The organism is Pseudoflavonifractor sp. SW1122 (assembly GCF_012027765.1).
In the GTDB taxonomy this organism is placed as follows: Bacteria; Bacillota; Clostridia; order Oscillospirales; family Oscillospiraceae; genus Enterenecus; species Enterenecus faecium.
In genome coordinates, this window is record NZ_SJOS01000003.1 from 1 (window position 1) to 57,671 (window position 57,671).

Below are 57,671 nucleotides of genomic sequence, written 5' to 3' on the forward strand. Positions count from 1 at the left end.
TGGTAGTATGAAGGTCATTCCACGTAAGCTTGTGGCCCTGTGTCCCCTGCTTCTCTTGCTCTTACTTACCCCCAAGGCCCATGCCAACATGGCTGCGCCTGCCAATCCAGATGTGGGAACCGCCATCACCTTTGAGAACAATCAAGAGCTTGCAGTGACCTCGGAGGTGCTGGATATCACCGTGAAGGGGGCCAAGGCGGAGATTGTGGCCACCTATACCATGGAGAACACCACGGACCAGCAGATTGTCACGTCCTCCATGTTCCTCTCGCCCAACGTGGAGGCGGGGAATGTCACTGTCCTGGTGGATGGGCAGGAGGTACCGGTTGTGGTGGAGAGCTATGCCCTGGGAGATGTCACCCAGATCGACACCCAGGACTGGCAGTACGTGGTGCTGGACGGGGAAGCCGCCGATGTGGGCCAGGGACAGACCGTGGACACCATCCTTTTTGCCTTGGAGTTTGAACCCCGCCAGCAGTATGACGTTGTGGTCTCCTACACCTACCGACTGGGAGGATATCCGGACTACGACTACAATGTCAAGCGGGGCACCTTGGAGTATTACCTGCGGCCTGCGGCCCTGTGGAAGGATTTTTCCAACCTGACCATCAACCTCCACCTGGACGAGGACATGCCAGTGCTTCAGGACAGCAACCTGGAGTTTGAAAAAGTGGCGCCCCGTACCTATCAGTACGTCTCGGACACTTTGCCAGAGGAAAATCTGCGCATAGAGGTGGACCAGTCCTGGTGGCAGGAACTGGTGGGCTTCTTCCAAAACCCATACTTGGCCGTGTATGCCATGTATTTTGTCCCGGTGATTGTGGTTATCGTGGTCTGCGTGGGAGGCGTGATTTGGATGGTGCGTTGGACGGCACGCCGCAACAAGCGACTCTAAAAACGGTTGTGTGGGGTTAAATCCTGTGGTAGGATGAAAGTCAGAAATCACCTCATGCAAAGGAGAGAATCGTCATGTTAGAAGTGGGAACCAAAGCCCCGGACTTTACCTTGAAAAATCAGGAGGGCCAAGAGGTCAGCCTGTCCCAGTTTGCAGGAAAGCGAGTGGTGCTGTATTTCTATCCCAGAGACAACACCCCCGGCTGCACCCGGCAGGCCTGTGGGTTTGCCCAGAACTATGAGGGCTTTACCCAGCGGGACGTGGTGGTCATCGGTGTCAGTAAGGACTCCGTGGCCTCCCACTTGAAATTTGTCCAGAAGTATGAGCTGCCTTTTGTGCTCCTCTCTGATCCCGACTTGGAGGCCATCCAGGCCTACGGCGTGTGGCAGGAGAAGAAGCTCTATGGCAAGGTGAGTATGGGAGTGGTGCGCACCACCTATGTCATCGACCCTCAGGGTGTCATTGAGAAGGTGATGCCCAAGGTGAAGCCAGACACCAACGCCGCCGAGATTTTGGCCTACCTGGACGGAGAGGTGTAACTGGCCATGCGAATCATCATTTCCCCCGCCAAGAAGATGCGGGAGGACACGGACAGTCTGGCCTGGCGCAACTTGCCCGCCCACCTGGCGCAGACTCAGCAGCTGTGCCAGGTGCTCCAAGGCATGTCCTACGACCAGCTGAAAAAGCTCTGGAAGTGCAACGACCAGATCGCCCAGCTGAATGTGGAACGGCTCAAAACCATGGACTTGCACCGCAACCTCACCCCAGCCATTCTCAGCTATGAGGGGATTCAGTATCGGTATATGGCTCCTGGCGTGTTCACCCAGGAGGAGCTGGAGTACGTGGAAGAGCATTTGCGTATCCTCTCCGGGTTTTACGGCCTGGTGCGCCCCTTTGACGGTGTGACGCCCTACCGCCTGGAGATGCAGGCTAAACTCCCAGTGGGCCAGGCCAAGGACCTGTACGCCTTCTGGGGCGACCATCTGGCCCGGGACCTGTGGGGAGAGACGGACTGCATCATCAATCTGGCTTCCAAGGAGTACAGCGTGTGCGTCTCCCGCTATGTGCCGCCCAACACCCGGTTTATCACCTGCGTGTTCGGAGAAGAGCAGGGGGGCAAAGTGGTGGAAAAGGGTACCATGTGCAAGATGGCCCGGGGAGAGATGGTGCGGTACATGGCCCAGCACCAGGTGGAGCGCCCGGAGGACCTCTGTGCCTTTGACCACTTGGACTATCGCTTTACGCCCCAGCACTCCCAGGAGAATTTATACGTCTTTTTGAGAAACACATAACAGAAGGGCCTCCCGCCGTGGGAGGCCCTTATTCGTTGTTATTGGTAGCTCTGTGCCACGTTTTGCTCCACGTCGTCGGCGGTGGAGGAGAGATCGGGGCTCTGTTGGGACTGTGCAGCCTGTTGAAGCCGCTGGACCCGATGCTGGACCGCCTTTGCGATGGCCTCGGTGCGGTCAGCGCCCACGCAGCCTTGTGCCAGGGAGTCGGACATGGTGTCCCGAACCAGCTCATCCAAGTCGGACAGCGCTTCAAAGTCCACCCAGTCCAGGGAGGACACCAGCTTCAGCTGCTGGTCGTGGTGGTTTTTGAAGGGCTTACACACCACATCGTGGTCCATGGGAATCCGCTCGGCGGTCCGGTCGTAGCCTAGGGAGGTGCCGCTGTCAAAGATGGGGGCCATGCCCAGCCATTCCAGAGTTTCTGGGTTGCGCAGCAGGCCGAAGTTGTTTAGATGGCGGTCCTCATTGGCCAGAAGATAGTCCACCACCAGCATCTGGTCCAGAGCGGGCACCACGTAGTCTATACCCAGAGCCTGACAGCAGGAGATGAAGTGCTGATACACCGACTGGCTGTTGCTCTTTTTCTGGGTCTGCATCACCTGCCAGGCGGTGACCAGTTCGGTGTCTGGGGAGACAAAGTCCGTACACACCGAGTAGGGCTGGCCGTTGCTCCACAGCAGACGGTATGGAACGTGGGGGATGTTCAGACGCTCCATAATGCCCGTGGCGATGATCTCGTTGAAGGGCTGCTGCTGGAAGGGGGCGCTGCCGCCCTTGATGAGACAGCGGGCGCCGTCCACGATCTTCCAGCACTTTCTCAGATACCCGTCGGTGGTATTGTCTGGGGAGCAGAAGTCGAACCCAGCGCTGGATTTGGGCTGGCCGAAGAGCACACTCCCTACGTCGTCGGAGAAGGGATTGTCGTAGAAATTGATGGTGTCCCAGATGACCCCAGCGTCCTGAGGGCAAATCCAATAGTGATCGGAGAGACTCAGCCCATAGCTGCGCAGAGGCAGCAGTTGCGGGCTGGACAGTCCCAGCGCCTCCAGGGCTTCCCGTATCCCAATGCGGGTGGCGGGGATGCAGCGGCCTGTCCACCACTGGTTCAGGGCGGCCCGGTCCACCTCTCCACTTGGAGTGCAGGTGCCCACCGGGAGGTGTTCCGGTGCGTAGACGGTGTTGATATGTCGAATCGACCCGGTGGCCTCGTCCAGTTCCAGCGCGGCCACTGCCAGCCGTTTGTGCATCAGGGTGCAAATCATGGGTAGTCCTCCCTTCGTATTGAGTGTATTGTAACATATCCATAAAAACCCTGCAATAAAAAATGTGTTTCCGGTCAAAGTGGACAGAGTGACCTAGAGAGTCCCTTGATTTCTATGTCGGGATTGAGTAGAATATGAAAATAATACCGAAGAAAAGAGGGAGTGCTATGCTGGCCTATACCTATATCCAGCGGGGCAAATTTGAACTGATGGACAAACCAAAACCGGTGCTGCTGGACGACCGGGACGCCATTGTGAAGGTGACCTTGGCCAGCATCTGCACCAGTGACCTGCACATCAAGCACGGAAGCGTGCCCCGTGCAGTACCCGGCATCACCGTGGGCCACGAGATGGTGGGGGTGGTGGAGCAGGTGGGCTCCGCGGTTACCACCGTAAAGCCCGGGGACCGGGTGACGGTGAATGTGGAGACCTTCTGCGGGGACTGCTTTTTCTGTCAGCACGGATGGGTCAACAACTGTACCGACCAAAACGGCGGCTGGGCGTTGGGGTGCCGTATTGACGGCGGACAGGCGGAGTATGTCCGGGTGCCCTATGCAGACCAGGGCTTGGACAAGATTCCAGACACCGTCACCGATTTGCAGGCGTTACTAGTGGGGGATGTGCTGGCCACGGGCTACTGGGCCGCACAGATTTCTGAAATCAAGGAAGAGGACACGGTGCTCATCTTGGGCGCTGGGCCCACGGGCCTGTGTACCCTCCAGTGTGTGGCGCTGTACCATCCCAAGCGCATCATCGTTTGCGACCTGGACGAGAACCGTCTGGCCTTTGTCCGCCAACACCACCCCGGTGTACTGACCACAACGCCCAACGGGCTGAACGACTTTGTGGTGGCCCACAGCGACCACGGGGGCGCCGATGTGGTGCTGGAAGTGGCGGGGAGCGAGGAGACCTTCCGCATGGCCTGGGAGTGTGCCCGGCCCAACGCCATTGTCACTGTGGTGGCCCTCTATGACGGCCCCCAGACGCTGCCCCTGCCTGATATGTACGGGAAAAATCTGATCTTCAAGACAGGTGGCGTGGACGGCTGCAACTGTCCGGAGACCTTGCAGCTCATTGCCCAGGGAAAGTTGGACACCACGCCCCTGATTACCCATACTTATCCACTTTCTCAGATCGAGGAGGCCTATCAGCTGTTTGAGAATCGGCAGGACGGAGTCATCAAGGTTGCCATTGAGATGGCGTGAGCATTGCGGTTCCACCCAGGCGGGCGCATCCAGCGCCCGCCTCGATTATGCCCTTGACATATATAGAACACCTATATATAATCTGGTATATAGATAACCTATATAGGAGGGGCTTATGGAACTGGACAAGAGCTTGGTTAGCGGCAGCATGGGGCTGCTGGTGATGAAATTGCTGGAAGAGCGGGACATGTACGGCTATCAGATGATTGAAGAGCTGAAAAAACGCTCGGATGACACCTTCCATCTAAAAGCGGGCTCGTTGTATCCCCTGCTCCATGGACTGGAGGAGAAGGGCTGTGTCTGCGCCTATGAGCAGGATGCGGTGGCGGGGAAGCCCAGACGGTACTATCATTTGACGGAACAGGGACACCGAACCCTGCAAGGAAAAGAGAAGTCTTGGAATCAATACGCCCGTGCGGTGAATCAGGTGCTGAAAGGGGGAGCTTGTTGTGTGGCAGGGTAAGACCATAGACGGCTATTTGGAGGCTGTGGCGGAACAGATCAAGTGGAGGCGGGCCCGGCCTGTGGTGACTCAGGAGCTGCGACAGCACCTGGAGGACCAGCGGGATGCCTTTGCTGCGGAAGGGCAGGAAGACCCGGAGCAGCTGGCGGTGGAGGAGATGGGGGACCCCGTGGCCATTGGGGCCCAGCTGGATGGACTCCACCGCCCCAGACCCCAGTGGGGTCTGCTGATGGGTACCATCTTGCTGGCCTTGCTGGGTACCGTTCTCCAGCTGTGGCTCACGGCCACATGGGAGAATCCAAAGCTGGACCTCAACCCATTGAGAACAGAGGAGGTATTCGTTTTGGGGTGTGGGGCCCTTTTGCTGGGCTACTTTTTGGACGATGCCCGGCTGGCTCGCCACGGTAGAATCATCTATGCAGGTGCCCTGGTGGCCGGCGTGGTGGCGGTGACGCTGTCCCCACGAATCCATGGGGGTGCCACCTATGCCCGATATGTCACCTTGTGCTACCCGGTGGTGTATGCGCTGTGGGTGTATACCTGCCGTAAAAAGGGCTGGTGGGGGTTGGTGTTGGCCATAGGAGGCGGTGCCCCACTGGCGTGGATTTGCATGCGAGTCCCCCACATGCTTGGCTTGCTGCTCCTGTTGGTCAGTGGGTTTGCGCTTATGCTGGCGGCGGCTTGGAATGATTGGTTTGGAGTGGGCAAGCGGAAGGGCGTGTTGCTGGTATTGACCTGTGGCGTGCTGTTTGCCGCCGTGGCGTGGATGGTCCTGTTTGGGTTCGGCTACGGTGTGCAGCGGCTGCAAGTGTTCCTCCACCCGGAGCAAGACCCCATGGGGATGGGATACCAGGCTTGCACCATCCGAAACGTGTTGGGTGCGTCCCGGTGGCTGGGGGAGGGCGCATGGAACAGCTCTCTGCCTTTTGAGATGATGGTGCCCGACTGTGAGGCGGATGCCTTTCTCACCACCATCATCTATCGGCTGGGATGGGGGCCGTTTCTGGCCATTGTACTTCTCTTTGCAGGGCTGATGGCGTGGATTGGATGCCGCTGCCTCAAGCACAGAAGCCAGCTGGGGAAAGCAATGATTCTGACGGTTTTGGTGGTTTTGTGTGGTCAGGCCCTCTGTAGCGTGGCATGGAACCTGGGGTATGCCCTGTATGCCTCCACCTTTCCGTTGATGGCAGGGAATTGGAACACGGTGGTCAACATGGGACTCATTGGCTTGGCCTTGTCCGTGATGCGTGGGGAAAGACTTGCCTGTGACTATGGCAGGGAGGAGAAGACCTGGCTGCCCCGCTATCGCCTAAAAATTCATCTGGAAAAATGCTGAACGATGAGGAGAGGCTTCGCCTGTGTGGGGAGCCTCTCTCTTTTTGCCCTCATGCTAATTGTCAGATGGCACAGCGCGTGTTATGATAAAAATGATCAACACAGTGGGGAGGGAGCAACATGGTTTTTCTGATTGCGGGGGCGTCCCACACGGGAAAAACTGCCCTGGCCCAAAGGCTTTTGGAGAAGTATGGATACCCCTATCTGTCCATCGACCATCTGAAAATGGGATTGATTCGCAGCGGCTATACTACACTGACACCTATGAGCGAGGACCGGGAGCTGACGAACTACCTGTGGCCTGTGGTGCGGGAAATCATCAAAACAGTCCTTGAAAACGGGCAGAATCTCATTGTAGAGGGCTGCTATATTCCTTTCGACTGGGCAAAGGATTTTGCTGAGCCGTATTGTGCGCAAATTCAATACCGCTGTCTGGTGATGAGTGAGGCGTATATCCGCAGCCACTACCAGGAGATCAAAGCGTATGCCAGTGTTGTGGAACACAGGATGGATGATTCGGATTGTACCCTGGACTCTCTGCTCCGAGACAACGCCCAAACGCTGGAATCTTGCCGGGAATATGGCGTTCCATACATCCTGATTGACCAGGACTATCACATAGATCTTTGAAGAATACCAAGGAGGTGGCCCTATGCCCCTACAGATGGTACGCAATGATATTACCACCATGAAGGTGGATGCCATTGTCAACGCCGCCAAGAATAGCTTGCTGGGCGGGGGCGGCGTGGACGGAGCCATCCACCGCGCTGCCGGACCGGAGCTGTTGGAGGAGTGCCGCACCCTGGGCGGCTGTCCTACGGGACAGGCTAAAATCACCAAGGGCTATCGCCTGCCAGCCTCCTATGTCATCCACACCGTGGGGCCCATCTGGCAAGGGGGAAACCACGGCGAGCGGGAACTGCTGATTTCCGCCTATCGTTCCTCCCTGGAGCTGGCGCTGGAGTATGGCTGCCAGACGGTGGCCTTCCCCCTTATCTCCTCCGGGGCATACGGCTACCCCAAAGACCAGGCCCTCAAAGTGGCGGTGGACACCATTGGGGACTTTTTACTCTGCCATGACATGACGGTCTACCTGGTGATTTTTGACCGGGCGGCCTATACCATTGGCGGCAAGCTCTTTTCCAACATCGCCGCCTACATTGACGACCACTATGTGGATGAGCATACCCAAAGCCGCCGGGATATGTCCTTGGAAGCGGAACCCATGGAGGCCCAGCTGTGGTGCGCCTCCGCACCCCTGAGTCTGGACGAGGCCCTGGGCCAGCTGGACGAGAGCTTTTCCCAGATGCTGCTGCGGAAAATCGACGAGCGGGGCATTACCGATGCTCAGTGCTATAAAAAGGCCAACATCGACCGCAAACTGTTCTCCAAGATTCGCTCGGACGTTCACTATAAGCCCTCCAAACCCACCGCCATGGCCTTTGCTATTGCCCTGGAGCTACCTCTGGACGAGGCTCGGGAACTACTTCAAAAGGCGGGCTTTGCCTTCTCTCGTGCCAGCAAGTTTGACATCATTGTGGAGTATTTCATTACCCATCAAAACTACAATATCTTTGAAATCAATGAGGCCCTGTTCGCCTTTGATCAGAGCCTGTTGGGAGGTTGATACCATGCCCCGTGCCGGTGTGACACAGATGCCCTTTTCTAAGCTCTATCCGCTTTTGGTGAGCAAGGCCGAGAAGAAGGGACGGACCCGGGAAGAGGTGGATCAGGTGACCTGCTGGCTCACCGGATATACCCCAGAGGCTCTTGCCCAGCTGGAGCAGTCCGACACCACCTATGGAGACTTTTTCCGCAACGCTCCAGCCATGAACCCCAACCGGGTGCTTATCACGGGCAAGGTGTGTGGCGTGCGAGTGGAGGACATCGAAGACCCACTGATGCAGGAGATTCGGTATCTGGATAAGTTGGTGGATGAACTGGCCAAGGGAAAAGCCATGGAGCAGATTCTGAGAAGGTAATTGTCGCTTTCCAGGCGACCACATAGAGTGAAAATTCCCCTATCCTGTGTTTGTAAAATCACAACACAGAATAGGGAAATTTTTTATGAAAAAGAATTTCACCGAGTTGGTATTCATTCTGGACCGCAGCGGCTCCATGCAGGGGCTGGAGGGGGACACCATCGGCGGCTTCAATGCCATGCTGGAAAAGCAGAAACAAGAGCCCGGCAAGGCGTTTGTCTCCACCGTCCTCTTTGACGACCGCGCCGAAGTGCTCCACGACCGGGTGAAGGTGGGAGAGGTCCGGCCCATCACCCGCAAGGAGTACTACGTCCGGGGGTGTACCGCTCTGCTGGACGCTATGGGCGGGGCCATCCATCATATTGGAAACATCCACAAGTATGCCCGCCCAGAGGATGTGCCGGAACACACCCTCTTTGTCATCACCACCGATGGCATGGAGAATGCCAGCCGCCGCTATTCTGCCCAGCAAATCAAGAAGATGATTGAGCGGCAAAAGGAACGGTACGGTTGGGAGTTCCTCTTTCTGGGGGCCAACATTGACGCCGTGGAGACGGCGGGAGAGTTAGGCATTGCCCCGGACCGAGCGGTAAACTACCACTGTGACAGCCAGGGCACCCAGCTCAACTATGAGGCTATCAGCCAGGCAGTGAGCGCCGTCCGGTGCAGTGCTCCCTTGGATGCCAACTGGAAGGATGCCATTGAGGCGGACTTCCATGGGCGGCAGGGCAGACACCGCTGAGAATCACATCTGCCCCTTCCAGACCCGGGCCAGAATGTCTTTGAGGACTAGTAGAGCGTCGGTGTGGTTGTAGCCGTAATCTACCCGCAACTGGGTGAGCATCTCCCGCAGGGCGGGAGCGTAGTCGCTGATGCGTACCGTTTTGTGGTATGTAGCCAACACCGGATATTTCTTGCTCCACACCTTGTTCCAGTCAATGCGGGCCTGGGCCTCGTCGCTGACGCTGTCGATCATCTGCTGGGCCTGCTGCTCGTCAAAGTCGTACTCGATGAGCTCGTCCAAGGTCATGTGGTAGAGCATGGCCAGTCCCTTGGACTGGCGAATATCAGGCAATGTCTCATTGGTCTCCCATTTGGAGATGGTCTGGCGGCTGACCCCCAGCTTTTCTGCTACATTTTCTTGGGTCAGCCCGCTCTTTTTCCGGGCGTGGTATAAACTGCTTCCCAAACTCATGGTGTATTCCTCCTGGTTTCCCGTGTCTTGTATGTCCAGTATACCGTTCTCACGAGAAAAAAGCTACCAAGGGAAACTGGAATGTTTGCCCGTTTTCCTGACAAAGGACGAAAAAATACCCTGAGCATTTGAGGTATGTGCGCCTCAAATGCTCAGGGTGTACCCTCTTCATCGGGGAGATATGCCACAATATCGTCCAGCGTGCAATCCAGCAGCTTGCAGAGCATATCTAGAGTGTGGGTGGACACAGAGTCCCCGGCTTTTCATGCGGCGAATGGTGGAACTGCTGATGCCACCCTTTACTTGCAGGGTGTACGTGGTTGCTCCACGTTGCTTCATGGTGCGCCATAGAGGCTCATAAGAAATCAAACATCTGCCCCCTTATTTGCTTGTCTTTTTAATTGCATGTGTGAAGACAAACTGTACTTGGTTATGATTCCTCGTGAGAAATCTCAATTTTCTCCACTTGAATGGTTCCGCCTTCGATCTCCGCCATCATCATGGTGATTTCCTGGTGGAAGCGCCGAGGACCGCAGGAGCCGGGGTTGAGCCAGAGAACGCTGCCCTTTTCCTCCTGCACATATTTATGGGAATGGCCGAATACCACCACATCCACCCCTAAGAGGTCCGCTGGGACCTCTTTTTTGTTGTGGACCATGAAGAAGGTGATGCCCTCTAACGTGACGGTGAGATCGTGGGGAATGTCTTCTGCCCACTCCTTGTCGTTGTTGCCCCGGACGATGTAGAGGGGGGCGGACTGTTGCAGCTGCTCCACAATGGCTGGCTTGTTGATGTCGCCGCCGTGGAGAATGGCATCTGCGGTTTTCAGGTGCTCCACCACTTGGGGCCGCAGCAGGCCGTGGGTGTCGGAGAGGATGGCGAGTTTCATACCGATTCACCTCGCTGATAGGTCTCTTGAATGGCTCGATAGAATTGGCGGGCGTGCTTTAAATCCTCGGTGTCCGGGTGTCCTTTGGCGATACCGCCCACCAGCTTGAAGGGGCCGAAGGTGTCATAGCCTTTACAGGAAAACTCGCCTAGAACTGGGCAGCCTTTCTCCTGGGCAATCTCCGCCACCGCTTTTGCGCCGGTGCCTTTCGCCCCGCCGTAGGTATAGACGAAGAAGACCGGCTTGCCCTGGGGCAGATACTGACGGGCAAACTCCACCACGGCCTTTTGAAATTCAAAACCGTAGATGCCGGAGGCGAAGCCCACACAGTCATACTCCTCCAGTCGGACGAGCTGGCGAGTAGTCACGTCGATGAGGTCTACCTCGCCTTCCTCTGCCATGGCCTCCAATACCTTCAAGGTGTTTCCGTGGTGCCGGGAATAGTAGCAAATTGCAGTTTTCATCCATTGTTCGGTGGCCACGGTTCCTTCGTTTTCAAACATGGCGATCCCTCCTCACTCTGCGTCTTCGTCCAGGGCTTCCACCAGAAAACTCACCGGACGAAAGCCATCGTTGCAGGAGAGCATGGCGGACGTGGGATTTTTCATCCAGCCGTCATAGAAATTCTCTGCCCCATGGCTCAGGGCCAGAACAAAGGGGGAGAGAGTGTCCCAGGCGCTTTGGCAAAAGCCAACTGGTTTTTCCCAGCCGTTGGCGAGGAAGACCTGTCCTACTTCCATGTCACAGGCGTGGGAGATGGGATTCTCGTACTGGGCCATCAGGTCTGGATATTGGGTGATGCGCATGACGGTGATTTTACACTTTTTCATATGATAATACCCTCACAGTGGTCGATTTCGTGCTGGATGATCTGAGCGGTCCAGCCGGTGAAGGTTTTCAGCCGCTCCTGGAATTTCTCGTTTTGCCAGCGCACTTTGATGGAACTCCACCGCTTGGCGGGGCGGGTCCCAGTGAGAGAGAGGCAGCCTTCCACGGCGTCATAGGGGCCGGACTTCTTGACGATCTCCGGGTTGAACATGACCATGTAGGTGCCCTCGTTGTCAAAGGCAATGATGCGCTTGTTGACGCCGATCATGTTGGCGGCCATACCCACGCAGCCCTCTTTGTGGTGCTCCAGGGTCTCCAGCAGGTCAGCGGCCACAGACAGGTCCTCCATCGTGGCGGGCTCAGCTTTTTGGGCCAGAAAGGTCTCATCTTTGCAGATATCTCGTATCATAGTCGGTTTGCTCCCTTCATTTATCCCAGCTCAGGACAGCGTGGAGGGTGGCCTCTGTGGCCGCTGGGAAATTCCTCTGTACCTGCTGATAAACCAGTAGCCTGGACTGGCTGGGTTCCTGGTAATAGGCAGAGGAGATGTGTTCGTAGCCCCAGAGAGCCTCTGGTGTGGTGTAGACCGAAACGGGCCATCCATAGGGCTGGCCCTTTTTGTTCAGGCGACGACGAAAATCACGAATCAACAGATATCCGTACATCTGAAGATCGGTGACTGTGCCCTCAAAGTTCTTCTCGCCGCCTTTACCGAATCCAGCCAGGCGTTTGAGTTCAAAGGAGAACAGCTCCTTGTGGGTGGCAAACTGCTCCATGATGCGCTTCTGGCGCAGGCTGGCCAGCTCCTCGTCCCACCGGCTGTCAAAGTCGTAGCCGTCCCGCCGCCAGTTGGCGAAGTGAGGGAACCAGGCTTTGGAGATGAACCCTGCTTTCTTACCGAAAAATTTGCCGTAGGCCACACGGCCACTGCGGGCGATGAACTTCCGCCACTCCCAGGGGTCTTGCTCCGGGTCACCGCTCCACCAGTAGAGGTTGGAGGTGTGCTCTTCCACCGAGAACCCGTCGATTTCATTTTTGAATAGGGGGAGAAATCCCACCTCATCCACCCAGTCTATGAGCTCCTGCCAGCTGCGGATGCGGTAAGGGTTGTCCCACTCCAGTCCCCGCATGATCCATTCTCCATTCTCCAAGGCCATGGCAGATACCTCCTTTTGTCCTCATTCTCACGGCCATTATAGCATACAGAAGGCCGAAAAGCTATGAAAGTACTTTTCCTTCTTGCGAAGAGAAAAACATGGTGCCCCCCGGGGTTCGGAGATCACCATGTTTCGCCGCTGTCACTGGATATGCAGCCCGCTGTGTTCACGCAAACAGAATCATAGATGCAGCCCGTCTACCCAGGCCTTTAGCTCTGCCTCACTTAGGGGGCCATTGAGTAGTCGGCCATCCATGACCTTAGCGCCGGGAGCACTGCCGCTCAAACCGTCTGCTGACTGTCCAAGACCACTGCCGCCAGAAGTGGCGAAGAGGACAATGGTCTTGCCGGTAAAGTCATAGGCTTCCAGAAAGGTGTTGAGGATGGTGGGGGCCACATACCACCAGACGGGAAAGCCCAAAAAGATCACATCATGCTCTGCTACGGGAGCGCTCGTATCGGCCAGAGCGGGCCGGGAGTGTTTGTCCTGCATCTCCACACTGCTGCGCGAGTGCTTGTCCATCCAGTCAAGATCTTGGCTGGTATAGGGGATTGCGGGCTTAATCTCATAAAGAGGCGCGCCAACAGCGTGAGCCAGTGCTTCTGCTGCCTTTGCGGTGGTGCCTGTGGCAGAAAAATAAGCGACCAATGCGTTCATAACAAAAACCTCCTTTGTCCCCATTGTAAAACTACACTTTAGAAATGTAAAATACTCATTTCCTATGTACAGCTATTCCATGCAAGCATGTTTGCCTTGTGAGCTGGGTACGGACGTGGTAGGATGGAGAAAAAGGAGGGAGAATGATGGAACTTCGGGTTCTGAGATATTTTCTGGCGGTGGCCCGGGAGGAAAACATCACCAAGGCGGCCGCGCTGCTCCACCTGACCCAGCCCACCCTCTCCCGGCAGCTGATGCAGCTGGAGGAGGAACTGGGAGTACAGCTGTTTTATCGCAGCCGCTATCATATTGTCTTGACGGATGAGGGAATGCTGCTGCGCCGACGGGCCCAGGAACTGGTAGATTTGGCGGATAAAACGGTCCGCGAATTTTCTTCCCGGGAGACGGAACTGATGGGGGAGATTGCCATCGGAGCGGGAGAGACCCGGAACATGTCTTTTTTGTCCCAGGCCATTGTCACCTTTTGGGAGCGCTACCCAAAAGTGAACTTTCGAATTTTCAGCGCCAATGCAGATGATGTGAAGGAACGGCTGGATATGGGGCTGTTGGACATGGGGCTGCTGACAGAGCCGGTGGATGTGGGAAAGTATGCCTTTTGCCGCATGGAAGAGAAAGACCGTTGGGGGGTATTGGTACGGGAGGATTCCCCATTGGCAGCGCTGGAGGCAGTTACCCCCGAAGATTTGAAAGGGGTTCCTCTGCTGATCAGCGGACGGGAAACAGTGCAGCGGGAATTGGCCAGCTGGTTTGGGGAGCACTGGGACAAATTGCAGATTGCAGCTACCTTCAACTTGGTCATCAATGCGGCCAATATGGTGCGCTGTGGCGTGGGGACCGCGCTGTGCTTTGACTTGGATATGGCCTTTGATGGTCTGCGGTTTCTCCCTCTGTCACCGGAAATAGAGACAGGGACAGTGCTGGTCTGGAAAAAAGATCAGGCCCTTACCCCAGCGGTGGAGGCCTTCCATCAGCACATCAAAAATGTTTAAGAAGCAGCAACTCCAATGACCATCATTGGATGCGAAAACCATTGGAAGTCTTTCCAAAAACATATTCCATTTTTTTCTCATAGGTAGGGAATTCCAGTCGCTCATATCCGGCCTCTTCGTGGAAGGATATGACATGGTCTGACCAGTGAATCCAGAGTAGTTGCGTATTTTTCATGCCTATGCCGTCGTCCATACGGTGGTTCATCCTACTTTCTGTGTTTTGTGGGAGTTGTAAAAAGGGCCTCACAATTCTGTGAGGCCCTCAGGGTGAAAATATGAGAGAATGGTGCATGGGAGCCGGTGTAATAACCGGCTCCCATGCACGTATAGAGGGGGGACATCTCAGAATGCGCGATCTCCGGTTACGGAGATATTCTACCATTCGGGTGAAGCGGATACCATGACAGATACCGCAAATTAAAGCGGTCTATTTCCCCAATAATAGAAAATTTGCCCGGTTAATTCTTTGACTTCTCCAGCCGCTCCTTGCACATGTGGTATTGTTGGGCATCAATAGCGCCAGTGGCCAGCATCTGCTCTGCCCAGAGCTGGAGGGTTTCAACCGTGATAGAAATGCGCTCCAGCTCCTGTTGAATGAAGATGAAATCCGTCAGCTCGTCGTCGCTGATCATACCATCTGCGGTGATCTCAATCAGACGGTCCTTGCGCTTATTCATGGAGTTGAGAGAGGCCAGCATCTCCAAAACGATCTGGGATAGCTCCTTAACCTTTACTTCTGGCACATATTGCTGCCCGATGGGGCACTGGTTAGCACAGTAATAGTTGCAGAGGTTGGGTTGCTTGTACTGCCTGGCCATAATCAGCACTTCATCCGGATGGGGGTAACAGCGCTCGTTTTCAATTCGCTCAATGCGTTCCGGCGCAATGGACTCCAGCAATTCGCTAGCCGCTTCTCGGGTGAGATGTAGTGCCTCCCGGGTCTTGTGGTAAATATTTTTATTCTCTTTTGTGGATACTCTCGCCATGATTGTAATCCCACCTTCATGATATATCTTTGTGGCCATTATACGGTGTTTTGAAGAGAAAGACAATTCCTTTTCAGAAAGGGAGCGTTGAAAGTACGTTCAAAAGTCCAGCGGCAAAGGCTCTGTGGCCTTCCTGGGTAAAATGAACGCCGTCATAAGAAAGGGGAATATTCCAGTCTCCGGCGTTGGCAAAGGGAATACCAAGTCGCTGGGCCAGTGCGGCACAGTGTTGGGCAAAGGTGTGGGAGTGGTCAATGAGTTGCTGGTTGGGCACCCATTCCCCCAGGGCCAAGGGCGGCGGGGCGATGAGCAATATTTGTTTGGGGGAAAGCGGTATTTTATGAAGAAAACGTTCCAGTTTTGCCGCTGCCATTTCTGGGCTGAGGCCTTGGAGCAGGTCGTTGGTGCCCAGCATGAGAATCAGTAGATCGGTGTCAGACGGAAGGGCAGGGAGAGACGTGGGAATCTCTCGGCCATTTTGCCCCAAGTTGTACACAGTCCAGCCGGTTTCCGCAGCAAGAATATCCACCCAACGGTGATCTGGGTCATACCGTCCACCCAGAAAGGAGCTGGGGTCATAGCCGTAGGTATTGGAGTCGCCAAAGCAGGTGACGTTCATGGTCTTCCTCCTTGTATCCATACAGGATTGATTGTCCTTTATTATAGAGCTATCTGGGAAGAGCGGCAAGGGAAGATAGATGCTTTTCTTTCCTGTTGGTGTGTGCTATATTAAAAATGAGTTGCTTTCAAAGCGTAAGCTCTGTGTATAGAGAGAAAAGGGGGAATTGTTGTGCATGCACTGAGCATTCAACATGTCAACTACACGTATCAGACACAGTATCAGAAGGTAGAGGCCCTGCGGGATATCTCGGCGGACTTTGACGCCGGGAAGGTGTATGCCATCGTGGGCAAGTCGGGCAGTGGTAAAACCACCCTGCTCTCTCTGATGGCCGGGTTGGATTTGCCAACTCAGGGAGAGGTGCTCTGCCACGATGTGGCCACCAGTCAGATGCAGTTGGAGACGTACCGCCGAGAGAAGGTGGCGGTGATCTACCAAAATTTCCGGCTGTTTCCGCTGCTCACCGTGGCGGAAAACGTGATGTACCCCATGGAACTGCGGGGGATGAGCCCCAAAGAGGCGCTGGAAAAGGCAAAAGCCTTGATTGAGCGAGTGGGACTGCCGGCCACGGTATTGGACCGCTATCCCACCATGCTGTCCGGCGGCGAGCAGCAGCGGGTGGCCATTGCCCGTGCCCTGGGGATGGAGACGAAGATCATGCTGGCCGATGAGCCCACCGGAAACCTGGATACCGCAAACGGTGAGAACATTTTCTCCATTCTGCAATCGCTCGCCCATGAAGATGGATATTGTGTCATCATTGTCACCCATGATCGCACCTTGGCCCAGAAGGCTGACGACGTCCTGGAGTTGCGGGACGGTCAGGTGGTGGGCTGAAGGAGGATGCCAGATGATTATTCGAAACGGAATCCTCAGCACGGTGCGTTCCAAAGGGAAAACAGTGCTGTTTACCCTCCTGATTTTTGTCCTGACGTTGTCGTTGGGGCTGGGATTGGGCCTGTGGAGCTACTGTACCCTGACCTTGCAGAGCATGGAGGAGACGTACACATCCATTGCTGTGGTGGAGTACATGGGAGACCAGTACCCGGAGGAGTATGTAGCAGACGAAGCCGCCCGAGAGGCATTGAACCAGCTGGGAGATATTGATCAGGTTCCCGGTGTGGAGTTGTGGGAGACCACCAGCTGGGGTATGGCACTTTCGGATGGATACCAGCGGCGGGGGAGTACCGTGCCCTATGAGAACCAGATGGTGGTGGCGGTGTTCAATCTGGTGGCCAAGCAAGAACAGGTGTGGGGGGTGCTGCCCTCCAATGACTTGCCGGACAACTACCTGCTTTTCCTGAATGCCAATAACAGTGCGGCCACCGTAAAGCTGGGCAGTGAGATTTGGGAGAACATTCCCTTTGTGGACCTGTCTACGGAAACGGTGGACACAGAAAACCTGCCCGATGTCTATTGTACGATGGGTACTCGAATCACCCTGGTGGACGAGACCCGAGGTGTGAACAAAGACATCTCGTTTCTCTTTGAGCAAGGAAATTATTTCAGTTATAACGCTGAGACAGAGGAACTCTCCGGCCTGTACATGGCAGATATGGGCTACGTTGGCATTATTGGCGAGAACCTCTACTCCTATGAGGGAAAGAGCGGCGTAGCCATCCAGATTGATCCCGGAGACAGTGGATTTGTTCCGGAGAAGGATGTGCGGTATCTGCTGCACGGTGAAATCTTTGACAGCGGAAGCTCCAACCGAGCCATGGTGGTGACGGACTTCTATGAGGGCTGTGAAGCGTCTCCGTGGGTGGCGTTTGACAGCTATGACGACCCGGTGCTCCATGAGGGATTTTTTGCTGAGTACGCGGAAAAGTATGAGTTGGGCAACAACTATATCCGTGTGGACGCCAGCGATGACATTGGGGCGTTGGAGCCCTTCCAACAGGGAATGCTCTATCTTCTGGACGGACGATTTCCCGCTGCGGGGGAGCAAGGCGTGTGTGTGATCAGCAACGACATTGCCGAGGAGCTGGATTTGAAGGTGGGAGACAGCCTCCCGCTGTCCATGATGCAGTCCACCCCGCAGGACCCCTTCGCTTTGGAGGAGACGGGCGAGGCCCAAACGTGGACGGTAGTGGGCATTGCCAACCAGGCGGAGACCTATGAGGGACGTGTTTGGGTGTCCCGAGGGCAAGAGTTTCCTCGGACGTCGTTGTTTGGCTATCAGCTGGGCCGGGCTGTGCTGGATAACGATCTGGCGGTAGAGGCCGTGGAACAGATGGAGGCCTTGGTCCCCGATGGGGTGCGCATCACCCTGTTTGACCAGGGATATTCTGCCGCAGCCCAGCCCTTACAGGCCATGGAGTCCACGGCTCAGGGCGTCACCTTTGCCTCTCTGATCGGTGTGGTGGCCGTGCTGTTCCTGTTTGCGTTCCTCTTTGCTGGGCGGCAACAGCAGGCAGTGGATGTGATGACCTCTCTGGGCACGCCCAAGGGAAAAATTCGCCTGTGGCTGCTGTCTGGCGCCACCTTGGTGTGCGGCGTGGCTGTGCTGGCAGGGATGGTGATCTCTGCGGCCTCGATGCAATTGTTGGTGCAGCTGGTGCTGAAAGCGGCTGCGGCCTTTTATGCCGCAGATCAGCGGTATAGCAATGGTGCCTTGGGCATCACGAAGGATGTGGAGATGGTCCATCAACTGCCCCTGTGGCCCAGCTTGGTGGCAGGTGTGGTGGTCTTTGGTGTGGCCCTGGTGCTGTGTGTGGCCTTTGTGGGACAGGCTCAACGGAAGAACACGCTGCGCCGTGGCAAAACCCGGGTGCGGGTGTCCAAGAGTACCACCAGTGTGGCAGGGAAGAGGGCCCTGCGGTTTTCCTATCTCTCTGCTCGCCGGGGCGGTTGGCGCTCCCTGGTGGTGCCGGTGGTTTCTCTGGTGTTGTCTGCGTTCCTGGGCTTTTTGATGGCTACTGCCCAGGGATGGGAGGATCAACGAGCCACCCTCTATGAGAACACCACCATCACAGGTCAGTTTACCTCCACCAACGGAAGACAGTACACGGGCCTGGTCTTGGCCAATCCGTGGAAGATATGGAACTCCGGGATGCTCTCTTCCATCGAAGTCAACGTCACCTATCACTACTGGCTGGAGGGTGAGATGCCCCAATTTGCCAACAACGACTATGGGGCAGACCGCAAAGAGGCCTGGATCAAGGACCAGTCCTCCATGGTATTCCTCAACGGGCTGCAAGTTGCGCCGGAGTTTATCTACGGAGAGGTGCCAAGCGTCACCTGGTTGGATGGATGGGACGAGAGTTTCTTGGCCGATCCCAGCTATCACGAAAACTGGTCTCAGACGCCATGGCCCTGTGTGGCCAGTGAGCGCTGGATGAAGGAGCAAAACTTGAGTTTGGGAGATGAGATTCCGGTCAACTGTGAGATGCTGAATGGGGCAGTCCCGGTGAAAATTGTGGGCAGTTTCAACCCGGCGGGCGGAGAGGATAATCTCTATTTACCCCTGAGCTATTGGTGTTTGCCGCCTTGGGATACCGAGGACCAGCGGGAGAGCATTCCGCCCTCTGGTAGCTTCCCCAGCGCTTGCTTTACCTTGGACTCTGCCTATCATCTGGAGGCGTTCCGGGAATATCTGGCCCAGGAGGGATATAACCAGCCGGGTAGCAATGGAAGCAACCGAGTTACGGTTGTGCTCAATGACCACATCTTTAACCAGACGGTGCAGGCCTTGAACCGCTACATCACCTTGGGACAAATCCTGTTCCCGGTGCTCTTTATCCTGATGGGAGTGTTGGGCTTTGTGGTATCCTGGCTGATGGTCAACGGCAGACGCATGGAGTTTGCCATCATGCGGGGCATGGGTGCCCCTAAGAAATTGGTGTTTGGCTCCTTCTTCCTGGAACAGGTGGGGCTGTGCCTGATGGGCAGCCTGATCAGCGGCCTGGTTGTCTCCGTGTGGAGTGGACAGCCCATGGTTTGGTTGGCGATTGCTGTGTTTGTGCTGTGTTATCTGGCTGGCTGTGCGCTGGCCGTGCGGACTGTGGGGAAAACCAATATCTTCGCGCTGCTGACACAGGGGGACTAAATAGAGCACATATTACCCATAGAACCATTGCTTTGAATGCTGAATTTTTCCAGATAAAATGGCGAATAGAAAAACGCTGTCTGCTCAAACTATGCTCGGATTCCAAATCCAACACAAGTTTGAAGGAGGACAACAATATGTCTAGCAACAATAGTTCTAACAAGCTGGTGGTTCCCGGTGCCCGCGAGGCCATGGATAAGTTCAAGATGGAGGCTGCCAACGAGGTGGGCGTGAACCTGAAGGCCGGCTATAACGGCGACCTCACCAGCCGTCAGGCCGGTTCTGTGGGCGGCCAGATGGTCAAGAAGATGATCGAGGCCTATGAGAACGGCCTGAAGTAAGCAATAAAACGCACAACAAAAGAAAAGGGCCTGGTGGATGCGTTGCATTCCGCCGGGCCCTTTTGGCGCTTGGAAGGAGCTTCGTTGTACTACTGGAATCATACGTTCGGGTGATTTACAGGAGATAGAAACAAGTGGTAAAATATAATAAAATCCTATGCAAAGAAAGGGAGTGTGGCGCATGGAGCATACCGTTATCGTACCTCGGGCGTTGAAACAGAAGATTACCAGTGCGCTGGCCCGTGGATGGGTTGTGCTTTTTAGCGATCCCTGCGGCTTTGGGAAAATACCTGTGACGGAATAGCGACTGTAATGAAGGTCTGGAATATGATGAGAAAACTGAAAGCAATCGTTAGATATCATAAGAATAGCAACTGAAAACGTTTGTTTTTCTCTTAAAGGCACAAAAATTGAATTGGAGAAAAGTGTGCGCAAGTACGAATACAAATTCTCGCGGAGAAAGGAAGGCCTCATGGAGTATATCACTGTAACAGAAGCTGCAAAAAAGTGGGGAGTTTCCAATCGTATGGTGCAAAAGTACTGTGCAGAAGGACGGATTGAAGGGGTTAAAAAGTTTGGTGTGTCTTGGGAAATTCCGTCCCATGCAGTCAAACCCAGAGATCCGCGGAAGGAGAGACACATAGATTCCAGAGCATATTCCTGTGAGGAAGAGGCGCTCCAGGGGCTTATGCCACTGATGAACCATCCGTTTCAACCTGGAAGGTGTTTAGAATTTATTAATATGATGGAAGATGGGCCGAAGAAAAAGATTGCTTTGGCTGAATATCACTACTTTAGTGGACGACCGGAGGAGGCCGCCCAGGCGGCAGAACTGTTTTTGACCAGTCCAGACTTAGCTGTTCGATTGTCTGCTTGCTTGATTTATGGATATGCCAACCTATCACAGGGGCAGATTCAGCAAGCCAGGATGGCTCTGCGGGAGATCCGGGCGGCCATGGAATCAGAGGAAATTGTTTCGACTCAGGCCAAGACCATCGAATCCTTTGTAGCTGCTGCGGCAACGGTCCTCCTCCATCTACCACTGCCCAAGGAATTGCCTCCTTTGCAGCAGTTGCTTCCTGCTTTGCCCCTGGGGTTGCGGGCCTTTGCCATGTATGTACTGTGCCACTATCTCTATTTGCGAGAGGATTATCAGACCAGTTTGGGAATTGTAGAGGCCACCTTAGCTATGGGGGGGCAGGCCTATCCTATCCCCGCCATCTATCTACATCTGGTAGCTGTTATGGACTGCATGAGCCTGCGAAAGGTAGCCCGAGCAGAACAACATTTAATGGCTGCGTGGGCCCTGGCCCGCCCAGACGATTTGATCGAGGCATTCGGGGAGCATCATGGATTGTTGGGAGGTATGCTGGAGGCGGTCCTAAAGCCCCAATGGCCTGAGGATTTCAAGCGCATTATCAACATTACTTGTCGCTTTGCTGACGGTTGGCGTAAAATTCACAACCCAGTGACAGGAAATAATGTAGCGGATAATCTAACCACTACAGAGTTTACCATTGCCATGCTGGCGGCCCGGGGATGGACCAATCAGGAAATTGGCCAGCATATGAACATCTCGCCGAATACGGTGAAGCGTTATTTGTCAACCTCGATGGGAAAACTAGGAATTACACGCCGAAAAGATTTTAAGAAATATATGCTTCGGTAAATGATGGAAGAAGAGCTACCCGTTTTTCCGTAAAAAATGGGTGATGGCAGAGAGTCGAATCAATGGTATAATTTTTATATTTGATGCAGATTGCTTGATTCTTCGACAATGAAAAAATGGAGATATAGAGTGGAAGGAACAAGACGCAAATGTTGTATGATATGTGTGGAAAAATATGAAAAGTGTGATATAATGAGATGCAGGAGGTGACCACAGTGCGATTAAAAAAGAATTTAGTATTGCGCAAAGTGGCAGGGGAGTACATTGTGGTACCAATTGGGAAGCTATCGAAAATTTCCCCTATGATGCAGGTGACAGCATCCACAGCTTGGCTGTGGGAACAGATGAAAGACAGCGACTTCACAGAGGATTCCTTAGTGGAGTTGGTGCTGGGACATTTTTCTGGTGTGGACGAGCCACGAGCCCGGGCAGATATTCAGGGATTTCTGAATCTGCTGGATGGGAACTATATGTTGGACAATGGCCGGCCGGAGCCCATGTTGGGCTCGGTAGAGGTGCAGGTACCGAACGGATTTAAGGATAAGCTGGGAGGGGAACAGGGTACATGATGAATCGAACGCCGTTTGGCTTGGTCAAAATGGCCCAGATGCACCATCGTGCCTATGAAGATGCCACCCCTATACAGGCCACCTTTGAACTGACGCCCCGGTGCGGCTTCAACTGCCGCATGTGCTACGTCCACCTTCCGCCAGAGCGGATTCCCTATGTGGGAGATGGGCGGGAACTGACCGGAGAAGAGTGGCTGGAGCTGGGGCGACAGGCGGCGGATATGGGGGTACTGGAGCTGTGCATCACCGGCGGAGATCCCATCTGTCACCCGGACTTTCCGGCCATCTGGACGGGACTGGCTCAGATGGGGTTTCGCCTTACCTTACAGACCAATGCTTCTGGGCTTACCGAAGACCTGTTGGGTCTGTTGGATGAATACCCGCCAGAGATGGTGAAGATCACCCTCTATGGCTCCAATGACCAGGTGTACCGGGAGGTGTGCCGTGTGGAGCGGGGGTTTACCCGAGTGGATGAAGGCATCCAGGCATTGAAGGAACGGGGGCACGCGGTGCAACTGGTGACTACGTTTATTCAGCAAAACCGGGAGGATGCCCAGAGCATTGCCGCCTATGCCAAGGCGAATGAGCTGCCATGGTACTATAGTGCTGCCTGCTACCCCTCTCTGCGAGGGGCGGACAGCGAGGCGGAGAGTTGCGCCATTTCTATGTGGGATGAGGCAGGGGCGGAAGAGATCTGTAAGCTGTGGGATGGGATGAAACCCAACAATGACGATGACATCCCCGCGCAGCGGTGTTCCGGTTACCGCACTGCCTTCAACATCAGCTGGGACGGAAACATGCGGTTCTGCCTGTTCTTGAATGAACCCAACCTGTCTGTGGTAGGGCGCAATTTGAAGGAGTGCTGGCAGGAACTGCTGGCGTTCTGGGATGGCTTGCGGTGGCCGGAGGCGTGTTACGCTTGCGACTATCGCAGTCGCTGTAGAAGATGTCTGGCCCACTTGGCCTGCCTCAGCGGTGGACTGGGACGGTTAAATAGAGATTATTGCGAGAAAATGAAACGAATTATGGATTTGCCCCAGAAAGCAGGGGAAGGAAAGGAGAATTGATATGGAAGGTCAAGTATTTGTACCCTATACTGGAATTGGTGGGTTTAATTTGAATCCTGGAATTTCAACATTTTCTTTAGTAGGTTCTACAGCACCTGGTACTGTTGGAGATGAATATGGCAATACGTTAAACATTAGATGGATTTATCCCGGAGGTATTACTGGAAAACAAGAAAATGGTACGGGATTTTGGGGATATGCTGTAGTCGCACAGTATGACAACGGTACCTATTCCACTGACGAAACAATCAAGGCGTGGCTGTTAGGCCAGGTTACAGGTACGCACTATGCAAAACCAGAACCAACATTTAATGAAGAAGAAATTAAGAATGAAGATCCAAGAATTGTTGCAGCAATAAACGAGCTTATCTTTCGGTATGGGAGCGTACTTATGAATGCAGATCAGTCAGGCTCTAGTTCAGCAGCATCTAGCTATGATGATTTTAAAAACTATTTTGTAGGGTGTTATGTTATTGGCAGAGGGTAAAACTAAAATTTGGACTAGAAACTGGGCAAAGGGTCATCAGTGGGATATGTTCTTTCAGGAAATTGCCAATGCAGCTCTTGTTATTGATGTGAAGAAGAAACTGATACAATACTATGATGTGGATGTTTTCTTGCCGCAACCCGGCCCCGCGGTACTCTTAAGCAAAAACGCCCTTCTCAGTGCCAACGAGGACTGGACCGAGGCCTGCATCACCCTGCTGGACGGCAAGGAGGACGGCTTGGAGGGGGCCCTTATTGCAGCCATTATGACCCACCTGTCTACCCGGGGGGGCTTGATGCTCCACACCTCTCTGGTGGACTACCAGGGAAAGGGGATTCTCTTCGTGGGCCCTTCGGGTATTGGAAAGACTACCCAGGCGGAACTGTGGATGAAATATCGGGACGCCATTATCATCAACGGAGATATGGCCCTGGTGGGAGAGAAGGACGGATCGTTTATAGGCTACGGATGCCCCTGGCATGGTTCCTCTCCCTACTGCGAGAACCGTCAAGTTCCTTTGGCGGGCATCATAGTTCTGGAACAGGCCAAGGAAAATACTTTGGAGCGTCTCCACGGTGTGACTATGATCGAGCGGATGATGCGCAACATCTTTCTCCCTCATTGGTACCAGAAGGGAGCGGAGGCGGCCATGGAGACGGTGGACCACCTGCTGTCCACGGTGCCGGTGTATCTGCTGAAATGTCGGCCGGATGAGGAGGCTGTAGCCATGGTAGAAAGGGCTTTGTTTGAGTCTAATGATTAAAGCAATCAAACACTATATCACACGAATTCGGGAGGGCAGACTCCAAGAGCTGCTCTCCCAATGGCTTTGGATGGGGGGCTATGTTCGAAAATATTGGCTGCTCATCGGAACATACACCCTCATCGGGGCCTCTGGCTCCCTTATGGGGTTGGGTACCTCTCTGCTATCCCGAAACTTGGTGGACTCGGTGACCGGAGACAGCACGGTGAAGATTTTGGCATCAGCTCTGGGCTATGCTGGAGTGGGGCTGTTTCAGTTAGTGATTTCTGCACTGCGAACACGGTTGTCCATGCGCATCACCCTGAAGGTGGGCAACAAAATTCGCAGTGATATTTTTGCTCAAATTCTGAGGACGGAATGGGAACACCTGTCTCAATTCTCTTCGGGAGACCTGTTATACCGTATCAACGGAGATACCTCGGTGGTAGTCAACAATATTTTGACCTATCTGCCCAATGTGGCCTCTATCCTCATCTCCTTTGGCGGTGCTTTCTGGGTGATGATGCAAAATGACCCGTGGATGGCCCTCATTGCCCTGGCGGGGGCGCCCATCTCCTTCCTTAGCACCCGTTTTTCCATGCGGAAAATGCGAGAGTTCCAGAAAAAGCAGATGGAGCTGCAGAGCCATAAGACAGTATTCAACCAGGAGGCCTTGCAAAACATGCAGATGATCAAGGCTTTCGGACTGGTGGAGTATTTTATCCAGCAGTATACCGAGGTACAGGACCAGTCTTTGGAATATGCCATGGTACAGAATACCTTCCAGTCCAAGATGACCATTCTTACCGGACTGATTGGCCAGCTCATCGGCTATGCCTGTTACGGTTTTGCGGTTTTTCGCCTATGGCAGGGACAAATCACTTATGGCACCATGACCCTCTTTGTGTCCATGGCCTCTTCCCTGCGGGGCTCCTTCTCCGGTGTTTTGAATCTGTTACCCACCGCCATGCGGGCAGGCATCAGCGCCGGGCGCATCATGGAGGTGGTCCAATTGCCTCGAGAGTCGGAAGAGGACCTGGAAAAGGGGCGGACCATGCTGGCGCGAGCTAGAACAACGGGGGTCCAAGTGGAAATGAAGGGTGTAAGTGTAGCATACGGGGACAACGACCCCGTGTATACCCATGCTGATATGTTGGCTCGACCTGGAGAGATTATAGGCCTCATTGGCCCCTCAGGGCAGGGTAAGACCACAACCCTTCGGGTACTATTGGGACTATATCATACCCAGGAAGGGCAGGTGACGGTGGCCAATCCCGGAGGAGAAACGGAGCCTGTGAGCGCAGGAACCCGCTGCCTGTTTAGCTACATCCCTCAGGGGAATACCCTGTTTTCTGGGACAATTGCAGATAATATGCGTATGTTGAGGCCGGATGCCAGCGACCAGGAGATTATTGAAGCGCTACAAACAGCAGATGCATGGGAGTTTGTGGAAAAGCTGGAGGAGGGGATCGATACCCAAGTTCGCGAGGGAGGAAACCGCTTCTCTGAGGGACAGAAGCAACGACTTTCCATTGCTCGGGCGTTACTCCTTCACACTCCGGTACTTTTGTTGGATGAGGCCACCAGTGCCTTGGATATGGCCACGGAACGCCGCGTGTTAAAAAAGATCCTGCGCCGTTACCCTTTGCAGACCATCATCGTCACAGCTCACCGTCCCAGCGTTCTTTCCATGTGCCATCGTGTTTATAAAATACAAAATGGACGCTTCGATGAGGTGAATGATGTAGAAATTCAGGGTTTTTTGCATGGAGAGTAAGGAAGGCGAAACCGGAGCATACAGATGGGCTCTATAAAGAAAGGAAACACCATGAAAATCATTCGTATTATGCTGCTGATTTGTGCTGTGTTGGCGGTTGGCCTTTTTGTGATCTCTGAGGTAGTCGGATGGGAGACGAGAGACCCGGTACCACCGCAATTGTCTGCAGAAACCGATTTGATTGAAGTACCCTGTGCCTATACCCGACAGGACTTGATGAAAGGTATCCGGGCGTGGGATGAGGAAGATGGGGACTTAACCGACGAGGTGGTGCTGAGCACATTTTCTCGGTTTTTGGAAGATGGCGTGTGCAATCTAACCTATGTGGTATTTGACGACACAGATCAGGCGGCGACTTTGACTCGAAAGGTGCGATTTATAGATTATCACGCGCCCCGGTTTACCCTTGTGGCTCCCCTGGTTTACGAGCAGGGACAGGGCTCCTACAATCAGATTGTGGAGGTCCTTGGGGCTCAAGATGTATTGGATGGGGACAGAACAGAGTGGATCGTTCGAACGGCTACCAATCTAAATTTTCAGACAGTTGGAACGTATTCAGCATCTTTTGAGGTGAGCAACAGCTTTGGAGATAGTTCGTCGGTACAGCTTCCGGTACATGTGATTCCTACGCAGATAGGAGAAGGGGGCATTGCCCTTAACACAGGATTGGTATATCTGGAAAAAGGGCAAAGCCTGGACCCAGCTCAGTATATTCAACATGTGACCGCAGCAGATGGCTCTGAGATTGACCCTGCGGCAGTACAGATTTCCTCCCAGGTCAATTCACAGATGGTTGGATGCTATGAAGTGCACTATGAGGCGGAGGATTTTCAAGGAAATCACTATGAGACTTGGTTGACCGTGATTGTGGAAGGGGGGGCGACATGAGCCAAACAGAAAATTGGATGAGCAAGGTGAGTATGCGGGGGCTGTGTGTGGATCTGCTACGCAATCTATGGATGATTGTGTTGGCCGCAATCACCATGTGGTGTGCCTCTACGGGACTACACAACCTTACCTACCAGCCCACCTATACTTCCTCGGCCACCCTGGTCATTGGAGTGAAAGGAGATAGCAGTATCTATTCCTCTCTGTCTTTGGCCTCGCAGATGGCAGAGGTGTTTGGCCAGGTTTTTCAAAGTGATGCCCTTCGTGAGAGAATTGCCACTGATGTGGGAGCGGATGTGCAGGGTGAAATCAGCTGCTCTCTGGTGACTCAAACCAACTTGCTGGTGGTTAAGGCCACCAGCGCACGGCCAAGACAGGCGTACGTCTACCTTAATTCAGCCCTGGAACACTATGAAGGGGTGTCTGATCAGATATTTTCTAATGCGGAACTTCAAATCGTTCAGGAGCCAGATGTTCCGCTCGCCCCATCTAACACCTCGTGGTTCCTAAAATATCAGGGAATACTTATGGTTGTAGGGGCAGTGGGGATGGCGTTCCTTATTACATTGTGTTATATTGCTCGATTTACTGTGAAAACGACGGAGGCTGCTCGCATCCAGTTGGATGGACCGATTCAGGGAACGATACCCTTTGAACGAAGAAATGTGGTCCTAGGGAAAAAGCGGAATAAGAAGGCTTTTTTGCTCAATTCCCCTGAGGTGAGTATGAATTTTGCTGAGGCCATGAGAAATATCGGAACCCGGCTGGAGCGTCACCTGCGACACCATGGATACCAGGTTCTTCTGGTGACTAGTGTAGCGGAAAACGAAGGAAAATCGACCACTGCAGCTAACCTAGCTTTGGCACTGGCGGAAAAACAAAAACGGGTGTTGCTGGTGGATGCTGATCTGCGAAAACCTTCCCAGTACAAGGTGTTTGAGGTCCGAAGAGATGACACGGTATCTTTTTCCCGGGTGTTGGAGGGAGAAAAAGACTGGAAAGATATCGTCGGATATAGCCGTAAGAGTGGCCTTTGGATGCTCTTCCAGTTTTTGCAGGCGAAAGATCCCGGAGGTGCACTCAGGGAAGGACGTATGCGGGAACTTCTGACGGAGTGGAAGAAACAAATGGACTATATCATTGTGGACTGTGCCCCCATTTCAGCAGCTGCGGATGCGGAAATCTGGATGGCGGCTGTGGATTCGGTGCTTCTGGTGGTGAGAGAGGACTGGGCGGATGTACGGTATATCAATGATGGAGTGGATGTTGTTCGACAAAATCACACGGATTTCTCTGGTTTTATACTGAATGCATTCCATAAAGAGTGGTCCTCCAAGCACTACGGTTATCAATACGAAAAATATGGAACATATTCCAATGAAGACGGGGCTGAGGATGGTGGAGAGGGTCTGAAATATGGAAGAAATAAAAGATGAGATCCAGGGGCGATACGATGACGCAGAAATCGACCTGTTACAACTATTGTTGGACATGGGAAAACATTTTCGACACTTATGGTGGCTGTGTGTGCTTTTGATTTTAGGAAGTGCGGTGCTAGTGACGGGTGTGCTCTTCGTTTTGCGAAGCCCAATGTACCAAAGTAGTGCTAGTTTTACCGTGGCAACGGGGGAGGAAAGTGGAAGTTATAGCTTTTACTATGACAGCGGAACAGCTGACCAGTTGTCTATGACATTTCCTTATATTTTGGAGAGTGGGTACTTCCGCAGCGTATTGTTGGAACATCTGGGGACAAATAACTTGAATGGAACCATTACAGCGGAGACGATTTCGGGCTCCAATGTGGTGACCATGAAGGTGCAAAGTTCTAGTCCACAAGATGCGTACGCGATCTTGACGACTGCGATTGAAATCTATCCAGAAGCGGCCCACTTTGTGTTAGGAGATATTAGTTTTTCCATGCTGACACAGCCTCAGATTCCCAGTGAGCCGTATAATCGGCCCAGCATAGGGAAAAGCTGTTTGCTTGGAGCTGGCCTGGGAATGTTGCTTTCAATGGCGATTTTGTTATTGTTGGCAATCTTTCGCAAAAATGTGTGCGCGAAGGAAGAGATGAGGAAGATCACCAGTATGCGGTGTCTGGCCATGCTCCCTCGGGTGCATGTAAAGGCACGGACAAAAAAACGTACAATGCAGCTCTCTTTTCTTAATCCATCTCTGCCCCACGGTTATACGGAAAGTATCCGTGTGCTGAAAAATCGAGTTGTGAAGGCAATGGAGTCCAAAAATCAAAAGGTGCTATTGGTTACCAGTACGGTTCCTGGGGAAGGAAAATCCGTAACAGCGGTAAATCTGGCTGGACAATTGGCCATAGACGGTGCCCGAGTTCTCTTGGTAGATGGTGATTTGAGAAAACAGCAGGATGGGCAACTTCTAAACCTTACGGCTGAGTATGGATTGATGGAGGCATGTGAAGAGTCGGATATGGCAGCTGTGTGGAAGGGGATTGAACGAAACAGCGCTACATTGCAAAAGAGTGGTCTGCTGTTTTTGGGAGGAGGAAAAGTGTTGCACCAGCCGGCAGTACTACTCAATAGCTCAGAACTGAAACGCTGCATGCAGTCCTTGCGAGCAGAGGTGGATTATATTATAATTGATAGCCCACCCTGTGGAATGTTTCAAGATACGGCCATTCTGGCTGAATACGTGGATAGCGTCTTGTATCTTGTGGGCTATGATCGCCTGCCTGCCAGTGCGATTCGGGAAGGTATTCACGCATTGGGCGGACAACTGGCTACTTTTCTGGGATATGCATTTAACTCATGCCCTGAGAATCGAGGGGGGGACGGCTATGGATATGGGAAATATGGATATGGCCGTTATGGAATGTATGGATATAGTGGCAGGAAAGAAAGATGATTCAGGCGAATATACGAGGGAAGGGTATTTTGGTGATTGAGGGGCCGACATTATGAGAAAAAGTGCCATGGAAATAAATCGGGATACTCGGGATTTGTTTCTTCGGATGGTAGGAGATTTTGCGCTAGACAGAAAAAGCGTTTATCCAGACTGTTCCGGCGAATTGGAGGGCCTGCTTTATCTAGCGCATATCCATAGTCTTGAACCTGTTGTGTACTACATGCTTCGGGAACAACGGAAGCAGTTGATGGAGCAGAAGCCAGAATTGTTTCAGCACATGCAAAGAGCGTATCATTCTGCTGTGTATATGTCAGTGACTCAGGAGGCCAGCAGAACGGAAATAGAAGAAACCTTCGAGAAAGCGAGTATCAAGTTAGTGTTCTTTAAGGGAGCGCAGCTGCGAGAGCTGTATCCCGTGCCGGAACTGCGTACCATGGGAGATATGGACTGCCTGATTCGACGGGAGGACAGGCCTAAGGCACATCAACTGATGCTTCAACTAGGGTATGAGTGTCAGGTGGACGCAGGGCCGGTGTGGATGTACAATAGAAATGGCATTGTGATTGAGATGCATACGCGAGTCGCTGCAAAGGACATCGGTAATGGAGTCGATTACGAGTCTTTCTTCTCGGATGCTATGGAACACGTGGTGAAAAAGGATGGGGAGTTGTGTCTGGGAAAGGAGTATCATCTCTGCTATCTGATTTATCACATTGCTAAACACCTGTGTTCTACGGGAGCAGGGGTGAGGATGATTGGTGATATTGCAGCAACTTTGCGCTTCTACGGCGATACCATGGATTGGGAGGGGCTTAAATGTTTGTTGGAAGCGTCTCATCTGCATGAAACGGCGTTGGCAATCTATGGGCTGTGCCACAAGTGGTTTGGAGTGGAACCTCCCGAGCAATACAGTGGCTCAGAGTTAGTGCTGAAAGACTTAGAGGCATATATTGTAGGGGGAGGCGTCTTTGGCTTTGAAACGCACGACCTTGGAGATGTTTACCGGAGGAATGCGTTTCGAGGAAAAGCTGGAAATAGTGGTGATAGGTACCGCCTCAAAATGATGAAGGACTATTTTTTCCCTCCAGGCGCCTATCTTGTGAAGTATTTTCCTTTGGCGGAAAAGCGTAGATGGCTGTTGCCTGTGGCCTGGATGTGCCGCTGTTGGGCAGGCCTGTTTCGTCGAAAAGATCATTCTGTGGCGACTATACGCTCTATGACACGAGGAGATGCGGAACTCAGCTATCGGGAAGTACTCATGCTTAAGGAAATAGGATTATGAAGAGGAATGCTCTATAATACGAAATCTGGAGTATCGACAGTTTTTGCCTCCATCATAAAACAAAAATCCTCTGTCGCTATCTGGGAGTATAAGCAAAAAACTCTGTGGTATTACCGCAGAGTTTTTTGCTCTTTCTGAGCTAAAAACGAATGGCAAAATGTATATTCAGTGCAATTGCTGTGAAATTGTGCAGTTTGTCGAATCGCTCTTTTGAAACAGACGAAGTGTTGTGGGAGTGTACAATAAATGGAACGGGGATGGCAAGAATTTCTACAGACCGGGGAGTGAGGGGTGTATTGTAAAAAGAGAAGGGATAAGGTAGAATAAACTGTGTATACCCTGTGATATGCTAATAAAAAATATAATGATATCGCACAGGGATCATGGTAGAAAATGAGAGAGTGCATTTTGCGCTTAGATCAAAAGGAGCGTTGAAGATCGTGGAGCCTTTTAAGAAAAAAGTGTGGCTTTCTACCCCTACTATGCATGGAGAAGAGTTGCGCTACATAACAGAAGCATATGAGAGCAATTGGATGTCTACGGTGGGTGAGAATATCAATGAAGTGGAGCGCATGACCTGTGAAAAGGTGGGATGCAAATACGCAGTGGCATTGTCTGCGGGGACCGCTGCCCTGCACCTGTCCGTGAAGCTGGCGGGTGTGAAGCCCGGTGATAAGGTGTTTTGCTCTGATATGACTTTTGGCGCTACGGTCAACCCAGTGGTGTACGAGGGTGGCGAGCCGGTGTTTATTGACACTGAGCGTGATACTTGGAACATGGACCCGGTGGCCCTGGAGAAAGCCTTTGAGCTATATCCTGAGGTCAAAGTAGTGGTGCTGGTACATCTGTATGGTACACCCGCTAAAGTGGATCAGATTCGTGCCATTTGTGACAAACATGGCGCGGTGCTCATTGAAGATGCTGCTGAGTCGCTGGGAGCTACATACAAAGGGCATCAAACAGGTACCTTTGGTTCCTATCGAGCCATTTCCTTCAACGGGAATAAAATCATAACTGGTTCCTCCGGTGGTATGCTACTCACCGATGATGTGCATGCCGCAAACAAGGCACGTAAGTGGTCCACTCAGAGCCGTGAGAATGCCCCGTGGTACCAGCATGAGGAGCTTGGGTATAACTACCGCATGAGCAACGTAATTGCCGGTGTAGTACGTGGACAGTACCCTCATCTGGAAGAACACATTGCCCAGAAGAAGGCCATCTACATGCGGTACAAAGAGGGGTTCAAAGATTTGCCTGTGACCATGAACCCCTACGATGAAGCCAATAGCGAGCCCAACTTCTGGTTGTCCTGTCTGCTCATCAACCAGGAGGCCATGTGCCGTCAGGTGCGAGGGGAGCAGGAGGCTCTGTATATTAGCGAGCCGGGGAAGAGCTGCCCCACTGAGATTTTGGAGAAGTTGGCCCAGTACAACGCAGAGGGACGCCCCATTTGGAAGCCCATGCATATGCAGCCCATTTACCGGATGCATGCTTTTGTCACCCGTGAGGGTAACGGCCGCGCAAGCACCAATGCGTACATCGCTGGAGGCGGTGTTGATGTGGGTATGGATATTTTTGAGCGTGGTCTGTGCTTGCCCAGTGATAATAAGATGACCGAGGAAGAGCAGAATCGGGTTATCGAGATTGTGAAAAGTTGTTTTTGTTAAGTAGAGGAGATCGGAGAAAATGGTACAGACAAAGCACAAGCCCTATGGTATCTATGAGCGTTTCTTTAAACGTGCGCTGGATGTGTTTTGCTCCCTGTTGGCAATTGTGGTATTTTGGTGGTTATTTGTCATCGTTGCTGTTTTGGTGCGAGTGAAGCTAGGAAGCCCGGTGTTGTTTACACAAGATCGTCCTGGCAAGGATGAGAAGATTTTCAAGCTGTACAAGTTCCGGACTATGACAGATGACCGGGACGAGAACGGGAATCTACTGCCCGATGATGTGCGTTTAACCAAGTTCGGGCGTCTTCTGCGTTCTACCAGCTTGGATGAACTGCCTGAAGTGTTCAACATCCTAAAGGGGGATATGTCCATCATCGGGCCCCGGCCTCTATTGGTGAGCTATCTTCCGTACTATACGGAGAAAGAACGGCATCGCCACGATGTCAGACCTGGGTTGACTGGCTGGGCCCAGATAAACGGGAGAAATGTCACAGGGTGGGATCAGCGCTTGCAGCAGGATTTGGATTATGTAAATCATTGTAGTTTTATTATGGATGTAAAGATTGTATTGATGACTGTACTTAAAGTTGTGAAGCGGTCTGATATATTGGTTGGAAATCAGATTCCAGCAGGAAGGTTGGATGTAGCTCGAAGAGGGGCGGAGAAAGAAGATATGGAGATGAAACGATGAGAGTTTCACTGAGAAAATTTTGCAAGGAAGACGTACCCAATAAAGTAGAATGGATCAATGACTGTAAGAACAATCAGTATCTTCACTATGATTTGCCGCTGGAAGAGGAAAAAACAATGCAGTGGTTTTTGAAAAACAAAGACCGAACAGATCGCTATGATGCAATTGTTGAATATGATGGGATGGCGGTGGGCTTGATTGGTCTACTATCAATTGGTGGTGGAAAAGCGGAATACTATGTTACGATTGGAAAACAATCATGCAAGGGAAAGGGAATTGCTACACAGGCATCTCGACTTTTGCTCGAATATGCCTTCGGTCAACTTGGGTTGAGAGAGGTGTACTTGTATACAGAGGTAGATAATATTTCTGCGCAAAAGTTATTTGAACGTTGTGGTTTCGTAAGATGCGGCATTGAGAAGGATTCCGCTATAAATCGAGGCCGACCTGTCGATCGATACTATTACGTGATAACAGAAGATCGGATGAAAGAGGTTTTTAGATAGTATGACACCGCTATATTGGATGTGCAGGCATAGGAACAATGAGATTTTTATAAAGCGTGATGATTTGCTTCCGTTTTGTTTCGGGGGGAATAAAGCACGAAAGGCACAGAAATTTTTTGAGGAAATTAACCAGGGGGCTAATGATTGCGTGGTTACATACGGGAGTAGTAGCTCTAACCACTGCAGAGTTGTGTCCAATATGGCTGCAAGCAGGGGACTGAAGTGCTATGTCATTGGGCCCAAAGAGGCTTCAAAGCCCACATATAACAGTAAGATGATGGATATGTTCGGGGCAGAGATTACTGTGGTACCAGTAAAGGATGTCCATGATACGATAGAGGCAAAGCTGCAAATGCTTCGGAGCAACGGCAGAAACCCCTACTTTATTCCTGGGGGTGGACATGGAAATCTTGGAACCCAGGCATATGTGGACTGTTATGAAGAGATTCGAGCGTGGGAAAAGAAACATGGAGTTTTTTTTGACTATGTCTTCTTGGCCAGTGGGACAGGTGCTACCCAAGCGGGATTGGTGTGCGGACAACTTATGCACGGAGATAAACGGAAAATTGTAGGGATTAGTGTAGCGCGTAAGTGCCCATATGGACGAAATATAGTGCTGGAGAGCATTTCTGATTATATGAAGCAAAAATCTCTTCCAATCAGGCAAGATAGGATTGAGACATGTACGGTATTCGATGATGGATACATTGGAGACGGATATGGGAATGCCTGCAAGGCAATTTACAAGACTATTAATCTATGTCTAATTAAGTATGGAGTCCCGTTAGATCATACGTACACCGGTAAGGCATTTTACGGGATGCTGGAATTTATAAAAAAGCACGAGATTGAAAATAAAAATGTGCTATTTCTTCATACTGGAGGCACACCGTTGTTCTTTGATGATTTAAAATGAATTGTTTAGGGGGATTTGATACAGTGAATATTCTAATTTTAAGTGCCGGAACCAGAAACAAAATTGTTCAATATTTTAAAGAAACGCTTGATGGAAAAGGTAAGGTGGTTGCCACCGACATGAGCAACTTGGCACCGGCAGTCTATGAAGCCGATAAGTTTTATCAAGTCCCCCGCATGACAGAGCCTGGTTATATTGATGTGATTTTTGACATTTGCCGAAAGGAGAGAATTGATGCAGTTCTCAGTCTCATTGATCCGGAACTATCCCTGTTGGCAAAGCATCAACAAGAGTTTTCGGAGATGGGAGTGACTGTGATTGGTTCTTCTTATGAACTGTGCGAGCGGTCATTGGACAAAATGGAAATGTACCGTTGGCTCAAGGAACATGGGTATCTCTGCGCTAAGAGCTACGATGATAGGGAATCTTTTTATCAGGATGTGGCTAAAGGTCGGATTTCCTACCCTGTGTTTGTAAAACCGATACGTGGAAGTGCGTCCATAGCGATCAGCAAGGTGGAAGATCAGGAGACCGTTGATTTGCTGTTTTCGCACGACGACAATCTGATGATTCAAGAATATCTGGAAGGTCAGGAAATCGGTGCAGATGTCTACATAGATATGAACAGTGGAGAAGTTGTATCTATTTTTACCAAGAAAAAATTGGTGATGCGTGCAGGGGAAACGGATAAATCCGTATCATTTAAGGATGAAAAACTTTTTGCACTCATAGAACAATTTGTCAAAGAGGCAGGATACCGAGGGCAAATCGACATTGACATCTTTGAGATTGAAGGAGAATACTACATTTCCGAGGTAAATCCACGATTTGGTGGTGGGTATCCGCATGCCTATGAGTGTGGGTGCAATCATATGAAGCTCATTGTAAACAATTTGAGCGGCATAGCAAATGCAAATGCTATTGGAAAGTACTCAGAGAATGTTTACATGATGAAGTATAACGAGATTCTGGTTAAATAAAACGAATGGATGGGCTGTCAATTAAACAGAATGAATGTCGAATGACTTTGTTGTTGCTTCTATGAGGAGTTGCAAGTAATGTGATTTTGACGAGCAAACGATCATGCCCCCAAAGGGAGATGTTACTATGAAAAAAATATGCTATGTGACGACAGTGCCGGGAACATTGAGGTCGTTTGTGTTGCCAACCGCTAAATATCTCCATGAACAGGCAGGGTTTGATATTTCCTTTGTGTGTGATGACAACGAAGAATTTGCAAAATTGCTACCGGAGTACGTCCATTACTTTCCTGTGTCGATGAAGCGTGGGATAAGCCTAGGCGGACTGAAGGCAATGAACGAGATGCGAAAACTTTTTAAGAAAGAAAAGTTTGATTTGGTACAGTATTCAACGCCGAATGCATCTTGTTACGCTTCGCTGGCATCGTGGATGGCTAAAACACCTGTGAGGCTTTACTGCCAATGGGGATTAGCGTATGTAGGCTTTTCTGGAGTGAAAAGAAAAATATTCAAAGGCATAGAGAAAATGGTGTGTACGCTATCTACATGGATAGAGCCGGATAGCTTTGGAAACCTAGAATTTTCTCATGAAGAACGGTTGTATTCTCAAAATAAGGGTTCAGTAATTTGGAATGGCAGCGCTAGCGGCGTCAATCTGAATAAGTTTGACGTAAAGAAGAAAAACGAGTGGAGAGAAGCGATAAGAAAGCAGTATTCGATTCCCATGGATGCCACTGTTTTTCTGTTTGTGGGAAGGATAACGCGAGACAAGGGGATCGATGAACTGCTTGCTGCCACAAAGAAACTGATGGAACAGTCTGATCGTGCATATTTGCTCATGGTGGGAAGCAAAGAAAATGTAGCATCATTACAGCAAGATTTATACGAATGGTCTCAGTATGCAAGTCGAGTGATTTATTGTGGATACACAAATGTTGTAGAACAGTACGTAGCTAGCAGCGATGTGTACGTTTTACCAAGCTATCGGGAAGGGTTTGGAAGTGCGGTTATTGAAGCAGAAGCTATGGGGGTGCCGGTGATAGTGAGTGATATTCCCGGCCCAACAGATGCAATGAAACGGGATATTACGGGGCTTATTGTAGAGAAAGGCGATAGTGAATCTTTATACAGTGCGATGTGGAAATTACATACGGATAAAGAACTAAGAGAAAGATTGGGCGAGAATGCGTACAAGTTTGCTACGGAAAATTTTGAGCAACAAGAGCTGTGTAGAAAAATTTTAGAGGATCGGAAGCGTTTGTTGAATCTGAAGTAAAAAGATACTGGCTTGAAAGGAAGATTGCGAGTGCCAAGAGTTTCAATTATCATGGGTATTTATAACTGTGGCAAGACTTTGGGCGAGGCAATAGATTCGCTCCTTGCACAAACCTACACAGATTGGAAACTTATTATGTGTGATGACGGCTCTGTGGATGATACGTATTCGGTTGCGCAGCGGTATGTACAGCAATACCCCGATAAGATGGTTTTGTTGAGAAACGAGAAAAATATGGGGTTAAACTATACGCTTAATCACTGTTTGTCTGTGGCCGATGGGGAATTGATTGCTCGTATGGATGGAGACGATATCTCCGTGCCAGAGCGTTTTGAGCGGGAAGTGGAATTTCTGGATGCTCATCCTAAATATGCGATAGTAAGTTCATGTATGCACTACTTTGATGGAGAGGGGATTTTTCGTACCGGGGTAGGTAGGGGAGAGCCATCTCTAGAGAGCATTGCTCGAGCAACTCCGTTTTGCCATGCACCTTGTATGGTGAGAGCGGAGGCCTATCAAGCTGTAAACGGCTATGCTGTAGATGAAAAACGGCTTCGTGTGGAAGATTGGGACCTGTGGGTGCGCATGTACGAACTTGGGTATCGGGGATATATGCTAGATGATCCGTTATATATGATGCGCGATGACAGGAATGCTTTTGCTAGGAGGAAGTTTAGGTATCGAATTAACGAGGCTCGAGTAACTATGTCAGCCGTAAAAAAATTGAAGTTGTCTAAGAAAAACTATATTTGGGTGCTACGCCCTATTATAGTCGGTCTGTTACCAAAGTTTATATATGATCGACTACATCGCTTCAAACTGAATTGAGTTATATAATATAGAAAGTGTTTATCGTGATAGGGGTGCAAGTGAAATGATACCCAAGATAATCCATTATTGTTGGTTTGGACGGGGGGAGAAGTCCAAACTGGCTGAAAAATGTATAGCTAGTTGGAAAAAATACTGTCCTGACTATCAAATCATTGAATGGAATGAAGATAATTTTGATATTAAGGCACATGATTATGCAAAGTCTTGCTATGAACAGGGGAAATGGGCGTTTTTGAGTGATTATGTTCGCTTAATTGTTGTTGAACAACAAGGAGGAATTTATTTTGACACAGATGTGGAGTTGCTGAGAAATCCAGATGATTTATTAGACCATGAAGCCTTTTACGGCTTTGAAAATAACACCAATATAAATACAGGACAGGGGTTCGGGGCGGAAGCACATCATATTACATTGCGAGCAATGGTAGAGCAATATATGAAATTACAACGTACCGAAGAGGGTACGTATCCGTGTATCATATGTCCCCAACTAAACACCCAAGCACTTGTTCCATTGGGGTTGGAATTGAATGGGCAACGGCAGAGCGTTTGCGGCGCAGAAATTTATCCGGTGGAGTATTTCAACCCTTATGAAAGTGCTACAGGACAACTCAATAAGACGCGTAATACGGTGTCAGTTCATTGGTATTCTAAAAGTTGGATGAGCAAAGGGATGATTTTACGTTCTGTGCTAACAAGACCGTTTCACCGTGTGTTTGGTGTAAAGTGTTTTGATAGACTGAAGTATCTGGGGAGAGAAAAGCGTGGGAATTAGAACGATTGTTAAAAGAATTATATTTCGACTACGGGGGGAATACACCGTAGAACAATTAAAAAAAATGGGGCTTAAAGTAGGGAAGAACTTTAATCCTCAACTAGGATTTGAATTAGACCCATCTCACTGTTGGCTGATTGAAATAGGAAATAACGTAACATTTGGCCCCCATGTCCAAGTCTTGGCACATGATGCCAGTACATGTATGCACATTGGATATGCTAGAATTGGAAGAGTTACCATAGGCGACAATGTATTCATTGGGGCAGGGAGTGTTGTACTTCCTGGCGTGACAATAGGTAGTAATTCCGTGATTGGCGCGGGAAGTGTTGTAAGCAAATCGGTCCCCAATGGGGTTGTGGCTGTAGGAAATCCTGCTAAGCCGACACAAAAAATTGAAGCGTTTCAGGAAAAACATAAAAAGGCTATGAAGATATGTCCTGTATATGGGGAAGAGTACACATTGCGCGGTAAAATTACTGGGGACATGAAACAACGGCAGTGTTTGGAACTAGAAGAGTCGTGTGGCTATATCAGATAGCAAATGTGTACGAGGTGGACTTATGAAGATAACAGTGTTTACTCCAACATATAATCGTTGTCATCTATTGCCTAGGTTATATGATAGTCTGCGTACTCAGACATGTTGTGATTTTGAGTGGATAGTTGTGGATGATGGGTCGACAGATGATACGAAGAAGTATATACATGAAATTAGCCGAGAAAGCCAGTTTCCTCTGAAATATATCTATCAAAAGAACTCAGGTAAATATCGAGCACATAATGCTGCGGTACAGATAGCTGATGGGGAATTGTTTATTTGTGTAGATTCTGATGATATGCTTTCAAAGAATGCCATAGAGACGATTTTGCTCTATGAAAAACAGCTGAAAGAACAAGATTGTGGCTTTGTAGCTATGAAAATAAATGAACAAGGACGTCCTTTATGCACAGATGTCAGCAACAAATTGCCACATGTTGGCTTGTATGCGCTGAATGCGACTTATGGGATTCAAGGTGAATTTTCTCTCGTTTTTAGAACAGAGCTCCTGAGAAAAAATTTATATCCTGTCATAGAAAATGAGAAGTTTTTAGGGGAATGTGTCTTATATGATCGGTTTGAGCTAAAGGGATATACATTTTGCCCGCTTCCGGCAGTGTTGACTATATGTGAATACCAAGAAGATGGACTTACGAGCCAAATTTACTCATCATTATTAAAAAATCCGACTGGATACCAAATCTTCCATATGCAGCGAATTGATTTAGTGAAGACGTGGAAAGAGAGAGTTAGACACTCTATTCAGTATGAGGCTTTTCGATGTATTAGTCATAATATGGGCTATCGTTATCATGGAAAATATAAATGGTTGGTGATGTTAGCGCACATTCCCGGAGTTATGGGAGCTCAGTATTACAAGAAAAAGTGTTCGAGTTAACAGTTGCGGGTAAAAGGAGATTGCAATGGTAATCAGAGGGTTGAAACAATGGATGATTGTCCCCATTATGATTTTGGTGTGGCTGCTATCCTTGGTATATGGTTCTGGAATCGGACAGGCGTATGACGTTTACGGGAAAGCAAAATTATTGGTACTTGCATTAGCAGTATACCAATTACTTATTCGGAGACGAGTTCGCTATGTTAAAAAAGATATTTTTTTAGTAATAGCATATCTGTTTTTTTCAACCTTGATTACAAGTGTACTATATGCTCATAACACATTGGATTTTCTTTGGATGTATATACTAATGGCGCTGATTGGTCTTATGCCAGTAGAAGAGGGGCCAATGATGGTGGTTTCTGTGGCATATGGTGCTTTAGGTATGTTGGTTTTGCTTATCTATAACTACGGTACAGTATTTAGCGGTTGGAATGAAAATTCCATTGCCATGATTGGATTCTTCAGCTTTTGTGTCATGATTGTAGGATTTAATCGAGTGCGCGATTTTCGTGTTCTGATATGCCTTTTGGTGTATGCAGCGATGTATTTTGTGCTATTGGAAGTTCTGAATTCCAGAGGAAGTGTGTTATTTGCAATTGTACTACTTCTGGGTATATTTAGACTCCTACCATTTCAAAGATGGTTTAAAAACAAAAGGAAAATTCTTGTTATTATGTTAATTCCGCTTTTTATAGCAATTTTTGTTGTTTTAATTCGTAATGCAGGAATTGTTGATAAACTGGAGTTATGGAGTTATGAAACCTTCAATAAACCAATCTTTAATGGAAGAGACGAATTATGGTATCAAGGTTTTACGGACTGGATGAAGCATCTTGTATTTGGAAATGGAAATTTGTCTGCTGCGAACTGGCATAATTCAGCTGTGACGATGTTAGTGGGTGGTGGTGTTGTAGGATATTTCATCTGGCTGATAAAGACAGGAGATATTTTGGCTCGCGGGTGTCCTTGGATCAGGGATGGTATTGTATTTGGATTAATGGTTGGAATTTTGGGAATTTGGCTCCAACAAACAGTGGAGCTTGGCCTAGTTGCCAACCAGGCCAATGCGATACCTTATGCCATGATGGGACTGTTGCTTGGCAGAGTAAGAACACTGGAGGAAAAAAATAGTGGAATGTAAGATTTCTATTATTGTCCCTGTATATAATAGTTCAAAATATTTGCGAAGTTGTATCGATTCTATCTTGAAACAGTCGCTATCAGACTGGGAATTGATACTCGTCAACGATGGCTCAACAGATGATAGCGGTGAAATATGTGATGAGTATGCTGGGAGATACCCCGCAATTCGTGTGATACACAAAGAAAATGCAGGTGTTAGTGCGGCGAGAAATACGGGGCTAGCAGAAGCGACGGGAGAGTATATTGGATTTGTAGACTCAGATGATACAATTCGACCTGAGATGTACGAAGAGATGTACAAAGTAGCAATATTGAATCATTCAGAGATTGTTATGTGTGATGCAATAACAGTGTTTCCCGATGGTAGAACAGAGCCAGACACAATTACACAGTTGCCGAAATCTTGTGCTTTAGAGAGAAAAGATTGGACGCCAATGTTGCTTAAGGAGATGGCTGGGTCGGCATGCCGATGTATATATCAGAGAGCATTGGTTGAAAAACATCAAGTTTCCTTTCCAACTTCTCTAAAGTTTTCTGAAGATAGGATCTTTAATCTCTATCTAATGGGTTATGCCGCTAAATTGTTCTACATTAAGAAAGGGTTTTATAACCGATTGGTGTGGGAGGGGAGCGCAGTTCATCGATTCCATGCCGATTACTATGAACATATAAAAAAGGCAGGACAAGCTACTAAGCGGGCTATAGAAGCGGTATGGAATGTGGAGAGTAAAGATTATGAAAAGGTTTATGTAGAGCAACTTGTGGGTGGAGCAATAGGGGCGATAAATAATTATTTCTATACTACATCGCAGATGTCGTTCAGAGTGCGGTATAGAGCGATTAAGAGGATATGCTTTGACGATGAGTTACAAAAAGTTTTAAGGAAAAGTAATAGAAAAGATGTTCGAATGACACTGCTATCTCACAAATTTGTGTTTATTCTGTGTATTTGCGCCATAGTTGCAAATAAAAAAAACAGGAGATGAAAGAATGGACAAAAGTTCGTTGTTCAATAAAAATTGGGGTTGAGATGGAATCGATTAGTTCGAAAAATATGGGTTGATCCAAGAAATAGAAGACGGCTAAGAAATAGAGAATTTACAATATTGTGTAACAACTGCAATGCGGGAGTAATCACACATGATCTTGGGCAACAGTTTTGTTCGCCAACGGTCAATTTGTTCTTCTATGAGGATCACTTTTTGAGATTTTGTGAAAATTTAGAGTATTATTTAGCGCAAGAACTAGTTGAATGTAAAAATCCGTCCTATGTCCCAGATGTTGAGTATCCTATATGTAATTTGGGAGACTTGGAATTACATTTTTTGCACTATAAGTCTTTCGATGAGGCGTATGACACATGGAATCGACGAAAAAGAAGAATTAATAGAGAAAATATTTTTGTGATGTGGACATTTTTAGGAGGAACAGATATTAAATTAATGGAACGTTTTGATAAGTTGTCTTTCAAAAATAAGGTGGCGTTTACGGAGAAAGAGTTCCATCGGGTTAGTTCTGCGTTCTGTATCAAAGGTTACCCAGAGGGATTAGGAGTACTGACGCTTTTTGATAATCTTTTTGGGCGAAGGGTAATAGATCAATTTGATTACGTTAGCTGGCTAAATGATGGAACTTTAAAGAGGATGTAGTATTTGGAATATATAAGTACTGTGTGTTATTAGGAAATGGTGGTTGAGTTTATGCCAAAAGTGAGTGTATTAATGCCGGTTTACAATGCGCAGAAGTATCTCAGAGAAGCAATTGAGAGCATATTGAACCAGACATTTACGGATTTCGAGTTTATCATTATTGATGATGGTTCTAGTGACCACTCACAAGAAATTGTGAAGAGCTACTTTGACTCGAGAATTCGGTTTTATATAAATGCGCAGAATATGGGTGTGGCAGCTACACTCAATCGGGGACTAGAACTTGCAACGGGAGAGTATGTTGCTCGGATGGATTCCGATGATATTTCGCTTCCCGAACGCTTTGAAAAGCAAGTATCCTATATGGATACACATCAGAAAGTAGCGGTGTGTGCAACAGGAGTTCGTTTATTTGGGGCACAGAATGGAGAGAGAGTTTTCTCTGCAACGAATGCTCAACTAAAGGTTGATTTGCTCTTTAATAATTGCTTTGCACACCCTACGGTCATGATGCGCAGAAGTGTGGTTGGAGGTAAGTGCAAATATAATGAAGCGTTTAGTGCGATGGAAGACTATGCTTTGTGGGTGGAAGTATCTAGGGAGTATGAACTGGCAGCCATAGAAGAGGTTTTGGTGATGTATAGGGTTCATCAGTCACAGGTGACACAGAATCAGCCCAAGGATTATTTGGAACAGGAGAAGTTGCTGAAATATAAGTTGCTCAGTGAGCTAGGAATGGCTAATGAAAAAAATGTAGCTACATTGGTGTCCCAGAGAGGAGCGCTCTCTTCGAGCGAAAAACGTGACTACATCTCACTGCTTACGGCAATAGTTAAGTCCAATTGCAACAAGAGTATATATGATGAGAGATGCTTGAGAAATACAGTGGCTTCGATCATCACAGGAATATTGGGTACATTTCCCATCCAGGAAGCCGCTAAGTTGGCTCATGCTAATGGGATAAATGGGACTAAATACGCCTTAGAGAGGATTATGAGGGGAGCGATATATCGTGCTCAAAAGGATATAAAGCGCGTTACACTGAGAATACGCCTTCGGAATAAAAACTTTACGATCATTTCCAATAACTGTTGGGGTGGTTTTATTTATCAAAAATATGGTCTAGAGTATCGGACCCCGACAATAGGATTGTATTTTTTGGGAGATGACTATGTGAAGTTTTGTGCCAGCTTAGATGAATACTTATCAAGACAGCTAACATTTATTCCTTGGGAGAGCAGCCGTTTTTATCCAGAGTTAAAGAATGTCAAACCATATCCTGTTGGGAAATTGGGAGACATTGAGGTATATTTTATGCACTATCACTCTGAGAAAGAAGCTCGTGAAAAGTGGGAACGCAGGAAGTCACGTATTAACAAAGAGCGAATTCTGTTTAAACTGTCGCAACGGGAATGCTGTAGCAAAGAGGATGTAGAGAAGTTCATGGCATTGCCCTATAAGAATAAGATTTGCTTTGCCTACGATAAAGTGCCTGGTGCAATTTATGTGCCAGAATTGCGTGGTTTTTCCGGTGACGAACAACCTATAGTTACACCATATTTGGATGATTTAGAACTATTGAATGGACTGAAATAATATGCCTAAAGTGTCAATTGTGATTCCAATTTATAATGTAAAGGATTATATGTCTGCATCTGTACAATCGGCAGTAGACCAGACAGAGCCAGAAATAGAAATTATTCTGGTAGATGATGGGTCGACGGATGGAAGTCAACGGTTATGTGACCAATATGCCGAGATGGACTCACGCATTACAGTTATACACAAGGTCAACGGGGGGTTGTCTTCGGCTAGAAATGCAGGTGTTGCTGCAGCAAAAGCTCCGTATATATTGTTGTTGGACGGAGACGACTATTTGCATGAGCGAGCGGTTGAGAGACTTCTAGAGGTATCATTGCTATACCCATCAGATATTGTACAGTTCCAATATACGGAGGTACCAGAGGTTGTCAAACTTCCGGATCTGATGGAAGTGAAAGTAGAAGTTCAAGCAAATACGGCTGAAGAAGCTTTTCGATATCTATATCGATGGGGAGGAGTGTGCGCTTCGGGATGTACTAAGCTATTTCGAAAAAAACTTCTAGAGAAGATTCCTTTCGAATCAATTCGACATGAAGATGAGATGTGGTGCACAAGGGCGTTTCCAAACGATCTCACTATTACATATATTCCAGACGTCTTGTACGGGTATGTTATGCGTCCTGGTAGTATTATTCATAGTCAGTTTAATCGCAGTAGGATGGATGATGTGTTGAAGGTAAAAGAAGAGCGCTTGAAAACACTTTCGATGTTGGGTTTTTCGAAGGTTGAGGCACTGGAGTGGAATCAATTATTTACTACAATATTTGTTCTGTACAGGGAAGCAAAACAAGCAGATGATAAAAAGAGCCAAGATGATATTGCTGTATACTTGAGACGAACAATAAAACTGTGTAAAAATGGGATTCGAGGAAGAATGAAAGTTTTTTACTATATTTCTCGGCTAAACGTACAGATTGCTCTGGAGATCTATTCGCTTTACTGGAGTATTCGCCGTTAATGAGCTATGGATAGGAGAGTATATGAAGGGAAATACAAAAGCCATTACACTGAATATGATTGCAAACATTCTGTCATTTGGGGTAAGCCTGGTCATTAGCTTCTTTTTGACACCTTATATTACAAAAACGGTTGGTGTAGAGGCATATGGTTTAGTAGGATTAGCAAATAGTTTTACTAACTACATTACGATCATTACAGCTGCCATAAATTCCATGGCAAGTAGATTTATTATCATTGAGCTACATCGCAAGGACACAAAAAAAGCAAATATATATTTTAGTTCTGTGTTAATTGCTAATGTTGTGATTGCTATTGTGGTCGTTGCTGTAGCAATTCCGTTGGTATACAACATTCAGATGCTCAATATCTCAGACAACTTATTGTTTGATGCACGGGTGACTTTTGCGGTTATTATTGCAAGTTTCCTTATCAACCTGGTAGGAGCCTTTTATGGTATTGTGCTGTATGCCAAAAACATGATTTGGAAGGGGGCCCTAAGGACTCTTGAATCTAACGTAATCCGGGTATTACTTATTGTGGTGTTTTTTTCTCTGCTTACTGAGAAAAGGATATATTACGTGTCTATAGCAACTGCCGTAGCCGGAGTGTACTGTATCGCTTTCAACGTATATTACACACGACAATATACCCCCGAGTTAAAGCCGTACCGAGCATGCTTTTCTCTGTCAGCAATTAAAGAGTTGATTTCGGCAGGTGTCTGGAACTCCATAACTCGTTTAAGCCAGATACTCCTTGATGGACTAGATTTGATGTTGAGCAACGTGTTTATTAATGGTGTAATGACGGGTAATGTGTCTATTGGGAAAACGTTACCATCTTTATATACTTCTGTGGTTGCTTTACTATCCGATTCCTTTTACCCTTCTTTTCTGGAATATTACTCTAAGGGAGATAGGGATAAGCTGTTACACTCAATTAAAAACGCAATTAATGTACTTTCGTCTATTTCGGGTGTTTGTCTTTCTCTGCTTTTTGTGTATTCAAAAGTGTTCTATACGTTGTGGGTGCCCGGAACAGATGCAGATTTGTTACGGAACATTACGCTTCTCAGTGCAGGCACTGTATTTATTAGTGGGTGTATTTATTGCTTATATAGTATTTTTAGTATCACAAATAAGATTCGAAACAACTCCATTGCACTTTTAGTAACAGGTGTGTTGAGTATTTTTACTACATTCTTATTTTTGAAGTTTACGGATGCAGGAGTATATGCAATTGTAGGTGTGAGCTCTGCATATGGAATATTGAGGAACTTAACATTTACCCCAATCTATGCGGCAAAGTGCCTTGAAATAAATAAGTTTACTTTCTACCCTGTGATTTTAAAAAACGTGCTCAACTGTGCGCTTTTGTGTGCGATGAATTATATTATTAGTATAATAATTATGCCTGATACATGGCTGCAATTAATTTTTTGCGGATTTGTAGGCCTGGTATTGGGAAGTGCGTCGACGGTATTAGTGGTCTTAGGCAAAAATGAAACAATAGAAATAATTGAAAAAGTATTTAAAAGTAGGAGAAGGTAGTATGCGCGAAAGCGGTAGCAAGCATGCCTATTTAATAATGGCTCATGGGAACTTTAATATACTAAAAGTGCTTATGAAGTTGCTGGATGATCCGCGAAATGATATTTATCTGAGCATTGATAGAAAAGCGGGGGTAATTTCAAAAGATGAGTTTCGAATAGTATGTCAGTATTCACAAGTGTATTTCGTTCCCAAACGATTAAATGTGAAATGGGGAAAGTCATCGCAGGTACATAATGAAATGCAATTGCTTGAAATGGCTTCCCAACAATATTATGAATACTACCATCTTCTTTCTGGTGTTGATTTACCCCTGAAGATGCAAGGTGAAATCCATAACTTTTTTAACAGTCAAAATAAAGAGTTTCTTTTCTTTGAAGATCAACACTCGCTTTGGGATTATCAGCGCTTAAGCATATTTCGGTGGCCAAAGTGGTTAGATATTCGCATTCAGGCTAAACTAAATATACTTCAAACTAAGTTGAAGGTGGACCGAATAAGAAAGTATAAAATGCAGTTTTATAAGGGGTATAACTGGTGCTCCTTAACTCACGAAGCTGTGCGATATCTAGTAGAACGGAAAAAGTGGATTCATAAATTGTGCTGGTCCACTTCCTGCGCGGATGAGTGCTATAAACAATTTCTGCTAGGAAATTCTAAATTTATGGAGCGCATGTATCGTAACGGAGGAGGTAAAACAGATGACATGAGGGAAATTGATTGGGTTAGACGTGTAGGTGACTCACCACATATATATACAATGTAAGATTATGAACATTTGAAAGCTTCAGATAGGATGTTTGCTCGCAAATTTGACGAGAAAACAGATTACAATATAGTGGTTGAGTTGGAAAATTATCTTCTAAACAAAAATCAGGAAAGGCGTGACAAGGAAAATGAGAATAGGGATCGTAACCGTATATGAGTCGACAACGAACCTTGGATCCTACCTGCAGGCATATGCGCTGAAAAAGTCATTGGAAAACATGGGACATGAGGTTTTTATGGTCCAGAATGTACCTACCATGAAGTCCGCCAAGGAATGTGCATTGAAGTTAAATCCAAAGCGACAAATATTTCTTAGATTAAAAAGAACGGGGCATTTCATATCAGATGTAAAAAAACTGAACTTGCTCTATAAAGATGATATTCCCAATGCCAATCTAGATTGTTTGATTTACGGAAGTGACGAAATCTGGAACTTAGATAATCCATATTTCTGCAATGAACTGTTTTATGGTGGACATGTTGAGAATATTACTCGAATTGCATACGCTGTAAGCGCAGGCGCGGTGAGTGATACAACTATCGATAATCATCCGGAATTTGGCGCTAACATTCAGAAATATGAGAAAATCATGGTTAGAGATGAACGGACGCATCGGCTGGTAAAGGATTTGACAGGATATGAATGTGAATATGTCTGTGATCCAACTATCTTGCTACCATTAGAATATATGAAAAAGGCTGTGCGACGACCAAGGGATAAGTACATTGCTGTGTATACGTACGGCGTTGACCAGCCAGTCATAGATATAATTCAGGCGTTTGCACGAAAAAAAAATCTTAAGGTTGTCTCTGTATTTTTTTGGCATCCTTGGGCGGATCAGGTGGTAGAGTGCTCCCCCCTACAGTTCTCTGAGGTGCTTGCAGGGGCTGAGTATGTATTTACCACCACATTTCATGGTGCCATTTTTACGTTACTTAATCATAAGAAATGCTGTATTCTTCCGCTCAGAGAAAAAGTTAAGGATGTTGTGGAACGGTTACATCAGGATGAGCACTTGATCGAATCTGAGTGTACAAAAGAAATGTTCTTTGAGGTTATGGAAAGACCCTTCGATAGCGAGAAATTTGAAATCAGAGTGAAGGAATTTCGCAGTACTTCACTGCAGAAGTTAGAAGGTGCATTAAAATGCTTGGAAAAATAAAACAAACTGTATATCGGTGTTTAGGCATTGAACAAACGAGATACCTAAATTTTTTGTACCGATATGACATGAAAAACTATCTTCACTATTCCTGTATGAGTGAAGAAAATCGAGAAGCTATGGCGACAGAAATTCGCATTTTATCACATACGATCGAGAAGGCGATGTCTTTACCAGACTGCAGACTAGGATTTGGAAAGGCCAAGATAACCAGACTGATTGAATTATGCGAAGCGTATGGAAGTAAGGCGGAAATCAAGGACCCACAAGCGCTTAAACTTGCGAATTCTGTGATACACGAATATTTGAAATTTAATACTAGAAACGGATATGAAATTACTTTCCTGCCTGAGAAATACATGAGAAATAGCACTGAAGACGACATTGCTTCGGGTGTTATGTATGTCCAGGCAAAGGATAAGACCGATTTCGAAACTATTGCAAAAAGTAGACATAGTGTTAGGTATTATTCAGACCGAGAGATTGATATTAACGATATTAGGCGTGCAGTGGAAATTGCCCAAACTGCTCCAAGTGCGTGTAATCGTCAGTCGGTGCATGTGTATGCGTGTGTTGACAAAGATAAAATAGGACAGATTATGGAGATGCATGGTGGAGTAAGAGGGTTTGGAACACCAGGAGTCATTTTTGCAATTGCAGGTAATTTGAATTTATATCAAGGAGAATATGAGAGGAACACAGTATTTGTTGATGGTGGCATTTTTGTGATGAATATGCTGTATGCCTTAGAAGCTGTGGGAATGGTATCGTGCCCGATTATTTGGGGTTCTGAGCCTACAAATGATGACAAGCTAATAGATATTTTAGGAATATCACGGTCTCATAAGGTTGTATCACTTATTATGGCGGGGTACCCTGTGCAACCAGAGTATCGGGTGGCGGTCTCTGCGAAGAGAGAGTTACACGATATTTTACATGTGGTGTGATGCAAGACTAGTTCGGCGGATACTTTTGTAGAAGTTGTTTTGAGGGACAATAAAATCCTACATTAAAAAATTTGTATAAATCAGTCGTTAGAGAATAAATAGAACAGGTATATTTTTCGAATTGAAAAAAGACACGAACTATGATACACTTTCGGTTCGTGGAGGTTGTATGGATAGGCATGGGAAAGTAGGGTTTTATATAGGTGACAACTCTATGAAAAAGATTGAAATTAATCCAATAACGGACCTGCATACTCATATTTTGCCAAAAATGGATGATGGAAGTCAGGATGTGAATACCTCGATAGCGCTGCTGCACCTCCTCTGGGAACAGGGGGTACACACAGTGTGTGCCACCTCTCACTATTATGCTCATCAAGAACGTGTTGAGCAGTTTCTGCAGCGTAGGCGCCAAGCGGTATTTGCGCTGGGCGATGCACTGGGAGAAGCGGGGGTGGAGGAGTATCCCTCTATCCGCTTAGGGGCTGAGGTAGCCTATTTTCCTGGCATTTCTCAGTGTCCGAAGTTGGAACAGCTGTGCTTGGGCGGTACTCGGACGCTGCTGTTGGAACTCTCATATACCCAATGGACCCCACAGCAAGTGGAGGAAGTGGCCAGCCTCAGTTTGGATCGAGGCTATCAGGTGATTCTGGCCCATCCAGAGCGTTTTTCCCATATGCGCAGTTACTGGAATGATATGGAGCGGCTGATGTCCTTACCCCTTGCGCTCCAAATCAATGCAGATTCCCTGATCCACTGGAGAAGTCGAAAAGTGGCCTTGGAGTTGTTAAACAGCACGCAATACCCCTTGCTGGCCAGTGACTGCCATAACTTGACTTCACGTCCACCCAGATTGGAGAAAGCCCGCCTTGTAGTAAGCAAAAAGCTTGGAGTAGACATTCTGACCCGTATAGACGAAACGGCGCTTCGTTTCACACAACCAACTGGAGGATAAAGCTAGGAGGCTGAGATATGAAGACACGCCAAAGAATTTCGCGGAAAGATAAATTACGAGCTGTCATTGTCGTAGTGGTCTCATTTGCTCTAATAGGTTTGGGAATATTGGCACTACAGAGGTGGCAAGAGTATCAGCAGATGCAAACAACACCGGCAGACGAGAGCAACCATAAGGCCCTGGAGTATCAGGGAACTACTTATGTAGCACGAGAGGGAATTGAATCGTACCTGTTTATGGGCGTTGATGTGGAGGGGCCAGCCAAGGGCAGCAAAAGCTACATTGGCGGAGGGCAGGCAGATGTACAATTGCTGCTTGTGGTTGACCGTTTCAATCGCACTTGGCAGGTGCTTCAAATCAACCGAGATAGCATGGTCGAGGTACCTGTCCTAGGCGTGAACGGGAAAGAGGTGGGTACAGAATACCAGCAAATTGCCTTGGCTCACTCCTACGGAGATGGTTTGGAGACAAGTTGCGAGAACAATGTGACTGCAGTGTCTAGAATGCTTCAAAACCAGACCATTCAAGGATATGTGGCATTGAATATGGATGCCATTTCGATTATCAATGATCAGGTGGGCGGGGTAGAAGTCACGGTATTAGATGACTTTTCCCAGCTGGACCCATCCCTCGTAAAGGAGCAGACCGTGACCTTAACTGGAACCCAGGCTTTGACGTATATACGAGGACGTCAAGGTGTAGGAGATGAGACCAATCTATCTCGTATGGCTCGGCAGGAACAATACCTAAACGCATTGTATTCGAAGTTAGCGGGGCTCAGTACAGATGTTGCCGTAAAAACGTTCCAGGCAGTGGACGATTATATGGTCACAGATATGAATGACCAATGGTTGAAATTGATGGACCGCTTAGAAGAATATACAAAATTAGAACCACTTGCCATTGACGGAGAGAGTTACTTGGATGAGCAAGGCTCTACGGCATATCAGCTCGATGAGGACAGTCTAAAACAGGTGATGATACAGCTGTTTTATGAACCGACGTCCAAAGTAGATGAATAGAAAAGGAGTGTAGATATGGAGCATAAAGAGACCGTAAATGCACCGCAGCTGAATCAGGCAGTGGTGGATGACGGAGGAGAAATTGATCTGGTAGAGATTTTCTACCTATTCTGGGGACATGCCATTCAAATCATACTGTGTGCCATCTTAGGCGGTTTGTTAGCATTTGGTTATACCCGTTTTTTAGTGACCCCGCTATACCAGGCGGAAGCGAAGCTGTATATGGTGTCCGCTTCTGCGGGATCTATGATTAGCATTTCGGATCTACAATTGGGAAGCCAGTTGACCTCAGACTACCAGCAGTTGATGGTTAGTCGCCCGCTATTGGAAGATGTGATTGACTCCTTGGATTTAAATATGGGCTATGGTGCGCTCAAGAGAATGATTTCTGTGAGCAATCCAACAGATACCCGAATCTTGAGAGTGACAGTTACCAGCAGTGATCCAAAATTAAGTTGCGATATTGCTAACGAGCTGGCGGACCAAGCGGTCGTCTACTTGCCCCGGGTTATGGAATGCGATGAGCCCAATGTGGTAGAGCGGGCCGTCATTCCCGGTGGGGCCTCCAGCCCCAATTATGCCCGCAATGTGTTCCTTGGTGTGGCGGCAGGCATTGTGATTTGTTGTGCAGTGATTTTGATTCGATTCTTGGTGAACGACACATTTGTTACAGCCGATGACTTGGCACGTCGATTTGGAATTCAGCCGCTGGCATCCATTCCTGAGGCCGATTTGGGTGCCTTCAACAAGCGGTTGAAGCAAAAGAAGTAAGGAGGGAATTGCGTGAAACAGCTTACCATCAATCAGCTGCCACAGCTTCCCTTTGATGTGGCAGAGTCTGTCAATCAACTCCGTGTGAATCTCGGATTTTGCGGAAAAGAAATCAAAGCCATCATGATTACCAGCAGTACTCCGGATGAGGGAAAAAGTTTTGTCTCCGTGAATCTATGGCAGCAGATGGCGCATGTAGGAAATCGAACGCTGCTCATTGACTGTGACTTGCGTAATTCCGAGATGCGCACCCGCTATGGCATCGGTGGCGATGACAAGGTTTTAGGGCTGGTGCACTACCTTGCTGGCCAGGTAGAGTTGGAAGACATTATTTATCAGACGGATGTGTCCGGAGGATTCATCATTCCAGTGGCTACCCATATAGCAAACCCCTCCTTGCTTCTGGAGGGGGAGCGCTTTGAAAAGCTGATGGCCTATTGCCGGGATAACTTTGACTATATCGTTGTGGACACCCCGCCTATCATGAATGTGGCGGACAGCTTAAATATTGCAACGCATTGCGATGGCACTGTTCTGGTCGTGCGCAGCGGAGTGACCTCTCGCCGTTTGGTGGAAAACTCCATTCAGATGCTGCAAAAGACCTCTACGCCTCTGCTGGGGACCGTGTTGAACCGTGTGAATACCAACCGGAAGGCGTATCGCTATTATTACAAACGCTATTATAACAAGTATGGTTATTACGGGGGCAAGTAAAATCCCCCAAAGCAGTAATGAACCATGGTACATAAAGTAAGGAGGAACTTACATGCGTAAGAACAGAATAATGGGGGCCGCTTTGGGAGTTTTCATGGCGGCCAGTGTAGCTTCTTCGGCCTTTGCAGCTTGGGCTCCCAGCAAGACTCAGCAGGAGATCATTTCTGCCAGCGGTGTTGCCAACATCGGTGGGAATCAACCCACCATTACTACGATTGTGGGTGGCGGAAAAGTTCCCGAGGGATATCCTGTCACTTCGAGCGGAAATTTGATTCTCTCTCAGGTCTCTGATCCTGTGGTTTTGATTACGCCTCTGTCTTTGACTCAACTGGGTAACCAAGGAGTCGGCGAGGGACTGGCCTACAAAGATAAGGCTGGTCTGGAGACTGAGAGTGGTCTGACTTATGCAGCCAATGCCAAGACAAACCTCGTGTATCAGACTGGGGTGAATGCTCAGGATACCACTGAGTTTTTGTCCAAGTTCCCAGGAGACGTGAAGGGAGCCATGGAAGCTTTGATCGCCCAGAAAATCGAAGCCAAGCGCACTGAGCTGGAACGGCAGAAGGCTGAGGCGGAAGCCGATGGAGACGAGGAGGCTGTGGCTGCCATTGAAAAGCAGTTGGCAGTTTTGGAGAACCCTGACTATGCCAGCGTGAACAACTATTCTCCTCTGGCGGTCTTTGATGTGTCTGCCAGTGCTGCTCTGCTGGAGCAGATGCAGGAGGGTGACACTGTGGATGTCACCTTCGAGCTCAATGGTGTAAATCAGAGCAGCGATCTGGTTGCGTTGCACTTTATGGGCGATATTGAGGATTGTGATGCCACGCTTGAGATGGTAAACACTGATTTTGATAACGCCGTGGTGGACTTTGATGTGGAAGTGCTGGATGTTGCGGTGGATGACGGAAAGGCTACCATCACCCTGTCTTCTTTCTCTCCTGTGATGTTGATGACCCGCGTGGAGACAGAGGAAGGGGCCCAACCCAGTCAGGAGCCCCAGGCGACGCAGCAGCCGGAAGAGAAGCCTCAGCCTGAGGAGAGTGGAAACATCCTGCCTTGGGTGATTGGTGGAGCTGTGGTTGTCATTGCTGTGATTCTCTTCGTCGTGGCAAAGACCAAGAAGAAGACCCCCGTAGAGAAGTGATGAACTGATACGTCCTGTCCCCGGTTTCCTGGCATGTGAAACCGGGGACAGTTATGTACAGATCATATTGTCAATAGAAAATCAGGGCGAAGAATTCCAAAGAGAGGAGTGCAACTCTTGAGATTAAAGATGACCTGGAAGATTCTCATCATTATGTTGGTGGATACACTGATCATGGTGAGCAGCTATGCCTTGGCGCTGTTAATACGGTTTGATTTTCAATGGTCACAGATACCGATGACCTATGTCCGTAGCTGGGCACCTTGTCTGATTGTGCAGTTGATTGTCACTGCAATCGTATTTTTCTGGCGAAGGATGTACCATTACATTTGGCGCACGGTAAATGCCTATGATGTCATTCGTATGTGTGTGTCGGTTATACTGGCGTTTGCGTTGTCTAACCTGTGCTGTATGTTTTTGAACTTATCGCTGCCCAAAAGTGTCTGGGTGATGATTTTTGTGTTTCAGCTGTGCGGGTTGGTTGGAGTGCGATGTGTGTTGCGCCTCTGGACTGTGGTGCACCACTCCTATGGGAAAAGACATAGGGGCGAGGAGCGAATTATGCTCATCGGGGCAGGAGAGTCTGGCCGTATGCTCTCGCGTGAATTACGGACAAGTGCCCAGGTACAGGGACGGTTGTGTTGCGTGATTGATGATAACCCTCAGTTGCATGGAAAGTATTTGGATGGTGTACGTATTGTGGGCGGTCGAGATCAGATTGAGAATGCGGCCAAGCGGTACAATATCACACAGATTCTCTTTGCCATTCCTACCATCCAGCAGGAAGAGAAAGCGGCTATTTTGAATATCTGTAAAATGACGGGTTGTCGGCTCCGAGTACTTCCTGGTCTCTATCAGTTGCTCAATGGAGAGGTCAGCCTTTCGGCTGTGAAGGATGTTCAGGTGGAAGATCTGCTGGGACGCTCTCCGGTGCAGTTGAACAAGGCTGTGGTGTCCGACTTCCTGGAGGAAAAGGTGGTTATGGTTACCGGTGGCGGCGGCTCCATCGGCAGTGAGTTGTGCCGACAGATTGCCACCTGTCATCCCCGGCGGCTTATTATCCTGGACATCTATGAAAATAATGCTTACGACATCCAGCAGGAGTTGAAGCGGACCTATGGGCCCAAATTGGACTTGTATGTAGAGATTTGTTCCATACGAGATAAGAAGCGTGTCTATCAGATTTTTGAGCAGTATCGCCCGGATGTGGTGTTCCATGCGGCAGCACATAAACACGTGCCCCTGATGGAGGATTGCCCGGACGAGGCCATCAAGAACAATATTTTTGGTACTTATCATGTGGTGCGCGCTGCTGAGAAGTATGGCGTGAAGAAATTTGTCATGATCTCCACGGATAAAGCTGTGAACCCCACCAATTTGATGGGGGCTACCAAGCGGTTCTGTGAGATGATTTTGCAGAGCCGCCGAGGCGGCAGTACCGAGTTCTGTGCGGTGCGCTTTGGCAACGTTCTGGGCTCCAATGGTTCTGTGATTCCGCTTTTTAAGCGGCAGATTGCCAACGGTGGTCCGGTGACCATCACGGATAAGCGAATCATCCGATATTTTATGACCATTCCTGAGGCGGCTATGCTGGTGTTGGAAGCTGGAGCCATGGCCAAGCAGAGCCAAATTTTTGTGCTGGACATGGGGCAACCGGTGAAGATTCTCACACTGGCGGAAAACCTCATTCGACTGTCTGGACTGGAGCCGTACAAGGACATTGAGATCAAGGAGATTGGACTGCGTCCCGGCGAAAAGCTCTATGAGGAACTGTTGATGCAAAGTGAGCACCTATTGACTACAGCGAACGAGAAAATCTTTGTGGAGGAGCAGCAGGTGATTCCCCAGCGGGATATCATGTGCGGACTGATTTCTCTGGATAACTTCGTATCTGCCCAGCGGCCCAAGGACGAGCTGATTGCTCTGATGCGCTACTTGGTGCCTACCTTCCGGGACCCCGACGAGGTAAACCGGGAGGCAGTGGAGCGTCTGGAAGGTGCTCATGAGAAGCAGGCTGTCCGTGCATAACCTCAATATCCGGCACCCAAAGATGTGGCTGGGAGTGTGCATGGCCCTCGGTGTGGCGACACTCTTGATATGGGGAAACTCTATGCGCACCTCTACCCAGTCTGCCCAACAGAGCGGCTCGCTTCTGGCGTTCTTGACGCCATGGCTGACGGCTCTGGGGATTCAGGCGGAGGGATTCCACACCATTTTACGCAAGTTGGCCCACTTCTCTGAGTACGGCCTGCTGGGTGTTCTGTGGACGTTTGAGCTGTGGCTAGGTCCTCACAGGGGAAAGGGAAGGGGGACGATGGAGCGCCTGAGCCTTTGTATGCTCACGGCCTTTCTGGATGAGACCATTCAACTGTTTGTGCCAGGACGAAGCGGAGAAATTCGGGACGTGTGGATCGACACAGCGGGTGCATGGACGGGTATTGTGATGACAACGTGTCTTGTATGTATCGCAATGAAATTCCGAAATAGAAATAAGAAAATATGAGAAAATACCGCCCTACTGCCAATAGAGGCAGTGGAGCGGTATTTTACGTTTCATTTGTCTGTGACTACTGTCATTTTGACAAAGGGAGGAACATCATACCACAATATGTTTGTTGACAGTGTTGGGTATAGCATGATACTATCACTATGAATTTATGCGAAAGGGAGAGAAGTCTAT

The 57,671-nt window shown here is 48.9% G+C and carries 61 protein-coding genes (1 of these 61 running past the window's edge); 50 read left to right on the forward strand and 11 right to left on the reverse strand.

Translation table 11 applies throughout. The features are described 5' to 3' along the window. The 3 genes from E0L15_RS01245 to yaaA all read left to right on the forward strand — a co-directional run. On the forward strand, positions 1-895 hold an 895-nt coding region (locus E0L15_RS01245; RefSeq protein WP_206020515.1), incomplete at its 5' end, for a hypothetical protein. A gap of 74 nt (positions 896-969) precedes the next feature. Further along, on the forward strand, positions 970-1,434 hold the full coding sequence (gene bcp / locus E0L15_RS01250) for a thioredoxin-dependent thiol peroxidase (protein WP_087228726.1): 465 nt from the start codon (positions 970-972) through the stop codon (positions 1,432-1,434). Positions 1,435-1,440: 6 nt separating this feature from the next. After that, positions 1,441-2,187: a peroxide stress protein YaaA gene (gene yaaA, locus E0L15_RS01255; protein WP_168124270.1), complete on the forward strand. Its 747-nt coding sequence runs from the start codon at positions 1,441-1,443 to the stop codon at positions 2,185-2,187. Positions 2,188-2,225: 38 nt separating this feature from the next. Here yaaA and E0L15_RS01260 read toward each other — a convergent pair whose 3' ends face one another. Further along, positions 2,226-3,449, reverse strand: coding sequence for a HipA domain-containing protein (locus E0L15_RS01260; protein ID WP_243155343.1), 1,224 nt, complete (start codon positions 3,447-3,449; stop codon positions 2,226-2,228). Positions 3,450-3,616: 167 nt separating this feature from the next. On the opposite strand from E0L15_RS01260, the gene E0L15_RS01265 reads away from it, so the two are divergent. The 7 genes from E0L15_RS01265 (at position 3,617) to E0L15_RS01295 (ending at position 9,176) form a co-directional block, all read left to right on the forward strand. Further along, positions 3,617-4,654 (forward strand): alcohol dehydrogenase, encoded by a 1,038-nt coding sequence (locus E0L15_RS01265; protein ID WP_168124271.1) that lies wholly within the window; start codon positions 3,617-3,619, stop codon positions 4,652-4,654. Positions 4,655-4,769: 115 nt separating this feature from the next. Then, entirely contained in the window at positions 4,770-5,117 is a 348-nt protein-coding gene (locus E0L15_RS01270) for a PadR family transcriptional regulator (protein WP_168124272.1), read from the forward strand. Then, positions 5,104-6,453, forward strand: a complete 1,350-nt coding sequence (locus E0L15_RS01275) for a permease prefix domain 1-containing protein (protein WP_168124273.1) — start codon at positions 5,104-5,106, stop codon at positions 6,451-6,453. Before E0L15_RS01270 ends, E0L15_RS01275 begins: the two co-directional genes overlap by 14 nt. A gap of 119 nt (positions 6,454-6,572) precedes the next feature. Beyond that, complete coding sequence (locus tag E0L15_RS01280) at positions 6,573-7,082, forward strand: AAA family ATPase (RefSeq protein WP_168124274.1); 510 nt, start codon at positions 6,573-6,575, stop codon at positions 7,080-7,082. A gap of 22 nt (positions 7,083-7,104) precedes the next feature. After that, a complete protein-coding gene (locus tag E0L15_RS01285) occupies positions 7,105-8,079 on the forward strand; it encodes an O-acetyl-ADP-ribose deacetylase (protein ID WP_168124275.1) in 975 nt (324 codons plus the stop codon). A 4-nt stretch (positions 8,080-8,083) separates the two neighbouring features. Beyond that, on the forward strand, positions 8,084-8,434 hold the full coding sequence (locus E0L15_RS01290) for a DUF2200 domain-containing protein (protein ID WP_168124276.1): 351 nt from the start codon (positions 8,084-8,086) through the stop codon (positions 8,432-8,434). Positions 8,435-8,519: 85 nt separating this feature from the next. Next, positions 8,520-9,176, forward strand: a complete 657-nt coding sequence (locus tag E0L15_RS01295) for a vWA domain-containing protein (RefSeq protein WP_168124277.1) — start codon at positions 8,520-8,522, stop codon at positions 9,174-9,176. A gap of 3 nt (positions 9,177-9,179) precedes the next feature. Here E0L15_RS01295 and E0L15_RS01300 read toward each other — a convergent pair whose 3' ends face one another. The 7 genes from E0L15_RS01300 to E0L15_RS01335 all read right to left on the reverse strand — a co-directional run bounded on the left by E0L15_RS01300 (position 9,180) and on the right by E0L15_RS01335 (position 13,160). After that, a complete protein-coding gene (locus tag E0L15_RS01300; RefSeq protein WP_168124278.1) occupies positions 9,180-9,629 on the reverse strand; it encodes a helix-turn-helix transcriptional regulator in 450 nt (149 codons plus the stop codon). 430 nt (positions 9,630-10,059) lie between these two features. Then, positions 10,060-10,518 (reverse strand): metallophosphoesterase family protein, encoded by a 459-nt coding sequence (locus E0L15_RS01310; RefSeq protein ID WP_168124279.1) that lies wholly within the window; start codon positions 10,516-10,518, stop codon positions 10,060-10,062. Then, positions 10,515-11,021 (reverse strand): flavodoxin family protein, encoded by a 507-nt coding sequence (locus E0L15_RS01315; protein ID WP_242954849.1) that lies wholly within the window; start codon positions 11,019-11,021, stop codon positions 10,515-10,517. Before E0L15_RS01315 ends, E0L15_RS01310 begins: the two co-directional genes overlap by 4 nt. 12 nt (positions 11,022-11,033) lie before the next feature. Beyond that, on the reverse strand, positions 11,034-11,348 hold the full coding sequence (locus tag E0L15_RS01320; RefSeq protein WP_087228704.1) for a TIGR04076 family protein: 315 nt from the start codon (positions 11,346-11,348) through the stop codon (positions 11,034-11,036). Then, positions 11,345-11,755, reverse strand: a complete 411-nt coding sequence (locus E0L15_RS01325) for a peptide deformylase (RefSeq protein WP_168124280.1) — start codon at positions 11,753-11,755, stop codon at positions 11,345-11,347. Before E0L15_RS01325 ends, E0L15_RS01320 begins: the two co-directional genes overlap by 4 nt. 16 nt (positions 11,756-11,771) lie before the next feature. Further along, entirely contained in the window at positions 11,772-12,503 is a 732-nt protein-coding gene (locus E0L15_RS01330) for a hypothetical protein (RefSeq protein WP_168124281.1), read from the reverse strand. Positions 12,504-12,683: 180 nt separating this feature from the next. Beyond that, a complete protein-coding gene (locus E0L15_RS01335) occupies positions 12,684-13,160 on the reverse strand; it encodes a flavodoxin (RefSeq protein WP_206020516.1) in 477 nt (158 codons plus the stop codon). A gap of 146 nt (positions 13,161-13,306) precedes the next feature. On the opposite strand from E0L15_RS01335, the gene E0L15_RS01340 reads away from it, so the two are divergent. Further along, entirely contained in the window at positions 13,307-14,170 is an 864-nt protein-coding gene (locus E0L15_RS01340; RefSeq protein ID WP_168124283.1) for a LysR family transcriptional regulator, read from the forward strand. A 22-nt stretch (positions 14,171-14,192) separates the two neighbouring features. Here E0L15_RS01340 and E0L15_RS01345 read toward each other — a convergent pair whose 3' ends face one another. The 3 genes from E0L15_RS01345 to E0L15_RS01355 all read right to left on the reverse strand — a co-directional run bounded on the left by E0L15_RS01345 (position 14,193) and on the right by E0L15_RS01355 (position 15,775). Further along, entirely contained in the window at positions 14,193-14,363 is a 171-nt protein-coding gene (locus tag E0L15_RS01345) for a hypothetical protein (RefSeq protein ID WP_168124284.1), read from the reverse strand. 265 nt (positions 14,364-14,628) lie between these two features. Further along, positions 14,629-15,156 (reverse strand): XRE family transcriptional regulator, encoded by a 528-nt coding sequence (locus E0L15_RS01350; RefSeq protein WP_168124285.1) that lies wholly within the window; start codon positions 15,154-15,156, stop codon positions 14,629-14,631. Between the two features lie 73 nt (positions 15,157-15,229). Beyond that, a complete protein-coding gene (locus tag E0L15_RS01355; protein WP_168124286.1) occupies positions 15,230-15,775 on the reverse strand; it encodes a GDSL-type esterase/lipase family protein in 546 nt (181 codons plus the stop codon). A 171-nt stretch (positions 15,776-15,946) separates the two neighbouring features. Between E0L15_RS01355 and E0L15_RS01360 the strand changes: the two genes are divergently transcribed. From E0L15_RS01360 to E0L15_RS01555, 39 genes are all read left to right on the forward strand, one after another. After that, positions 15,947-16,612 carry an ABC transporter ATP-binding protein gene (locus E0L15_RS01360; protein ID WP_087372399.1) on the forward strand — a complete coding sequence of 222 codons (666 nt, stop codon included), beginning with the start codon at positions 15,947-15,949 and terminating at the stop codon, positions 16,610-16,612. Positions 16,613-16,625: 13 nt separating this feature from the next. After that, positions 16,626-19,823 carry an ABC transporter permease gene (locus E0L15_RS01365; protein WP_168124287.1) on the forward strand — a complete coding sequence of 1,066 codons (3,198 nt, stop codon included), beginning with the start codon at positions 16,626-16,628 and terminating at the stop codon, positions 19,821-19,823. A gap of 137 nt (positions 19,824-19,960) precedes the next feature. Further along, entirely contained in the window at positions 19,961-20,164 is a 204-nt protein-coding gene (locus E0L15_RS01370) for an alpha/beta-type small acid-soluble spore protein (RefSeq protein WP_087228682.1), read from the forward strand. A gap of 472 nt (positions 20,165-20,636) precedes the next feature. Continuing rightward, on the forward strand, positions 20,637-21,833 hold the full coding sequence (locus E0L15_RS01375) for a LuxR C-terminal-related transcriptional regulator (RefSeq protein WP_168124288.1): 1,197 nt from the start codon (positions 20,637-20,639) through the stop codon (positions 21,831-21,833). 215 nt (positions 21,834-22,048) lie between these two features. Beyond that, positions 22,049-22,402 (forward strand): PqqD family protein, encoded by a 354-nt coding sequence (locus tag E0L15_RS01380; RefSeq protein WP_168124289.1) that lies wholly within the window; start codon positions 22,049-22,051, stop codon positions 22,400-22,402. Next, a complete protein-coding gene (locus tag E0L15_RS01385) occupies positions 22,399-23,469 on the forward strand; it encodes a radical SAM protein (RefSeq protein ID WP_168124290.1) in 1,071 nt (356 codons plus the stop codon). The genes E0L15_RS01380 and E0L15_RS01385 overlap by 4 nt, the downstream gene beginning before the upstream one ends. Position 23,470: 1 nt before the next feature. After that, positions 23,471-23,956, forward strand: coding sequence for a hypothetical protein (locus E0L15_RS01390; protein ID WP_168124291.1), 486 nt, complete (start codon positions 23,471-23,473; stop codon positions 23,954-23,956). Positions 23,957-24,086: 130 nt separating this feature from the next. Further along, positions 24,087-24,719: a hypothetical protein gene (locus tag E0L15_RS01395; RefSeq protein WP_168124292.1), complete on the forward strand. Its 633-nt coding sequence runs from the start codon at positions 24,087-24,089 to the stop codon at positions 24,717-24,719. Further along, a complete protein-coding gene (locus tag E0L15_RS01400) occupies positions 24,712-26,475 on the forward strand; it encodes an ABC transporter ATP-binding protein (RefSeq protein WP_243155348.1) in 1,764 nt (587 codons plus the stop codon). The genes E0L15_RS01395 and E0L15_RS01400 overlap by 8 nt, the downstream gene beginning before the upstream one ends. Before the next feature lie 51 nt (positions 26,476-26,526). After that, positions 26,527-27,363, forward strand: coding sequence for a DUF5011 domain-containing protein (locus E0L15_RS01405; protein ID WP_168124293.1), 837 nt, complete (start codon positions 26,527-26,529; stop codon positions 27,361-27,363). Then, a complete protein-coding gene (locus E0L15_RS01410) occupies positions 27,360-28,799 on the forward strand; it encodes a polysaccharide biosynthesis tyrosine autokinase (RefSeq protein WP_168124294.1) in 1,440 nt (479 codons plus the stop codon). The genes E0L15_RS01405 and E0L15_RS01410 overlap by 4 nt, the downstream gene beginning before the upstream one ends. Further along, a complete protein-coding gene (locus E0L15_RS01415) occupies positions 28,780-30,240 on the forward strand; it encodes a polysaccharide biosynthesis tyrosine autokinase (RefSeq protein ID WP_168124295.1) in 1,461 nt (486 codons plus the stop codon). Before E0L15_RS01410 ends, E0L15_RS01415 begins: the two co-directional genes overlap by 20 nt. A gap of 52 nt (positions 30,241-30,292) precedes the next feature. Beyond that, positions 30,293-31,522, forward strand: a complete 1,230-nt coding sequence (locus E0L15_RS01420; protein ID WP_168124296.1) for a nucleotidyltransferase family protein — start codon at positions 30,293-30,295, stop codon at positions 31,520-31,522. A gap of 482 nt (positions 31,523-32,004) precedes the next feature. Continuing rightward, positions 32,005-33,189, forward strand: a complete 1,185-nt coding sequence (locus E0L15_RS01425) for an aminotransferase class I/II-fold pyridoxal phosphate-dependent enzyme (RefSeq protein ID WP_243155349.1) — start codon at positions 32,005-32,007, stop codon at positions 33,187-33,189. A gap of 19 nt (positions 33,190-33,208) precedes the next feature. Beyond that, positions 33,209-33,880 carry a sugar transferase gene (locus E0L15_RS01430; RefSeq protein ID WP_206020518.1) on the forward strand — a complete coding sequence of 224 codons (672 nt, stop codon included), beginning with the start codon at positions 33,209-33,211 and terminating at the stop codon, positions 33,878-33,880. Further along, complete coding sequence (locus tag E0L15_RS01435) at positions 33,877-34,386, forward strand: GNAT family protein (protein WP_168124298.1); 510 nt, start codon at positions 33,877-33,879, stop codon at positions 34,384-34,386. The genes E0L15_RS01430 and E0L15_RS01435 overlap by 4 nt, the downstream gene beginning before the upstream one ends. A gap of 1 nt (position 34,387) precedes the next feature. Further along, positions 34,388-35,302, forward strand: coding sequence for a pyridoxal-phosphate dependent enzyme (locus E0L15_RS01440; RefSeq protein ID WP_168124299.1), 915 nt, complete (start codon positions 34,388-34,390; stop codon positions 35,300-35,302). Between the two features lie 23 nt (positions 35,303-35,325). Continuing rightward, on the forward strand, positions 35,326-36,282 hold the full coding sequence (locus E0L15_RS01445) for an ATP-grasp domain-containing protein (RefSeq protein WP_347565959.1): 957 nt from the start codon (positions 35,326-35,328) through the stop codon (positions 36,280-36,282). Positions 36,283-36,409: 127 nt separating this feature from the next. Further along, on the forward strand, positions 36,410-37,558 hold the full coding sequence (locus E0L15_RS01450; protein WP_168124301.1) for a glycosyltransferase family 4 protein: 1,149 nt from the start codon (positions 36,410-36,412) through the stop codon (positions 37,556-37,558). Positions 37,559-37,588: 30 nt separating this feature from the next. Continuing rightward, positions 37,589-38,386, forward strand: a complete 798-nt coding sequence (locus tag E0L15_RS01455; protein WP_347565960.1) for a glycosyltransferase — start codon at positions 37,589-37,591, stop codon at positions 38,384-38,386. Between the two features lie 10 nt (positions 38,387-38,396). Further along, positions 38,397-39,164 carry a glycosyltransferase gene (locus E0L15_RS01460; RefSeq protein WP_347565963.1) on the forward strand — a complete coding sequence of 256 codons (768 nt, stop codon included), beginning with the start codon at positions 38,397-38,399 and terminating at the stop codon, positions 39,162-39,164. Continuing rightward, positions 39,154-39,705, forward strand: coding sequence for a DapH/DapD/GlmU-related protein (locus E0L15_RS01465; protein ID WP_347565961.1), 552 nt, complete (start codon positions 39,154-39,156; stop codon positions 39,703-39,705). The genes E0L15_RS01460 and E0L15_RS01465 overlap by 11 nt, the downstream gene beginning before the upstream one ends. Before the next feature lie 22 nt (positions 39,706-39,727). Next, a complete protein-coding gene (locus E0L15_RS01470) occupies positions 39,728-40,603 on the forward strand; it encodes a glycosyltransferase family A protein (RefSeq protein WP_168124303.1) in 876 nt (291 codons plus the stop codon). Positions 40,604-40,628: 25 nt separating this feature from the next. Further along, complete coding sequence (locus E0L15_RS01475; RefSeq protein WP_168124304.1) at positions 40,629-41,747, forward strand: hypothetical protein; 1,119 nt, start codon at positions 40,629-40,631, stop codon at positions 41,745-41,747. Next, positions 41,737-42,735: a glycosyltransferase gene (locus E0L15_RS01480; protein ID WP_168124305.1), complete on the forward strand. Its 999-nt coding sequence runs from the start codon at positions 41,737-41,739 to the stop codon at positions 42,733-42,735. The genes E0L15_RS01475 and E0L15_RS01480 overlap by 11 nt, the downstream gene beginning before the upstream one ends. Positions 42,736-42,774: 39 nt before the next feature. Then, the gene (locus tag E0L15_RS01485; protein WP_168124306.1) at positions 42,775-43,398 is read left to right on the forward strand and encodes a DUF1919 domain-containing protein; all 624 of its coding nucleotides are present in this window, start codon (positions 42,775-42,777) and stop codon (positions 43,396-43,398) included. Positions 43,399-43,449: 51 nt separating this feature from the next. Next, positions 43,450-44,994 (forward strand): DUF1919 domain-containing protein, encoded by a 1,545-nt coding sequence (locus E0L15_RS01490; protein ID WP_168124307.1) that lies wholly within the window; start codon positions 43,450-43,452, stop codon positions 44,992-44,994. A 1-nt stretch (position 44,995) separates the two neighbouring features. Beyond that, complete coding sequence (locus E0L15_RS01495) at positions 44,996-45,958, forward strand: glycosyltransferase family 2 protein (protein ID WP_168124308.1); 963 nt, start codon at positions 44,996-44,998, stop codon at positions 45,956-45,958. 22 nt (positions 45,959-45,980) lie between these two features. Then, entirely contained in the window at positions 45,981-47,507 is a 1,527-nt protein-coding gene (locus E0L15_RS01500) for an oligosaccharide flippase family protein (protein WP_168124309.1), read from the forward strand. Between the two features lies 1 nt (position 47,508). Then, positions 47,509-48,273, forward strand: coding sequence for a beta-1,6-N-acetylglucosaminyltransferase (locus E0L15_RS01505; protein ID WP_168124310.1), 765 nt, complete (start codon positions 47,509-47,511; stop codon positions 48,271-48,273). A 130-nt stretch (positions 48,274-48,403) separates the two neighbouring features. After that, the gene (locus E0L15_RS01510) at positions 48,404-49,438 is read left to right on the forward strand and encodes a polysaccharide pyruvyl transferase family protein (RefSeq protein ID WP_168124311.1); all 1,035 of its coding nucleotides are present in this window, start codon (positions 48,404-48,406) and stop codon (positions 49,436-49,438) included. Positions 49,439-49,506: 68 nt separating this feature from the next. Then, complete coding sequence (locus E0L15_RS01515; protein ID WP_168124312.1) at positions 49,507-50,385, forward strand: nitroreductase family protein; 879 nt, start codon at positions 49,507-49,509, stop codon at positions 50,383-50,385. Between the two features lie 214 nt (positions 50,386-50,599). Next, positions 50,600-51,340 (forward strand): CpsB/CapC family capsule biosynthesis tyrosine phosphatase, encoded by a 741-nt coding sequence (locus E0L15_RS01520; RefSeq protein ID WP_168124313.1) that lies wholly within the window; start codon positions 50,600-50,602, stop codon positions 51,338-51,340. A gap of 17 nt (positions 51,341-51,357) precedes the next feature. Continuing rightward, positions 51,358-52,362, forward strand: a complete 1,005-nt coding sequence (locus tag E0L15_RS01525; RefSeq protein ID WP_168124314.1) for an LCP family protein — start codon at positions 51,358-51,360, stop codon at positions 52,360-52,362. A 15-nt stretch (positions 52,363-52,377) separates the two neighbouring features. Beyond that, complete coding sequence (locus tag E0L15_RS01530; RefSeq protein WP_168124315.1) at positions 52,378-53,133, forward strand: Wzz/FepE/Etk N-terminal domain-containing protein; 756 nt, start codon at positions 52,378-52,380, stop codon at positions 53,131-53,133. Between the two features lie 12 nt (positions 53,134-53,145). Then, positions 53,146-53,847: a CpsD/CapB family tyrosine-protein kinase gene (locus E0L15_RS01535; RefSeq protein ID WP_168124316.1), complete on the forward strand. Its 702-nt coding sequence runs from the start codon at positions 53,146-53,148 to the stop codon at positions 53,845-53,847. A gap of 52 nt (positions 53,848-53,899) precedes the next feature. After that, positions 53,900-54,991, forward strand: a complete 1,092-nt coding sequence (locus E0L15_RS01540; RefSeq protein ID WP_168124317.1) for a hypothetical protein — start codon at positions 53,900-53,902, stop codon at positions 54,989-54,991. Between the two features lie 315 nt (positions 54,992-55,306). Next, complete coding sequence (locus E0L15_RS01545) at positions 55,307-57,019, forward strand: nucleoside-diphosphate sugar epimerase/dehydratase (protein WP_347565962.1); 1,713 nt, start codon at positions 55,307-55,309, stop codon at positions 57,017-57,019. 650 nt (positions 57,020-57,669) lie between these two features. Further along, positions 57,670-57,671, forward strand: a 2-nt sliver of a protein-coding gene (locus tag E0L15_RS01555) for a LamG-like jellyroll fold domain-containing protein (protein ID WP_168124319.1). 3,928 nt of this gene lie beyond the right edge of the window; only 2 of the gene's 3,930 nt are visible here; the start codon is cut by the window's right edge — 2 of its three bases fall inside, at positions 57,670-57,671; the stop codon falls past the right edge of the window.

Coding starts and splice junctions, on each gene's coding strand:
- bcp (WP_087228726.1), top strand. CDS start 970: ATGTTAGAAGTGGGAACCAAAGCCCCGGACTTTACCTTGAAAAATCAG.
- yaaA (WP_168124270.1), top strand. CDS start 1,441: ATGCGAATCATCATTTCCCCCGCCAAGAAGATGCGGGAGGACACGGAC.
- E0L15_RS01260 (WP_243155343.1), bottom strand. CDS start 3,449: ATGATTTGCACCCTGATGCACAAACGGCTGGCAGTGGCCGCGCTGGAA.
- E0L15_RS01265 (WP_168124271.1), top strand. CDS start 3,617: ATGCTGGCCTATACCTATATCCAGCGGGGCAAATTTGAACTGATGGAC.
- E0L15_RS01270 (WP_168124272.1), top strand. CDS start 4,770: ATGGAACTGGACAAGAGCTTGGTTAGCGGCAGCATGGGGCTGCTGGTG.
- E0L15_RS01280 (WP_168124274.1), top strand. CDS start 6,573: ATGGTTTTTCTGATTGCGGGGGCGTCCCACACGGGAAAAACTGCCCTG.
- E0L15_RS01285 (WP_168124275.1), top strand. CDS start 7,105: ATGCCCCTACAGATGGTACGCAATGATATTACCACCATGAAGGTGGAT.
- E0L15_RS01290 (WP_168124276.1), top strand. CDS start 8,084: ATGCCCCGTGCCGGTGTGACACAGATGCCCTTTTCTAAGCTCTATCCG.
- E0L15_RS01295 (WP_168124277.1), top strand. CDS start 8,520: ATGAAAAAGAATTTCACCGAGTTGGTATTCATTCTGGACCGCAGCGGC.
- E0L15_RS01300 (WP_168124278.1), bottom strand. CDS start 9,629: ATGAGTTTGGGAAGCAGTTTATACCACGCCCGGAAAAAGAGCGGGCTG.
- E0L15_RS01310 (WP_168124279.1), bottom strand. CDS start 10,518: ATGAAACTCGCCATCCTCTCCGACACCCACGGCCTGCTGCGGCCCCAA.
- E0L15_RS01315 (WP_242954849.1), bottom strand. CDS start 11,021: ATGTTTGAAAACGAAGGAACCGTGGCCACCGAACAATGGATGAAAACT.
- E0L15_RS01320 (WP_087228704.1), bottom strand. CDS start 11,348: ATGAAAAAGTGTAAAATCACCGTCATGCGCATCACCCAATATCCAGAC.
- E0L15_RS01325 (WP_168124280.1), bottom strand. CDS start 11,755: ATGATACGAGATATCTGCAAAGATGAGACCTTTCTGGCCCAAAAAGCT.
- E0L15_RS01330 (WP_168124281.1), bottom strand. CDS start 12,503: ATGGCCTTGGAGAATGGAGAATGGATCATGCGGGGACTGGAGTGGGAC.
- E0L15_RS01335 (WP_206020516.1), bottom strand. CDS start 13,160: ATGAACGCATTGGTCGCTTATTTTTCTGCCACAGGCACCACCGCAAAG.
- E0L15_RS01340 (WP_168124283.1), top strand. CDS start 13,307: ATGGAACTTCGGGTTCTGAGATATTTTCTGGCGGTGGCCCGGGAGGAA.
- E0L15_RS01345 (WP_168124284.1), bottom strand. CDS start 14,363: ATGGACGACGGCATAGGCATGAAAAATACGCAACTACTCTGGATTCAC.
- E0L15_RS01350 (WP_168124285.1), bottom strand. CDS start 15,156: ATGGCGAGAGTATCCACAAAAGAGAATAAAAATATTTACCACAAGACC.
- E0L15_RS01355 (WP_168124286.1), bottom strand. CDS start 15,775: ATGAACGTCACCTGCTTTGGCGACTCCAATACCTACGGCTATGACCCC.
- E0L15_RS01365 (WP_168124287.1), top strand. CDS start 16,626: ATGATTATTCGAAACGGAATCCTCAGCACGGTGCGTTCCAAAGGGAAA.
- E0L15_RS01370 (WP_087228682.1), top strand. CDS start 19,961: ATGTCTAGCAACAATAGTTCTAACAAGCTGGTGGTTCCCGGTGCCCGC.
- E0L15_RS01375 (WP_168124288.1), top strand. CDS start 20,637: ATGGAGTATATCACTGTAACAGAAGCTGCAAAAAAGTGGGGAGTTTCC.
- E0L15_RS01385 (WP_168124290.1), top strand. CDS start 22,399: ATGATGAATCGAACGCCGTTTGGCTTGGTCAAAATGGCCCAGATGCAC.
- E0L15_RS01390 (WP_168124291.1), top strand. CDS start 23,471: ATGGAAGGTCAAGTATTTGTACCCTATACTGGAATTGGTGGGTTTAAT.
- E0L15_RS01400 (WP_243155348.1), top strand. CDS start 24,712: ATGATTAAAGCAATCAAACACTATATCACACGAATTCGGGAGGGCAGA.
- E0L15_RS01405 (WP_168124293.1), top strand. CDS start 26,527: ATGAAAATCATTCGTATTATGCTGCTGATTTGTGCTGTGTTGGCGGTT.
- E0L15_RS01410 (WP_168124294.1), top strand. CDS start 27,360: ATGAGCCAAACAGAAAATTGGATGAGCAAGGTGAGTATGCGGGGGCTG.
- E0L15_RS01415 (WP_168124295.1), top strand. CDS start 28,780: ATGGAAGAAATAAAAGATGAGATCCAGGGGCGATACGATGACGCAGAA.
- E0L15_RS01420 (WP_168124296.1), top strand. CDS start 30,293: ATGAGAAAAAGTGCCATGGAAATAAATCGGGATACTCGGGATTTGTTT.
- E0L15_RS01425 (WP_243155349.1), top strand. CDS start 32,005: ATGCATGGAGAAGAGTTGCGCTACATAACAGAAGCATATGAGAGCAAT.
- E0L15_RS01430 (WP_206020518.1), top strand. CDS start 33,209: ATGGTACAGACAAAGCACAAGCCCTATGGTATCTATGAGCGTTTCTTT.
- E0L15_RS01435 (WP_168124298.1), top strand. CDS start 33,877: ATGAGAGTTTCACTGAGAAAATTTTGCAAGGAAGACGTACCCAATAAA.
- E0L15_RS01440 (WP_168124299.1), top strand. CDS start 34,388: ATGACACCGCTATATTGGATGTGCAGGCATAGGAACAATGAGATTTTT.
- E0L15_RS01450 (WP_168124301.1), top strand. CDS start 36,410: ATGAAAAAAATATGCTATGTGACGACAGTGCCGGGAACATTGAGGTCG.
- E0L15_RS01470 (WP_168124303.1), top strand. CDS start 39,728: ATGAAGATAACAGTGTTTACTCCAACATATAATCGTTGTCATCTATTG.
- E0L15_RS01475 (WP_168124304.1), top strand. CDS start 40,629: ATGGTAATCAGAGGGTTGAAACAATGGATGATTGTCCCCATTATGATT.
- E0L15_RS01490 (WP_168124307.1), top strand. CDS start 43,450: ATGCCAAAAGTGAGTGTATTAATGCCGGTTTACAATGCGCAGAAGTAT.
- E0L15_RS01495 (WP_168124308.1), top strand. CDS start 44,996: ATGCCTAAAGTGTCAATTGTGATTCCAATTTATAATGTAAAGGATTAT.
- E0L15_RS01500 (WP_168124309.1), top strand. CDS start 45,981: ATGAAGGGAAATACAAAAGCCATTACACTGAATATGATTGCAAACATT.
- E0L15_RS01505 (WP_168124310.1), top strand. CDS start 47,509: ATGCGCGAAAGCGGTAGCAAGCATGCCTATTTAATAATGGCTCATGGG.
- E0L15_RS01510 (WP_168124311.1), top strand. CDS start 48,404: ATGAGAATAGGGATCGTAACCGTATATGAGTCGACAACGAACCTTGGA.
- E0L15_RS01515 (WP_168124312.1), top strand. CDS start 49,507: ATGAAAAACTATCTTCACTATTCCTGTATGAGTGAAGAAAATCGAGAA.
- E0L15_RS01520 (WP_168124313.1), top strand. CDS start 50,600: ATGAAAAAGATTGAAATTAATCCAATAACGGACCTGCATACTCATATT.
- E0L15_RS01525 (WP_168124314.1), top strand. CDS start 51,358: ATGAAGACACGCCAAAGAATTTCGCGGAAAGATAAATTACGAGCTGTC.
- E0L15_RS01530 (WP_168124315.1), top strand. CDS start 52,378: ATGGAGCATAAAGAGACCGTAAATGCACCGCAGCTGAATCAGGCAGTG.
- E0L15_RS01540 (WP_168124317.1), top strand. CDS start 53,900: ATGCGTAAGAACAGAATAATGGGGGCCGCTTTGGGAGTTTTCATGGCG.
- E0L15_RS01545 (WP_347565962.1), top strand. CDS start 55,307: ATGTACCATTACATTTGGCGCACGGTAAATGCCTATGATGTCATTCGT.